The 55,924-nt window shown below is 63.8% G+C and carries 56 protein-coding genes (1 of these 56 running past the window's edge); 43 read left to right on the forward strand and 13 right to left on the reverse strand.

The genetic code is table 11. The features are described 5' to 3' along the window. Positions 1-149 precede the first annotated feature (149 nt). Complete coding sequence (locus QCE49_RS26040; RefSeq protein WP_250460749.1) at positions 150-530, reverse strand: 4a-hydroxytetrahydrobiopterin dehydratase; 381 nt, start codon at positions 528-530, stop codon at positions 150-152. Between the two features lie 345 nt (positions 531-875). Between QCE49_RS26040 and QCE49_RS26045 the strand changes: the two genes are divergently transcribed. The 11 genes from QCE49_RS26045 (at position 876) to QCE49_RS26095 (ending at position 11,803) form a co-directional block, all read left to right on the forward strand. Next, positions 876-2,687, forward strand: coding sequence for a methanol/ethanol family PQQ-dependent dehydrogenase (locus QCE49_RS26045; RefSeq protein ID WP_008354360.1), 1,812 nt, complete (start codon positions 876-878; stop codon positions 2,685-2,687). Between the two features lie 112 nt (positions 2,688-2,799). Beyond that, complete coding sequence (locus QCE49_RS26050) at positions 2,800-3,222, forward strand: c-type cytochrome (RefSeq protein ID WP_008354361.1); 423 nt, start codon at positions 2,800-2,802, stop codon at positions 3,220-3,222. Between the two features lie 62 nt (positions 3,223-3,284). Continuing rightward, the gene (locus QCE49_RS26055) at positions 3,285-4,196 is read left to right on the forward strand and encodes a substrate-binding domain-containing protein (RefSeq protein WP_008354362.1); all 912 of its coding nucleotides are present in this window, start codon (positions 3,285-3,287) and stop codon (positions 4,194-4,196) included. Then, positions 4,193-4,942, forward strand: coding sequence for a hypothetical protein (locus tag QCE49_RS26060; protein WP_008354364.1), 750 nt, complete (start codon positions 4,193-4,195; stop codon positions 4,940-4,942). Before QCE49_RS26055 ends, QCE49_RS26060 begins: the two co-directional genes overlap by 4 nt. A 686-nt stretch (positions 4,943-5,628) precedes the next feature. After that, positions 5,629-6,603, forward strand: coding sequence for a LysR family transcriptional regulator (locus QCE49_RS26065; protein ID WP_033536897.1), 975 nt, complete (start codon positions 5,629-5,631; stop codon positions 6,601-6,603). Next, positions 6,600-7,532 carry a quinoprotein relay system zinc metallohydrolase 2 gene (locus QCE49_RS26070; protein WP_250459697.1) on the forward strand — a complete coding sequence of 311 codons (933 nt, stop codon included), beginning with the start codon at positions 6,600-6,602 and terminating at the stop codon, positions 7,530-7,532. Before QCE49_RS26065 ends, QCE49_RS26070 begins: the two co-directional genes overlap by 4 nt. 20 nt (positions 7,533-7,552) lie before the next feature. Continuing rightward, positions 7,553-8,419, forward strand: a complete 867-nt coding sequence (locus tag QCE49_RS26075) for a quinoprotein dehydrogenase-associated SoxYZ-like carrier (RefSeq protein ID WP_250440781.1) — start codon at positions 7,553-7,555, stop codon at positions 8,417-8,419. After that, positions 8,416-9,348: an MBL fold metallo-hydrolase gene (locus tag QCE49_RS26080; RefSeq protein ID WP_250459700.1), complete on the forward strand. Its 933-nt coding sequence runs from the start codon at positions 8,416-8,418 to the stop codon at positions 9,346-9,348. The genes QCE49_RS26075 and QCE49_RS26080 overlap by 4 nt, the downstream gene beginning before the upstream one ends. A 53-nt stretch (positions 9,349-9,401) precedes the next feature. After that, a complete protein-coding gene (locus QCE49_RS26085) occupies positions 9,402-9,710 on the forward strand; it encodes an EthD family reductase (RefSeq protein WP_008354369.1) in 309 nt (102 codons plus the stop codon). Positions 9,711-9,895: 185 nt separating this feature from the next. Further along, on the forward strand, positions 9,896-10,510 hold the full coding sequence (locus QCE49_RS26090; RefSeq protein ID WP_250459702.1) for a TetR/AcrR family transcriptional regulator: 615 nt from the start codon (positions 9,896-9,898) through the stop codon (positions 10,508-10,510). 69 nt (positions 10,511-10,579) lie between these two features. Further along, the gene (locus QCE49_RS26095) at positions 10,580-11,803 is read left to right on the forward strand and encodes a YbfB/YjiJ family MFS transporter (RefSeq protein WP_250459703.1); all 1,224 of its coding nucleotides are present in this window, start codon (positions 10,580-10,582) and stop codon (positions 11,801-11,803) included. Here QCE49_RS26095 and QCE49_RS26100 read toward each other — a convergent pair. Further along, the gene (locus QCE49_RS26100; protein ID WP_250436139.1) at positions 11,800-12,543 is read right to left on the reverse strand and encodes a Pr6Pr family membrane protein; all 744 of its coding nucleotides are present in this window, start codon (positions 12,541-12,543) and stop codon (positions 11,800-11,802) included. The two genes, QCE49_RS26095 and QCE49_RS26100, sit on opposite strands and share 4 nt — an antisense overlap. Before the next feature lie 278 nt (positions 12,544-12,821). Beyond that, positions 12,822-14,210 (reverse strand): dihydrolipoyl dehydrogenase, encoded by a 1,389-nt coding sequence (locus tag QCE49_RS26105; protein WP_250459705.1) that lies wholly within the window; start codon positions 14,208-14,210, stop codon positions 12,822-12,824. A gap of 228 nt (positions 14,211-14,438) precedes the next feature. Here QCE49_RS26105 and phnC point away from each other — a divergent pair, with 228 nt between their 5' ends. From phnC to phnE, 3 genes are all read left to right on the forward strand, one after another. After that, positions 14,439-15,275, forward strand: coding sequence for a phosphonate ABC transporter ATP-binding protein (gene phnC / locus QCE49_RS26110; RefSeq protein WP_250459707.1), 837 nt, complete (start codon positions 14,439-14,441; stop codon positions 15,273-15,275). Next, positions 15,272-16,234 carry a phosphonate ABC transporter substrate-binding protein gene (gene phnD, locus QCE49_RS26115; protein ID WP_250459709.1) on the forward strand — a complete coding sequence of 321 codons (963 nt, stop codon included), beginning with the start codon at positions 15,272-15,274 and terminating at the stop codon, positions 16,232-16,234. Before phnC ends, phnD begins: the two co-directional genes overlap by 4 nt. An 84-nt stretch (positions 16,235-16,318) precedes the next feature. Beyond that, positions 16,319-17,053, forward strand: coding sequence for a phosphonate ABC transporter, permease protein PhnE (gene phnE / locus QCE49_RS26120; RefSeq protein WP_250459761.1), 735 nt, complete (start codon positions 16,319-16,321; stop codon positions 17,051-17,053). Positions 17,054-17,105: 52 nt separating this feature from the next. On the opposite strand, the gene phnN is transcribed toward phnE, so the two are convergent. The 3 genes from phnN to phnF are packed head-to-tail and all read right to left on the reverse strand — an operon-like array spanning position 17,106 to position 19,110. Beyond that, complete coding sequence (phnN, locus tag QCE49_RS26125; protein ID WP_250436136.1) at positions 17,106-17,666, reverse strand: phosphonate metabolism protein/1,5-bisphosphokinase (PRPP-forming) PhnN; 561 nt, start codon at positions 17,664-17,666, stop codon at positions 17,106-17,108. Beyond that, complete coding sequence (locus QCE49_RS26130) at positions 17,663-18,355, reverse strand: DUF1045 domain-containing protein (RefSeq protein ID WP_250459711.1); 693 nt, start codon at positions 18,353-18,355, stop codon at positions 17,663-17,665. The genes phnN and QCE49_RS26130 overlap by 4 nt, the downstream gene beginning before the upstream one ends. Next, on the reverse strand, positions 18,352-19,110 hold the full coding sequence (phnF, locus tag QCE49_RS26135) for a phosphonate metabolism transcriptional regulator PhnF (RefSeq protein WP_034473492.1): 759 nt from the start codon (positions 19,108-19,110) through the stop codon (positions 18,352-18,354). Before phnF ends, QCE49_RS26130 begins: the two co-directional genes overlap by 4 nt. A 163-nt stretch (positions 19,111-19,273) precedes the next feature. Here phnF and phnG point away from each other — a divergent pair, with 163 nt between their 5' ends. The 10 genes from phnG to QCE49_RS26185 all read left to right on the forward strand — a co-directional run bounded on the left by phnG (position 19,274) and on the right by QCE49_RS26185 (position 28,844). Continuing rightward, positions 19,274-19,756, forward strand: coding sequence for a phosphonate C-P lyase system protein PhnG (gene phnG, locus QCE49_RS26140; protein ID WP_034473491.1), 483 nt, complete (start codon positions 19,274-19,276; stop codon positions 19,754-19,756). After that, positions 19,753-20,376, forward strand: a complete 624-nt coding sequence (gene phnH / locus QCE49_RS26145; protein ID WP_175982855.1) for a phosphonate C-P lyase system protein PhnH — start codon at positions 19,753-19,755, stop codon at positions 20,374-20,376. The genes phnG and phnH overlap by 4 nt, the downstream gene beginning before the upstream one ends. Continuing rightward, complete coding sequence (locus tag QCE49_RS26150; protein ID WP_250459713.1) at positions 20,376-21,476, forward strand: carbon-phosphorus lyase complex subunit PhnI; 1,101 nt, start codon at positions 20,376-20,378, stop codon at positions 21,474-21,476. Before phnH ends, QCE49_RS26150 begins: the two co-directional genes overlap by 1 nt. Further along, entirely contained in the window at positions 21,473-22,327 is an 855-nt protein-coding gene (locus QCE49_RS26155) for an alpha-D-ribose 1-methylphosphonate 5-phosphate C-P-lyase PhnJ (protein WP_250459715.1), read from the forward strand. The genes QCE49_RS26150 and QCE49_RS26155 overlap by 4 nt, the downstream gene beginning before the upstream one ends. Beyond that, a complete protein-coding gene (gene phnK, locus QCE49_RS26160; RefSeq protein WP_008354386.1) occupies positions 22,324-23,094 on the forward strand; it encodes a phosphonate C-P lyase system protein PhnK in 771 nt (256 codons plus the stop codon). Before QCE49_RS26155 ends, phnK begins: the two co-directional genes overlap by 4 nt. 10 nt (positions 23,095-23,104) lie before the next feature. Beyond that, on the forward strand, positions 23,105-23,872 hold the full coding sequence (gene phnL / locus QCE49_RS26165; protein ID WP_008354388.1) for a phosphonate C-P lyase system protein PhnL: 768 nt from the start codon (positions 23,105-23,107) through the stop codon (positions 23,870-23,872). Continuing rightward, a complete protein-coding gene (locus QCE49_RS26170; RefSeq protein ID WP_250459717.1) occupies positions 23,866-24,999 on the forward strand; it encodes an alpha-D-ribose 1-methylphosphonate 5-triphosphate diphosphatase in 1,134 nt (377 codons plus the stop codon). The genes phnL and QCE49_RS26170 overlap by 7 nt, the downstream gene beginning before the upstream one ends. Positions 25,000-25,274: 275 nt before the next feature. Continuing rightward, positions 25,275-26,639, forward strand: a complete 1,365-nt coding sequence (locus QCE49_RS26175; RefSeq protein ID WP_250436130.1) for an MFS transporter — start codon at positions 25,275-25,277, stop codon at positions 26,637-26,639. A gap of 226 nt (positions 26,640-26,865) precedes the next feature. Beyond that, the gene (locus QCE49_RS26180; protein WP_175982858.1) at positions 26,866-28,404 is read left to right on the forward strand and encodes a methyl-accepting chemotaxis protein; all 1,539 of its coding nucleotides are present in this window, start codon (positions 26,866-26,868) and stop codon (positions 28,402-28,404) included. A 155-nt stretch (positions 28,405-28,559) separates the two neighbouring features. Further along, positions 28,560-28,844 carry a hypothetical protein gene (locus QCE49_RS26185; protein WP_008354392.1) on the forward strand — a complete coding sequence of 95 codons (285 nt, stop codon included), beginning with the start codon at positions 28,560-28,562 and terminating at the stop codon, positions 28,842-28,844. Positions 28,845-28,889: 45 nt separating this feature from the next. Here the strand turns inward: QCE49_RS26185 and QCE49_RS26190 are convergent, their stop codons facing one another. Continuing rightward, positions 28,890-29,324, reverse strand: a complete 435-nt coding sequence (locus QCE49_RS26190; protein ID WP_008354393.1) for a VOC family protein — start codon at positions 29,322-29,324, stop codon at positions 28,890-28,892. A 117-nt stretch (positions 29,325-29,441) separates the two neighbouring features. On the opposite strand from QCE49_RS26190, the gene QCE49_RS26195 reads away from it, so the two are divergent. After that, positions 29,442-30,368 carry a LysR family transcriptional regulator gene (locus tag QCE49_RS26195; protein ID WP_250459719.1) on the forward strand — a complete coding sequence of 309 codons (927 nt, stop codon included), beginning with the start codon at positions 29,442-29,444 and terminating at the stop codon, positions 30,366-30,368. Between the two features lie 35 nt (positions 30,369-30,403). After that, on the forward strand, positions 30,404-31,534 hold the full coding sequence (locus QCE49_RS26200) for an FUSC family protein (RefSeq protein ID WP_175982859.1): 1,131 nt from the start codon (positions 30,404-30,406) through the stop codon (positions 31,532-31,534). A 6-nt stretch (positions 31,535-31,540) separates the two neighbouring features. Here QCE49_RS26200 and QCE49_RS26205 read toward each other — a convergent pair whose 3' ends face one another. Then, positions 31,541-33,424, reverse strand: a complete 1,884-nt coding sequence (locus QCE49_RS26205) for a PAS domain S-box protein (protein ID WP_008354396.1) — start codon at positions 33,422-33,424, stop codon at positions 31,541-31,543. 357 nt (positions 33,425-33,781) lie between these two features. Here QCE49_RS26205 and QCE49_RS26210 point away from each other — a divergent pair, with 357 nt between their 5' ends. Further along, complete coding sequence (locus QCE49_RS26210; protein ID WP_008354398.1) at positions 33,782-34,009, forward strand: hypothetical protein; 228 nt, start codon at positions 33,782-33,784, stop codon at positions 34,007-34,009. A 55-nt stretch (positions 34,010-34,064) separates the two neighbouring features. On the opposite strand, the gene QCE49_RS26215 is transcribed toward QCE49_RS26210, so the two are convergent. After that, positions 34,065-35,582 (reverse strand): MDR family MFS transporter, encoded by a 1,518-nt coding sequence (locus QCE49_RS26215; RefSeq protein ID WP_008354399.1) that lies wholly within the window; start codon positions 35,580-35,582, stop codon positions 34,065-34,067. A 455-nt stretch (positions 35,583-36,037) separates the two neighbouring features. Here QCE49_RS26215 and QCE49_RS26220 point away from each other — a divergent pair, with 455 nt between their 5' ends. After that, positions 36,038-37,387 (forward strand): HAMP domain-containing sensor histidine kinase, encoded by a 1,350-nt coding sequence (locus QCE49_RS26220; protein WP_250436127.1) that lies wholly within the window; start codon positions 36,038-36,040, stop codon positions 37,385-37,387. A 177-nt stretch (positions 37,388-37,564) separates the two neighbouring features. Beyond that, positions 37,565-38,248, forward strand: a complete 684-nt coding sequence (locus QCE49_RS26225) for a response regulator transcription factor (RefSeq protein ID WP_033536934.1) — start codon at positions 37,565-37,567, stop codon at positions 38,246-38,248. A 24-nt stretch (positions 38,249-38,272) separates the two neighbouring features. Here QCE49_RS26225 and QCE49_RS26230 read toward each other — a convergent pair whose 3' ends face one another. Next, positions 38,273-38,467, reverse strand: coding sequence for a DUF3563 family protein (locus QCE49_RS26230; protein ID WP_008354402.1), 195 nt, complete (start codon positions 38,465-38,467; stop codon positions 38,273-38,275). A gap of 279 nt (positions 38,468-38,746) precedes the next feature. Between QCE49_RS26230 and QCE49_RS26235 the strand changes: the two genes are divergently transcribed. The 6 genes from QCE49_RS26235 (at position 38,747) to QCE49_RS26260 (ending at position 44,234) form a co-directional block, all read left to right on the forward strand. After that, a complete protein-coding gene (locus QCE49_RS26235; protein ID WP_008354403.1) occupies positions 38,747-39,112 on the forward strand; it encodes a hypothetical protein in 366 nt (121 codons plus the stop codon). 82 nt (positions 39,113-39,194) lie between these two features. Next, positions 39,195-40,373: a DNA polymerase IV gene (gene dinB, locus QCE49_RS26240; RefSeq protein WP_250440769.1), complete on the forward strand. Its 1,179-nt coding sequence runs from the start codon at positions 39,195-39,197 to the stop codon at positions 40,371-40,373. A 113-nt stretch (positions 40,374-40,486) separates the two neighbouring features. Next, positions 40,487-41,383 carry a TauD/TfdA family dioxygenase gene (locus QCE49_RS26245; RefSeq protein ID WP_250436125.1) on the forward strand — a complete coding sequence of 299 codons (897 nt, stop codon included), beginning with the start codon at positions 40,487-40,489 and terminating at the stop codon, positions 41,381-41,383. A 29-nt stretch (positions 41,384-41,412) separates the two neighbouring features. After that, positions 41,413-42,435 carry an ABC transporter substrate-binding protein gene (locus tag QCE49_RS26250; RefSeq protein WP_250459722.1) on the forward strand — a complete coding sequence of 341 codons (1,023 nt, stop codon included), beginning with the start codon at positions 41,413-41,415 and terminating at the stop codon, positions 42,433-42,435. A 99-nt stretch (positions 42,436-42,534) separates the two neighbouring features. After that, a complete protein-coding gene (locus QCE49_RS26255) occupies positions 42,535-43,359 on the forward strand; it encodes an ABC transporter ATP-binding protein (RefSeq protein ID WP_008354408.1) in 825 nt (274 codons plus the stop codon). Next, a complete protein-coding gene (locus tag QCE49_RS26260) occupies positions 43,356-44,234 on the forward strand; it encodes an ABC transporter permease (protein WP_250459724.1) in 879 nt (292 codons plus the stop codon). The genes QCE49_RS26255 and QCE49_RS26260 overlap by 4 nt, the downstream gene beginning before the upstream one ends. A gap of 6 nt (positions 44,235-44,240) precedes the next feature. Here QCE49_RS26260 and QCE49_RS26265 read toward each other — a convergent pair whose 3' ends face one another. Next, on the reverse strand, positions 44,241-45,134 hold the full coding sequence (locus tag QCE49_RS26265; RefSeq protein ID WP_008354410.1) for a LysR family transcriptional regulator: 894 nt from the start codon (positions 45,132-45,134) through the stop codon (positions 44,241-44,243). A gap of 108 nt (positions 45,135-45,242) precedes the next feature. Here QCE49_RS26265 and QCE49_RS26270 point away from each other — a divergent pair, with 108 nt between their 5' ends. Together QCE49_RS26270 and QCE49_RS26275 are read left to right on the forward strand one after the other, a co-directional pair. Further along, complete coding sequence (locus tag QCE49_RS26270) at positions 45,243-46,247, forward strand: aldo/keto reductase (RefSeq protein ID WP_008354411.1); 1,005 nt, start codon at positions 45,243-45,245, stop codon at positions 46,245-46,247. A gap of 68 nt (positions 46,248-46,315) precedes the next feature. Continuing rightward, on the forward strand, positions 46,316-47,128 hold the full coding sequence (locus QCE49_RS26275; protein ID WP_175982868.1) for an exodeoxyribonuclease III: 813 nt from the start codon (positions 46,316-46,318) through the stop codon (positions 47,126-47,128). Here the strand turns inward: QCE49_RS26275 and QCE49_RS26280 are convergent. Together QCE49_RS26280 and QCE49_RS26285 are read right to left on the reverse strand one after the other, a co-directional pair. Further along, positions 47,125-47,949 (reverse strand): alpha/beta hydrolase, encoded by an 825-nt coding sequence (locus QCE49_RS26280; protein WP_250459726.1) that lies wholly within the window; start codon positions 47,947-47,949, stop codon positions 47,125-47,127. The genes QCE49_RS26275 and QCE49_RS26280 overlap by 4 nt on opposite strands. Positions 47,950-48,484: 535 nt before the next feature. Then, positions 48,485-49,855, reverse strand: a complete 1,371-nt coding sequence (locus tag QCE49_RS26285; RefSeq protein ID WP_250459728.1) for a nucleobase:cation symporter-2 family protein — start codon at positions 49,853-49,855, stop codon at positions 48,485-48,487. A 382-nt stretch (positions 49,856-50,237) separates the two neighbouring features. Between QCE49_RS26285 and QCE49_RS26290 the strand changes: the two genes are divergently transcribed. The 6 genes from QCE49_RS26290 to QCE49_RS26315 form a co-directional block, all read left to right on the forward strand. After that, complete coding sequence (locus QCE49_RS26290) at positions 50,238-51,155, forward strand: STAS domain-containing protein (RefSeq protein ID WP_008354416.1); 918 nt, start codon at positions 50,238-50,240, stop codon at positions 51,153-51,155. Between the two features lie 62 nt (positions 51,156-51,217). Continuing rightward, complete coding sequence (locus QCE49_RS26295; protein WP_008354417.1) at positions 51,218-51,577, forward strand: STAS domain-containing protein; 360 nt, start codon at positions 51,218-51,220, stop codon at positions 51,575-51,577. 21 nt (positions 51,578-51,598) lie between these two features. Further along, positions 51,599-52,039, forward strand: coding sequence for an anti-sigma regulatory factor (locus QCE49_RS26300; RefSeq protein WP_250459730.1), 441 nt, complete (start codon positions 51,599-51,601; stop codon positions 52,037-52,039). Further along, entirely contained in the window at positions 52,024-53,091 is a 1,068-nt protein-coding gene (locus QCE49_RS26305) for an ATP-binding protein/SpoIIE family protein phosphatase (protein WP_309806586.1), read from the forward strand. The genes QCE49_RS26300 and QCE49_RS26305 overlap by 16 nt, the downstream gene beginning before the upstream one ends. Further along, positions 53,088-54,812, forward strand: coding sequence for an ATP-binding protein (locus tag QCE49_RS26310; protein WP_250459732.1), 1,725 nt, complete (start codon positions 53,088-53,090; stop codon positions 54,810-54,812). The genes QCE49_RS26305 and QCE49_RS26310 overlap by 4 nt, the downstream gene beginning before the upstream one ends. Further along, positions 54,809-55,924 carry the 5' portion of a response regulator gene (locus tag QCE49_RS26315; RefSeq protein WP_008354421.1) on the forward strand. 804 nt of this gene lie beyond the right edge of the window, so 1,116 of the gene's 1,920 nt are visible here — the first part of the coding sequence; the start codon lies at positions 54,809-54,811; its stop codon lies off the right edge, out of view. Before QCE49_RS26310 ends, QCE49_RS26315 begins: the two co-directional genes overlap by 4 nt.

Genomic DNA, 55,924 nt, shown 5'->3' on the forward strand with positions numbered 1-55,924 from the left:
CTTTCTTTGCTTACTTTCTTTGCAGCAGCAAAGAAAGTGAGTGCCGCCCCGCACAGGGGCAGTGCTAATAGACCGACACGAATACGGGATCCGGCGAAAGCGAAAGCGAAATCAAAAGCGGAACCGAAAGCAAAAGCAAAAACAAAACCTCAACCCGCGTCATACTTGATATAGCGGAAGCGCTGATCATCCGAGGGAGTGCCCTCGAGCGGCCCATCCTCCTTCCCGGGCTGCCACTGAATGACCTCTTCGATCTTCGAAGCAAGAGCAAAGTCCTTATCCGTGATGCCTTTAGCGGAATGCGTCTTGAGCTTGACGATGACGAACGCATAAGAAACCGTGAGATCCGGATGATGCCAGGCCGCTTCGGCAAGATGCCCCACCGTATTCACGACCATGAGCGTCCCCTTCCAGCTTTCGGTCTTGAACTTGCGCCTGAGCCACCCATCCTCGACATACCAGTGCTTGAGCACACCGGTCAGACGCTGCTTGATCTCCTCATCGGAATAGACCTTCTCGGCTTGAGCCATGGCGAAGCCTCCGCAAAGTTATCGACGCAAGACCCAGTATGCGCCAAACAAAACATGCTGCATCGCGTCATGTCACACGCGCCGCATGACTGTTCGCGTATTTGACACAGTATGTGTCGCCACCCGACAGGAATTCGTCCACTAACGACAGCATCACCCGTCGAATACCCGATTTAAAGCAACAGAAGTTAAACCGGCATGGAATATGCAATTGGCCTCTCTACGCAAACGTCCGGCCATGTACTGGACGAAGCGCAACTCGTTACCTGCATTTGAAGGCGCGCACGATGCAACCCGGTAGCGTGGTCATCCCTGGGTCGGAGGCATCACCATTCTGGAGGAGACATGAACTTACGCACCCTGGTTCTTGGACTGGCGGTGGCAGCGACGGCAGGCCTGAATTCTTATGTCGCTCAGGCCGACTCGCAGCTCGACAGCCTGATCAAGAATCCCTCGAACTGGGCGGCGCAAGCGGGCGATTACTCGAATCACCGCTATAGCACGCTCAAGCAAATCAACGAAAACAACGTCGGCAAGCTACAGGTTGCCTGGACCATGTCGACTGGTGTGCTGCGCGGTCATGAAGGCTCGCCGCTCGTCATCGGCGACACGATGTATATCCACTCGCCCTTCCCCAACAAGGTTATCGCCATCAACCTGAAGGATCAGACCTTCATCTGGCAATACCAGCCCAAGCAGGACAATCAGGTCATATCGGTGATGTGCTGCGATACGGTCAACCGTGGCCTTGCATATGGCGACGGCAAGATCTTCCTCCAGCAAGCCGACACCAAGCTCGTCGCGCTCGACGCAAAAACCGGCGACGTCGTATGGACCGCGACCAACGGCGATCCGAAGAAAGGCGAAACCAACACCAACGCGCCGCACGTTTTCGGCGACAAGGTCCTGACCGGCATCTCGGGTGGTGAGTTCGGCGTGCGCGGCCGTATCGTCGCGTACAACATCAAGGACGGCAAGGAAGTCTGGAAGGCCTACAGCACCGGTCCCGACAACGAAATGCTGATGGACCCGCAGGCGACCATGACCTGGACCGACGGCAAGATGACGCCGGTCGGTGCCGACTCGTCGCTCAAGAGCTGGCAGGGCGACCAGTGGAAGTACGGCGGCGGCACGACATGGGGCTGGTACGCATGGGATCCGAAGCTGAATCTCATCTACTACGGCTCGGGCAATCCGGGCACATGGAACCCGACGCAGCGTCCGGGCGACAACAAGTGGTCGATGACGATCTTCGCGCGCGATCTCAACACGGGCCAGGCGAAGTGGGTCTATCAGATGACGCCTCACGACGAGTGGGACTATGACGGCGTCAACGAGATGATCCTCTCGGACCTGAACATCGGCGGCAAGACCGTGCCGGCGATCGTTCACTTCGACCGCAATGGCTTCGGCTATACGCTGAATCGCCAGACGGGCGAACTGCTCGTCGCGCAGAAGTACGACCCGGCGGTGAACTGGGCCGATAGCGTCGATCTGAAGAGCGGCCTGCCGATTCGCAATGCGAGCTACTCGACGCAGAAGGCCGGTCCCGATCACAACGTGAAGAACATCTGCCCCGCAGCGCTCGGCTCGAAGGATCAGCAGCCGGCCGCATTCGATCCTGGCTCCAAGCTCTTCCTCGTGCCGACGAATCACGTCTGCATGGACTACGAGCCGTTCCAGGTCGATTACGTGTCGGGTCAGCCGTTCGTCGGCGCGACGCTCTCGATGTATCCGGGCCCGAACGAGAAAGGCGCGATGGGTAACTTCATCGCGTGGGATGCCTCGAAGGGCAAGATCGTGTGGTCCAAGCCGGAGAAGTTCTCGGTGTGGTCCGGCGCGCTCGCGACCGCAGGCGGCGTCGTGTTCTACGGCACGCTCGAAGGCTACATCAAGGCAGTGCGCATCAAGGACGGCAAGGAGCTGTGGAAGTTCAAGACGCCATCGGGCGTCATCGGCAACGTGTTCACGTACCAGTACCAGGGCAAGCAGTATATCGGCGTGTACTCGGGCATCGGCGGCTGGGCCGGCATCGGCATGGCGGCGGGTCTCGAGAAGTCGACGGAAGGCCTGGGCGCGGTCGGCGGCTACAAGGAGCTCGCGAAGTACACGGCTCTCGGCGGCACGCTCTTCGTGTTCGCGATTCCGGGCGGTTGATGTTTCTTCGATGCGAATGAGTCGATGTGCGATGCGCGGCGGCTGCAACGGCCGCCGCGCCGCAGCAACACGAAGCACCTCATATACAAGACATGTTCAAGGAGTCAGACGTATGAAAGGCCGATCACTCTTGCTGCTGACGATGACGCTCGCTGCTTCGTCCGCTTCCTTTGCACAGACGCCGCCTGCGATGCCTGCGCAAATCAAGCCGGTCGCGTATAAGGTCGTCGATGGCAACAAGGTAGACAGCGACACGCTGCAGGGCTGGAAGACCTGGCGGGCGCTCGCGTGCGAACGCTGTCACGGGGCGAAGCAGGAAGGGATGGTCGGCCCGTCGCTGATCGATGCTTTCAAGACGCTCGACAAGAATGAGTTTCATCGAACCGTATTCGGCGGTCGCGTGGACAAGGGTATGCCCGACTTCAGCGCGAGCCAGATGATGCAGAAGAACTGGGAGAACCTCTATGCGTATCTGAAGGGGCGCTCCGACGGCAAGATCAACCCGGGCGATCTGCAGGCAATCGATGCAAAATGAAGACGTTGCATGGCCGATTGGCGGCTGACGTCTGATGATTGCTCTCATACCCGGAGGTGTCGATGTCTGATCGTAATGCAAGCCGCGCCGCTTCGTTCCGATTCGTAGCCACGTTATGCGCGGCATTCGCGACGTTCTCGGCGCAACAGGCGTTCGCGCAAGGTGCGCTCGCTCCGCCGCCCGATCTGCCGAACAACGATGGCGCGGACGGTATCCTGCGCGTGTGCGCCGATCCGAACAACATGCCGCTCTCCAACAAGAAGGGCGAGGGTTACGAGAACAAGATCGCGAGTCAGATGGCGAGCGATTTCGGCTACAAGCTCGAATATACGTATTGGCCGCAACGCATGGGATTCGTGCGCAACACGCTGCGCGAGAAAGTGCCGCAGACGGAGCGCTTCAAATGCGATCTGATCATCGGCGTGCCGAAGGGTTATGAATTGACCGCGACGACGCGTCCGTATCTGCATTCCACTTACGCGATGGTGTTTCCGAACAAGCCCGAATACGCGAGCATCAAGACTCCATCGGATCTGATGAATCTGCCGCCGGATCAGTTGAAGAAAATGAAGCTCGGCGTCTTCGTGAAGAGCCCCGCCGTGGACTGGCTGCTTCGCCATGATCTGATCGCTCAGGCTGTGTCGTATCAGGGTCAAAGCGGCGATCCCGAGGCGTTTCCCGGCGAGATGATCGAACGCGATCTGGCGAAGGGCGACGTCGATGCGGCTTTCGTATGGGGGCCGATCGCGGGCTATTTCGCGAATCGTTCCGATAACAAGGTGCGTCTCGTGCCGTTCCCGGCCGGTCAGCCGATTCGCTTCGACTATGAGATTTCGATGGGCGTGCGTTATGGCGAAAAAGCGTGGCGGGACAAGGTCGATAACTGGATTGCATCGAACCAGCCGAAGATCGATCAGATTCTGACGAGCTATCAGGTTCCATTGTTGCCGTTGCAGCCGGAAAGCGCCCAATGAAGCGGATATACGCGGCTTCTCTTTGCGCGTGGGTTATCGCGCTGGGCAGTGCGATGCCGCGCGTCGCGATGTGTGCGGACGCGCCCGTGGCTTCGGCGCCGACGTCCGTCGATATTAAGCCCGCTGAGCAGTTGCTCTTCATGCAGCCGCATATGACCGGTGTCGAGGCGCAGACCGAGCTCGATTACGCGGTGGATTATTCCGGGCCGCCGTCGAAGGTCAATGACACGTTGCGCGTGCTCGTCGTGAGTCAGGGCAACAGCAAGAACGACGCGAAGGTTTCCGATCGGACGGGGAATGTCAACGTGCCGGGCGGCTTGCCTTGCAATCCGGTGATCATCTATTTTCTGGAGCATGACATCGCGGAGATGGAGCAACTGACGGGCGGTCAGCGGCGCTATTTCCAGCAGCGCGTGAGGATGGCGCTTGCGGCGGGGCCTGCTATCACGCCGGTGTCGAGCGAAGCGCTCGGGCTTGGCAAGCATGCGAAGGCGCAGCAGATCGTCATTCAGCCTTATTTGAACGATCCCAACGCCGAGCGGTTCACCAAGTACCTCGCCAAGCGCTATACGTTCGTCATGGCCGATGACGTGCCCGGGCGATTGCTCATGATTCGCACCGAAGTGCCCGGTGATGGGAACGATTTTGCGCATCCGCTGCAGAAGGAGACGATTGCTTTTCAAGGGACGTTCAGGAATATGGGCGCGCCGGGGAAGCCCTCGAATGCGCCTCGGGCTAGTCGGTGATTTTTTTTTCTTCTTCGCCGGATCCCGATTTCTTAGTGGTCTATTAGCGTTGCCCCTGTGCGGGGCGGCACTCACTTTCTTTGCTGCTGCAAAGAAAGTAAGCAAAGAAAGCAGCTTTTCAGGCCCGCGGTCACACGCAATTTGGGTAGTTCTCTCGTTGCAGATGGCACTCGCCTAAAGAGTGCCTTCATCACAATAACCGGGCTTGGATCGCGCACGGTCCGCCGCCCAATAACTTCGGGGGCGCTGGTTCAGCACGAAACAGCTTCGGCACAGCGCTACGCGCTGCCGCGGGGTCTGCAAGGGAAACCAACGGGCGGCGAAGGCGGCGAGATCGAGGCGTTAGTAGGGAAGCACACGCGGTCCCGATTGACCGGTCGGCCGCGGAGCGGGCTGGAGCTATTTGGTGCTGAACCAGTGCGGGGTGTGGTGCGATGTGGCGGACCGTGCGCGAGCCAAGCCCGATGAGACCTATGAGGGCACTCTTTAGGCAGCCCACGATGGACGAGAGGACTACCCAAATTGCGTGTGACCGCGGGCGTATCAGTAGCTGCTTTCTTTGCCTACTTTCTTTGCAGCAGCAAAGAAAGTAGGTGCCGCCCCGCACAGGGGCAGTGCCAATAGACCGACACGATCACAGGATTCCAAAGAAGCCGCAGCGAACCAAACCCGCCCAAAACGACCCCGTGAATTTCATCCGCTCCCTAACCCTGCGTCAGCTGCAAATCTTCGTGATAGCAAGCCGCTGTCCAAGCTTCGCCCGCGCAGCGGAGGAACTGCACCTCACCCAACCAGCGGTATCGATGCAAATCCGGCAACTCGAAGAAGCGATCGGCTTACCGCTATTCGAGCGAGTCGCGCGACGCTTATCGCTGACCGAAGCCGGCGAAAGGCTCTCACATCACGCGAGCCGCATACTCGGCGAAATCAAAGACGCCGAAGACGCCATGATGTCGCTCACACAAGCCGATAGCGGCGCGATAGCGGTGAGCATCGTCAGTTCGGCGACGTACTTCGCCCCCAAGCTTCTCGCGCTCTACAGGCAGCAATATCCCAAGGTCGATGTGCGCTTCTCCGTCGGCAACCGAGAAACGCTCTTGCGTCTCTTGCAGGACAATGCAACCGATCTAGCCATCATGGGCCGCCCGCCGCCCGAACTCGGTACGACCGCCGAGCCACTCGCCTATCATCCGCATGTGATCGTCGCGCCGCTGTCGCATCCGCTGCGTCATGCAAAACAATTCGACCTTCAGGAACTTGCGAACGATACGTTCCTGCTGCGCGAACCCGGCTCGGGCACGCGCGCCGTCGCCGAGCATGTCTTTCGGCAGAACCTCTTCGTGCCCGCGCATAGCGTCACGCTCGGCAGCAACGAAACCATCAAGCAGGCCGTCATGGCGGGCATGGGCGTGAGCCTCATCTCGCTGCACACGCTCTCGCTCGAACTGCGCACCGGCGAAATCGCCGTGCTCGACGTGAACGGCACGCCCGTCGAACGCACGTGGCAACTCGTGCATTCACGCTCGAAACAACTTTCGCCGACTTGCCTCGCTTTTCGCCGCTTCCTCCTCGAACACGCCGAACCGTTTCTGGAGCGCGAATACGCGCAGTTCGGCCTGCGCAGACCCAGGCGGCTCGCCGAAGCAAGCGACGTCCGATGAACGTCGCATCGGCCTGCCGTCGCATCACGTTCCTCGTACTAATTGCGTGTGCAACTATCGCGCGTGCGCAGACCGCGCTGCAGGTCACGCAGATCGCGCCCGGTAACTACGCGCATCGCGGTCACGACGATGTCGCGACGCACGAGAACGGCGGCGATATAGCGAATGTGGGCTTCATCGTCGGAACACGCTGCGTCGCGGTGATCGACACAGGCGGCACGCTCGCGGAAGGCCGCGCGTTGCGCGCCGCGATACGCGCTGTCACGCCGCTGCCGGTCTGGTATGTCATCAACACGCACATGCATCCGGATCACATCTTCGGGAATGCGGCTTTCAAGGACGATCATCCGCAATTCGTCGGCAGCGCGACGCTCGCGCAAGCCGAAGCCTCGCGCGCGGACAACTACATGCGCGCGCTCAATCGCGAGTTGGGTAGCGCGGCAGCGGGCAGCGAAATCGTCGCGCCGACGAAGACGATCGACGGCACGGGCACGCTCGATATCGGTGGACGCACGCTCACGCTGCGCACATGGAAAACCGCGCATACCAACAACGACTTGACGGTATACGATGAGAAGAGCGGCACGTTGTGGACGGGTGATCTGCTCTTTGTGCACTGCATTCCTGTGATCGATGGCAGCGTTATCGGCTGGCTCGACGACATTGCGCGCATTCGACAGATGAATCCGCGTCATGTCGTGCCGGGGCACGGTCCGCTCGATCCGCCTTGGACGCAATCGCTCGACGCCGAGGAACGCTATCTCGCCGATCTGGCGCGCGATGTGCGTGCTGCGATCAGGAAGGGCGAAACGATCGGGCAGGCAGTCGATAGCATCGGTCTCGGCGAGAAAGACAAGTGGCTTCTCTTCGACATGTATCACCGTCGCAATGTGACGGCCGCTTATGCGGAGCTCGAATGGGAGCAGTAGTGCAGGACTGGAGGGACATCATGAAGACAACATGGTCCGGCGTTCGCGCGATGACGGTCGCGAGCCTCGCCGCCGCGGCGCTCTCGCCGTATGCCGCGCAGGCGGCGCAGCCCGACGACGATCCCGACAAGGTGGCGCGCTGGATCGACTTCAGGGAAGGGACGTTCAAGGGCCGCACGATCGACACGCACGGCGATGCGGTCATCAAGCTCGACGCCCCCGCGCGCGCAGCCGATGCCGCCGTCGTGCCGATCGCGATCAACGCGCAGTTTCCGCAATCGCCCGCGCGTTACATCAAGAAGCTCTATCTCTTCATCGACGAAAATCCCGAGCCGTATGCAGGATCGTTCGAGTTCACGCCGGAATCGGGACTCGCGACGATCGAAACGCGCGTGCGCGTGGAGGACTACACGTTCATGCGCGCGATTGCTGAGACGAACGACGGCAAGCTCTATAGCGCCGTTCGTTTCGTGAAGGCGTCGGGCGGATGTTCCGCACCCGCCGACAAGGACGAAGACGCGGCCGAGCGGACAGCGGGACAGGTCCGTCTTCAGGCCGAAGGTCAGGCCGTGGCGGGCAAGCCCGAACTCGCGCAACTGATGGTGCGTCATCCGAATCGAACCGGCATGGCGATGAACCAGGTCACGCGCAACTACGCGTCGGCCTATTTCATTCGCAAGGTGTCGGTCACCTATGCGGATAAGCCGGTGATGACCGCGAACGTCAACTTCTCGATTAGCGAGAACCCGAATTTCCGCTTCTATTTCGTGCCGAGCGGAAGCGGCGAACTGAAGGCGTTTATCGAGGATACGAAGAACAAGCATTGGGACGGCGCCGTGGCGGTCAACGCGCAACCGGGCAGCGCGCAGACATCGGCGATGAAATGACGGTGCGCCGCTTGCGAGCGCTGTTCTTCACGCTGCTCTTCGCTGTCAGCACGCTCACGCATGCGGCGATGAGCGGCATGCCCGCACCTGTCGCCATTGCGCCGGGCGTGTACGCGTTCATCGGCGACAACGATGCCGTCGCGCCCGCGAATCACGGCATCGTCGCGAACAACGGCTTCATCGTCGGACAGGACGGCGTGACAGTCATCGACACAGGTTCGTCTTATCGCTATGGCCGCGCGATGATCGAAGCGATCCGCAAGGTCACGCCGTTGCCGGTGAAGCTCGTCATCATCACGCATCAGGCGCCCGAGTTCGTGTTCGGCGCGGCCGCGTTTCGCGACGAGGGCGTGCCGATCCTCGCGCACGCGCGCGCCGCGCAATTGATTCGCGAACGCTGTTCGATTTGTCTCGCCAATCTGCGCAAGACGCTCGGCGAAGATGAAATGGCCGGCTCGCGCGTGACCGTTCCCGATCAGACGGTAAACGGCACGACGGAGATCGAAAGCGGCGGACGCAAGCTGCAACTGCTGCACTTCGGTCCTGCCAGCACGCCCGGCGATCTCGCCGTGCTCGACACGCAAACCGGCGTGCTGTTCGCGGGCGGGCTCGTATCGAATGGACGCATACCCGAGCTGCGCAACGAGCAGATTTCCGGCTGGCTCGCCGCGCTCGAGAACCTGCGCGGGCTCGACCTGAAGACGGTTGTACCCGGCTTCGGCAAGCCCTTGCGCGGCGACGACATCATGCGGACCGGCACGTATCTGCGCGAGCTCGAAGCCGCGGTGAAGCAAGCCTACACGAGCGGCGTCGGACTGACCGAAGCGATGCACACCGTGCAGGTGCCCGCGTTCAAGAACGACAAGCTCTATGCGATCGCGCAGCCGCAGAACGTGCAGCGCATCTATCTGCAACTAGAAAAGCAGTAGCGCGTTGACGCAACCTTTCTTCCAACGCCGTACAACTACCAGGAGACACAACGATGGCCCAGCTCGTAGCACTATATAAAAATCCGTCCGACCCGCAGGCATTCGACGACTACTATGCGTCGACTCACGCGCCGCTGGCAAAGACGCTGCCGGGGCTGCGGCGCTATGAGATCAGCGCGGGACCGGTCGTGGCGGCATCGGGAGAATCGCCATATCACCTCGTCGCGCTGCTTCAGTTCGATTCGCTGGAAGCGATCCAAGCCGCGTTCGACTCGCCCGAAGGCCAGAAGACCGCCGGCGATCTCGCGAATTTCGCGCAAGCCGGCGTCGATCTGCTGATGTTCGATTCGAAAGAAGCCTGACCGACCTTCATGCCTTCGGAGATGCAACCGCGTCTCCGAAGCGCGTCTCTTTCCTCAGCTTTTTCCCCGAACGCAAGACCCGCGTCGCCGAATGGGGATGCTGCACGGTTTTATATCCATCGATACAATACGTTTTCTATCGGACGATATAAAACGTCCGTCCTTCAATTCGATGGAGCGGGATCATGGCGCGACCGCGCAATTTCGACGAGGACAGCGTGCTGCATGCCGTTGCCGAAGCGTTCTGGACGCACGGCTACGACGGCACGTCCACACGCGACCTCGTGCAGTACACGGGCCTTACACAGCCGAGCCTCTATAACGCTTTCGGCGACAAGCGCGCGCTCTTTCTGCGGGCGCTCGATCACTATCTCGAACACACCTTGCGCGAGCGCATCAACAGGCTCCAATCCACGATGACGCCCGATCGCGCGATCAGCGCGTTCTTTCGCGAGGTCGTCGAGCGTTCGGTGTCGGACGAGCATCGGCGCGGCTGCATGCTCGTCAATGCGGCGCTCGGCGCATCGCCGGAAGACGAAGCGTTTCGCGAGCTCATCGCGGAGGAGATGTCGCTGATGCGCGCGTTCTTCGAGCGCTGCCTGAAGGCCGGATTCAAGAGCGGCGAAATCGAGCGCGTGATGCCGGCCGATGCCGCCGCCGCGAATCTGCTCGCGGTGCTGCTCGGCGTGCGCGTGCTCGCGCGCGTCGATCCGAAGCCCGCGTTGTTGATCGGCGCCGTCGCGCCGACGCTGGCGATGCTGAGGCTGCCGCCGCTCGGGCTCAGCGTCGGCAAGCGTTAAGGCCTTCGTATCCATTCACGTCACGTTGTCCGTCCGCGTGCAAGCGCTGCGGCCGCGGGAGTCGTCATCATGTCGGAACAAACGGTATCGGCCGTCAGCGCCGATCAGCCCACTGCGCTCGATGCCCGCACTTTCTTCGCGATGCTCGCGGGCTTTTGCGCGAGTCTCGTCGCCATCGGCCTCGCGCGCTTCGCCTACACGCCGCTGATTCCGCCGCTGATCGAGGCGCGCTGGTTCACGTCTTCCCAAGCGGTGACGCTCGGCGCCGCTAACTTCGCGGGCTATTTCGCGGGCGCGCTCTTCGGCCGCGCGATCGCCCATGCGCTCACGAATCGTCACGCGCTGCGGCTGCTCATGGCGATCGCGACGGTGGCCTTCTTCGCCTGCGCGTTTCCGCTGTCGATTGCCTGGTTCTTCGCGTGGAGGTTCCTTTCGGGCTTGTCGGGCGGCGCGATCATGGTGCTCGTCGCGACGACGATCCTGCCGCATGTTCCGCCCGCGCGTCGCGGCTTCGCGAGCGGGATGATCTTCGTCGGACTGGGCTTCGGCATCGCTGCATCGGGGACGCTGATTCCGAAGCTCCTTCATCACGGATTGCACGATACGTGGATGGGGCTCGGCGTGTTTTCGCTGATATTGACGGCAATTGCGTGGTTCGGATGGCCCGCGTCGAACCCACCTGCCGTCGCAAAGCAAGATGCGGCAACGCATTCGAACACGCACGGCAATACGCGTTTGCGCCTGCTGTATGGGCAATATGCGGCGAACGCGCTCGGCCTCGTGCCCGTGATGATCCTGCTCGTCGATTGCATCGCGCGCGGCTATGGCCGAGGCGCCGAAGTGGGCGCGAGCTATTGGGTGCTGTATGGCGTCGCGGCGATCTTCGGGCCGCTCGTCTGCGGCAATGCGGGCGATCGCATCGGCTTCGGCATGGCTTACCGTTTTGCGCTGCTGGTGCAGGCGTGCGCGGTGGCGTTGCTGGCTTTATCGGCGAATCCGTATGTGATCGGTGTCGCGACGGTGGCGCTCGGCATCTCGACGACCGGCATCGTGCCCCTCGCGCTCGGGCGCGTGCATGAACTGCTGCCGCACGATCATACCGAGCAACGTGCGGCATGGAGCAGGGCGACGTCGGCGTTCGCGTTGTGTCAGGCGCTTGCCGGATATGGCTACTCGTTTCTGTTCTCGCATACGCATAACGATTACGCGCTGATTTTTGCGTGCGGCGCGTGTGCGCTGGCCGTTGCGTTCATTGCGGATATCGTCGTGAACCGCAAGCGCGCCGCGAGCTAATCGATGTGGCCGGAAGTCGAATCGTCCGCTTCGACTTCGGGGTCTGCGACGCTCAAGTCCTCGCGTCGATGATTGATGACGAGAAACACGCTCATCAGCGCGAGGAAGGCACCGACCAGCATTGCGGCATTGATGAAGACACGTTCATAGCCGAGCTCCGCGACGTTGATGAACGGATAGGGATAAAAGTCGGAGAGACGTCCGCGCCACAGCGTGATGCAAAGATAAGACAGCGGATAGACGAGCCAGAGCGCGCATCGTTTCAATGAAAGGTGAAAGCGCGGCACGAAGAGATACCAGTACAAGGCCGCGAGCGCGGGCACGATGGTATGCAGCGATTCGTTGACGAGCGCGCGATAGCCCGATGGTGTCCATAGATAGCGCAACAACGCGTTATAAGCGATGCCGACGAACACGATATATACGACGACCGCCGTGACGACGGTCGGTTTGCGGAAGAAGCGCGCCAGGGGGAATCGCGCGCGTGTTGCAACGCAGGTGAAGCAGAACGCGGTCAGCAGCACGGTCAAGTTCGTCAGGTAGCTGCTCATGCGCGCGAGGCCGTCGAAGACGGTGAAGCCGCGATTGACGAGACGCGCGATGGTGATGTCCGTCTGCGCCGCGAACGCGAGCCACGCGATCATCGCGATGGCGGCGGCCAGCGCGAGCGATGCGGTGCTGGGCGTGTGAAGCGGCAACGCGGGTTCTTGACGGGGAGGTTGGCGGGACGTGTTCGACATGACGCCATTTTACGTGCGCGCCAGGCGACTGCACCGACGATCGCGTCAGCCGTCACCGCATGAAGCGTGGAAGGCCAAAGATCCAGCCTGGCGCCCGTTCGAGACACGTCCGATTCTGGTGCACGGCAAACTCGACTTATAAGTATCCGTGCTTCGCCCTCGAGGAAATCCAGACATGATGTGGCGGGGATTTCCCGGATGCGCACAACAACGTTCGTCTCGCTTGGAAGTGCGGCGGGGCGCAATCGATACGCACGGAGTGCCTCGCCGCGACCCGCTCACCCGAGCCTGACAACCGCATCCCTCAACGCCGTCCTCAACCCTTCCTCGACCACCGGGTGATAAAACGGCATCCGCAGCATCTCATCGACCGTGAGCTTCATCTGCAACGCCCACGCCAGCAAATGCGCGATGTGTTCCGCATCCGGCCCAATCCATTCCGCCCCGACGAAGCGGCGGCTCGCGCGATCGACATACACATGCATCAACCCGCGATTTCTGAGCATCACGCGGCTGCGGCCTTGATCCTCGAAACTCACTTCGCCCGTCACGAACGACTCGGGCTTAAGGTCGACATGACGCGAGCCGACCATCGCAATGCCCGGATCGGTGAACGCAATTGCAATCGGCGCGCGACGCTCGACCGCTTCGACATGCGGATAACGCGCCGCATTCGTGCCCGCCGCGCGTCCTTCGTCGGCGGCTTCGTGAAGCAAGGGCAGCACGCCGTTCGCATCGCCGGCGATGAAGACCGGATGAGCGCCCGCCTGCAGCGTGAGCGGATCGTAGACCGGCAAGCCAACGTCATCGAGTGCAAGCGATGTATTGCTCAAAGCCAGCCCGCCGACATTCGGCTTGCGCCCGGCAGCGACGAGCACGTAATCAAAGGTTTCCTCGATCGACTCGCCCGCATTTGACACATAGCGCAAACGCACTTCATCTCCTTCGCGCACGGCGGCCTGCACTTGCGCAAACGGCTCGAAACGAAACGCTTCGCTGAACACACGCCCGGCATACGCACGCACATCGGGATCGGTGAAAGGCCCGACGCGCCCGCGCGCGCCCAGCAGCGACACACGCACGCCGAGCCGCGCCAGCGCCTGACCGAGTTCGAGGCCGATGACGCCCGCGCCGATCACCGCAACGCGCTTCGGCAAATCGTCCCACGCGAACACATCGTCGTTGATGATGGCGCGATCGCCGAGCGCGCGATACATCGACGGCATAACGGGACTCGACCCCGTCGCGATGACGATGCTCTTCGCCTGTACCTTCGTATCATCGCCCACTTGCAGCAGGTTATCGTCGATGAAGCGCGCGTAGCCGGTGAGCTTGTCCGCATCGGGCATCGCATCGACGCCCGCGACGACGAAGCTGACGAAACGATCGCGCTCGCGCTTCACGCGCGCCATCGCTTCGCGCCCGTCGATGCGCAGCGCGCCATCGATATGCACGCCGAACGCCGCCGCGTGCGCCGCGTGATGCGCGGCATCGGCCGCTGCGATGAGAAGCTTCGACGGCATACAGCCGACGCGCGCACACGTCGTGCCGTGCGCGCCGCCTTCGATGAGAATCGCCGAAGCGCCCGCAGCCTTCGCCGCGCGATACGCCGAAAGTCCCGCGCTGCCCGCGCCGATGATGGCGACATCCGTATGGATCGTGTTCATGATGAAGTCCCGAGTGATTGATGCAGTTGCGGATCATCATGAAGCGCGGCACGCAAAACGTGAATGCTCGTTCGTATCGCTTTTCTGCTCGATCGTCTCAACTCGCGACGCATCGAAGTGATGTATTCATCTAGACGTCTCATGCGCGTCACTATCTCGTCATGTTCGCTTCCTAGAATCTCCCGAACGTTTCAGCGCGCCATGTGAGCGCGCCCATCGAGGGAAGCTATGGACGCAATTCGCATCGAGCGTCTCACCAAGACGTTCCGGAATGGCCGCAAGGCGCTCGACTCCGTCGATCTGCGCGTGGAAGAGGGCGAGATGGTCGCGCTCATCGGCGCTTCCGGATCGGGCAAGTCGACGCTTCTGCGGCACATCGCAGGCTTCACGGCATCCGACCCCGCGCCGTCGCACGTCACGTTGCTCGGCCGCCCGATCCAGCAGAACGGCAGGATCGTGCGTGAAGTGCGCTCGATACGCCGCGACGTCGCCTTCGTGTTTCAGCAGTTCAATCTCGTGGGACGTCTTTCAGTGCTGACGAACGTGCTGATCGGCGCGTTGTCGCGCGTGTCGTTGTGGCGTCGTATGTCCGGGCGCTTTCCGCGCGACGAACGCTCGCTCGCGATGGATTCGCTCACCGCGATGGGCATCGGCGAACACGCGTTCGAACGCGCGAGCAATCTGTCGGGCGGTCAGCAGCAGCGCGCGGCACTGGCACGCGCGCTCGTGCAGCGTGCGCGCATCGTGCTCGCGGATGAACCGATCGCATCCCTCGATCCCGAATCGGCGCGACGCGTCATGGAACTCATGCAGACGCTCAATCGCGAGCGCAAGCTGACGGTCGTCGTGTCGCTGCATCAGATCGATGTCGCGATGAAGTACTGCCCGCGCACGATCGCGTTGCGCGATGGCCGCGTCGTCTTCGATGGCGCGAGCGAGCGTCTCACGCCCGAGGTGTTGCACAAGCTCTACGGATCGTCCGCCAGCGAACTGCTTGCGCATCACGTAGCGCGGACGCACGCCGCGGAACTTCAACTCAACGTCAACTCCTGGATCGCATCATGAAAAAATTTCTGGCCGGCGCCGCGCTCGCGTCTTGCCTGCTGACGCAATCCGTTCTTGCCGAGACGATCAACTTCGGCATCATCTCGACGGATTCGTCGGCCGCGCTCAAGCAACGCTGGCAACCGCTCATCGACGATCTGAACAAGCAGACGGGTCTCGACGTGAAGGCCTACTTCGCGACCGACTACGCGGGCATCATCGAAGCGATGCGCTTCAACAAGGTGCAGATCGGCTTCTTCGGCAATGCATCGGCGATCGAAGCGGTCGATCGCTCGAACGGCGAAGTCTTCGCGAAGGTGAAGTACAAGAACGGCGAAGCGGGCTATTACTCGCTGCTCATCACGAACGCGAACAGCAAGTGGAAATCGCTCGATCAGGTGCTGAAGAACACGAAGGAAATCAATCTCGGTTTCGGCGATCCGAACTCGACGTCGGGCACGCTCGTGCCGTCGTATTACCTCTTCGCGAAGAACGGCATCAACCCGAAGTCGTCGTTCAAGAGCGTGCTGCCGTCGAGCCATGAGGCGAACATGCTCGCGGTCGTCAACGACAAGATCGATGTCGCGACCAACAACACCGACATGCTCGACACCATCAAGACGCAACATCCCGAGCTGTATCCGAAGGTGCGCGTGTTGTGGAAGTCGCCGCTCATTCCATCGGACCCGCTCGTATGGCGTCGCGATCTGCCGCAAGCGACGAAGGACAAGCTGCGCAACTTCTTCGATCACTACGCGGAAAAAGACCCGCGCGAACAAGCGGTGATGACTGCGATCTCGGGCTATTCGGGCTTCGCCGATTCGTCGAATGCGCAACTCGTGCCGATTCGTCAGATGGCGCTCTTCCAGAAGAAGCAGCAGGTGCAGAACGACGCGCATCTCGACGACGCCGACAAGAAGGCGCAGATTGCCGCGCTCGATCAGAAGATCGCCGCGCTCGACACGACGGCGGCGAAGTAAATGAAGCCGCTCGACGTAACGACGTTCGAGGCCGGCATCGTGCGGCCCGTGCGGACGAGTGCACCGAAGCGCAGCTGGACATCGATGTTCGGCTGGATCGTCCTGATCGCCGTGCTGGGCCTGTCGTGGCAGAGCGCGGACATGCGCCCGCTCGATCTGCTCGGCGCATCGGGCAACATGAGCCAGTTCGCGCGCGACTTCTTTCCGCCCGACTTCACGGAATGGCGCACGTACGTGCATGAAATGATCGTGACGCTCGCGGTCGCCGTGTGGGGCACGGCGCTCGCGCTCGTCTGCGCCGTGCCATGCGGGCTGCTATCGGCGCAGAACATCGCGCCCGTATGGATCTCGCAACCCGTGCGCCGCCTGATGGACGCGTGCCGCGCGATCAACGAAATGGTCTTCGCGATGTTGTTCATCGTCGCGGTCGGGCTCGGGCCTTTCGCCGGCGTGCTCGCGTTGTGGGTTCATACAACAGGCGTGCTCGCGAAGCTCTTCGCCGAAGCCGTCGAAGCCGTCGATGCGCGGCCCGCCGAAGGCGTGCGCGCGACCGGCGCGAGCAGTCTCGATGAAATCGTCTACGGCGTGCTGCCGCAAGTGTTGCCGCTGTGGATTTCGTTCGCGCTGTATCGCTTCGAGTCGAACGTGCGCTCCGCGATGGTCGTCGGCATGGTCGGCGCGGGCGGTATCGGCGTCGTGCTGTACGAAGCGATCCGCTCGTTCAACTACGCGCAGACGTCGGCGGTGATGCTGATCGTCATCGCGATCGTGTCGATGATCGATCTCGCTTCGGGGTGGGTGCGCGAACGCGTGATTTGATTGCGCTTGCAACTATCGATGCCGAGCGCCTCATCAGGCGCTCGCGTCGTTTTCAGGCGTGGTTCGTACGCGCGAGCAGCGCGAGCAATTGCGTGCCGGCGTCTGCGAGCATGCCCGAGTTGTCGATCTTCACGACATGCGCGTGCGACGGCAGTTCGAAGGCCGGACGGCGCGCGAGACGCGCTTCGATCTGCCGGGCGTCTTCGCGTCCACGACGCGCGAGGCGCGCGGCAAGCACCGACGGCGCTGCATCGATATGCACGAAGCGCGCATGCGGATAACGTTCGAGCGCGAGTTCCGCATGCTGGCGCGAGCCGTTCACGACGACTGGCCTGCCGCGCGCGAGCCACGCATCCAGCTCGATGCCGATGCCATACCGCAGCCCGAGGCTTTCCCAATGCATCGCGAAGAGGCCGTATGACAGTCTCGAAGCGAATTCGTCATGCGAAAGGGCGATATGGTTCTCGCCGTCCGCGACCGCGCGCGTGATGTAGCGATGTGCGAACAGCACCTGTGCGCCGATGCGTTCGCGCGCGAAGCCGAGCAGCGAGTCCTTGCCCGCGCCTGACGGTCCCATCACGTAGATCAGTTTCGTGCTATCCACTTCGGTCATGCCACTTCCCGTGCGTTGTGGAACGGCAGGCGCTGCCATAGCGCGAACGGCGCGCCCGGCTGCGGCTCGATGAAAAGCGCCGCGCCGTGCACCGGCAGCGGGCCGAGCGTATCGATGCGCGCCTTCCATTCCGACATGATCGACGCGCGCGCGTTCGCATCGTCGAGGGAATCGGAAAGGGTCATATGGAAGCGATATTCGTCGAGGACATACGGATAACCCCATTCGCGCAGCAGTTCGATCTGCCGTGCGCTCATGCCATCGACGATGCGCCGCTCGATGCTTTCCCGCGATGGCATCGTACGCAACGCGGAGAGCGCCTTCAGTGCGCTCGCGGCCAATGCTCGAAGGGTTGCGTCGTCGGCGGGCGCGGCGGGCCGTAGCGCGACGAAACGGCCCATTTCCGTGGGGCATACCGGCATCTCAAAGCGCGGCGTCGAACTGGCCCACGCACGCGCACATGCCAGCACGTCCGCGAGCTCGACACCCGGGGCCATATGAAACGGCGCGACGAGCGTCGCGTGCCAGCCGTAACGGCGCGGGGCGTGCGTCACGGCATGCGCGGGCGTCGCGGTTTCGCGGCCGCTCTCGGGATCGCGGCCGAGCCATTCGCAACCTTCGCGCCACCATGCGGAAGCGGCGGGCGGCGCATAGTAGAGCGCCACGCGCGGATGAACGGCGGCGCTCATCGATCGTGCTCGACCATCAATTGCACGCGATCCGCCGCGAAATGCGTGATGCCGTATTTGATCGGCACGCCGTCCTCGTCGACATCGACGTTTTCGACCCACAGCACCGGCTGCTGACGATTGATCTGCAAGCGCCGCGCCACGTCCGACGAAGGCAGCACGCTGCCGATGCGGCTCCATTTGCGCATGTAATCCTTTACGCCGAACGTCTCCAGCGCGGCACTGACACCGCCCGCCGCTTCGATGACCGCGGGCAGATCGTTGAAGCGCGCGGCTGGGTACCAGTTGCGCGCATACGTCATCGGAATGCCGTCGGAGTCGTGGCGCGTTTCGATCTGATAGACGAGCGTGCCGGCGCGCACGCCGAGCGCCTTCGATACGGTCGGATCGGCCTTCACGCGCTCCGAACTCAGCACGACGCCAGCCGACGTGTGCTTCTGGCGGCGCAGATTCTCGGTGAAGCGCGTGCGCCGGCCGATCTGATAATCGATCGCGCCCGGCTGCACGAACGTGCCGCGCCCCTGCTCGACGCTCACGAGACCCGTTGCGGCAAGCCGCAGCATCGCGCGGCGAACCGTATGACGGTTCACGTCGAAACGCTTGGCGAGTTCCGCCTCGCTCGGCAGGCGTCCTTCGTCGCCGAAGCTCTTCGCGGCAATCTCGGCGGCGAGTATCTGCTCGATCTGCCGCCAGACCGCGACCCCCGCGCCGCGCTCCACGGCAACGCCAGGCGCCGCATTTTCGTTGGATGTCATTGCGCTGTCATTCCTGTCGGTTTGAATATCGTTCTCCCGGATTGTAGTGCGCAACTCGTGATGGAAATGTGAAAGCCTCGCTACACGACCAAACGTCTAGACGACTAGACTAGACAACGAGTAGCATGACGATGATCCGATCCTTCCAGACAAAGGGAATGCGATGAGTACTTCAATGGAGCCGCGCGCAACGCGAGGCCGCCGCGAATGGATGGCGGTGCTTGCCCGCACGCCGCGCGAGGCGCTGCAACATGCGCTCGAAGCGGCGCTCGAAGGCGCGCGGGTGCCCGACTACGAGTGGCTGCGCGCGCCGGATATCGGGCTTGCGATGGTGCGCGGGCGCATCGGCGGCACGGGCGATGCGTTTAACCTCGGCGAAACGACCGTCACGCGCGCCACGCTTCGTCTCATCGCCGATGACGGCAGCGCGCCGGTCGGTGTCGCCGTGCACATGGGGCGCGACAAGGAACGCGCGACGCTCGCCGCGCTCGCGGACGCCCTCCTGCAGATGCCGCGCTTCGCCGACAAGTTGCAGACGCAACTCATCGAGCCGCTGGCTGCGCGCATCGCAGATGAACGACGCCGCAAAGAAGCCGAAGCGGCCGCGACGAAGGTCGAATTCTTCACGATGGTGAGAGGCGAATGATGCGAATCGACATGACCACGCTCGTGCCCGGCTTCAACGACACGGTGCACGACGCGCAACGCGTGTTCCGCGCATTGCTCGATGCGCTGTCGCGGCCCGGCAGCATCGTTGCGATCGATGCCGCGCTGCCGGACAACCATGCGATGCGCGACGGCCTCGCCGGGCGCGTGCCGCTCGCGGCGTTCGCGTCGCTGCTCGCGCTGACGGATTATTCGACGCCGGTTTTCATCGAGCGCGAAGACAACGTGCTTGGCGATGCGCTGCGCTTTCACGCGAGCGCGCGCTTGACGCGCGATCGCCGCGAGGCCGCATTCGTCTATATCGACGATGCGCGCGACATGCCTTCGCTCGATGCTTTCTCGCACGGCGAACCCGAATCTCCCGAGCATGCCGCGACGCTCTTTATCCATGTGCCGTCGCTGACCGAAGGCGAGCCGCTCGTGTGGAGCGGTCCGGGCATCGCGCAATCGCGCAGCGTCGCCATTGCGGGCCTGTCACGCGAGTTCTGGCGTCAGCGCGCGGCGCTCACGGCGCTCTTTCCTTGCGGCATCGATTGCTACTTCGTCGCGGGCGGCGCGCTCGTCGGCCTGCCGCGCACGACGCAAGTGGAGGTGAACTGATGTACGTCGCGGTCAAAGGTGGCGAACGCGCCATCGAACGTTCGTGGGACGTGCTCGCGAAGAAGCGTCGCGGCGATGTTTCCGTCCCCGAGTTGTCCGTCGCGCAGATTCGCGAGCAGATGCGTCTTGCCGTCGCGCGCGTGATGACGGAAGGCTCCGTCTACGATGAAGACCTGGCCGCGCTCGCGATCAAGCAGGCAGCCGGCGATCTCGTCGAAGCGATCTTTTTGCTGCGTGCGTATCGCACGACATTGCCGCGTTTCGGCTACACGCTGCCGATCGATACTGAAGCGATGTGTGTCGAGCGCCGCATCTCGGCGGCCTTCAAGGACATTCCCGGCGGACAGATGCTGGGCGGCACGTACGACTACACGCAACGCCTGCTCGATTTCACTTTGCTCGCCGAAGGCCAACAAGTTGCGAATGCAACTATCTCGGCGAAAGAGAAGGACGCGAGCGCGATGCCGCGCGTGTTGTCGATGCTGGACAAGGAAGGCCTGATCGAGCAGGAACGCGCGCACGAGAACGCGCCCGAGCCGGGCGATCTTTCGCGCGAACCGCTGTCGTTTCCCGCCGATCGCTCGACGCGCCTGCAAAACCTCGCACGCGGCGACGAAGGCTTTCTGCTCGCGGTCGGCTATGCGACGCAGCGCGGCTACGCGCACAGCCATCCGTTCGCGGGCGAGATCCGTCATGGCGAAGTCGCGGTGGAAATGATGGTCGATGAACTGGGCTTTGCGGTCGAGATCGGCGATATCGACATCACCGAATGTCAGATGATCAATCAGTTCGCGGGCAGCGGCGATGTGCCGCCGACGTTCACGCAAGGCTATGGTCTCGCGTTTGGCCACTCCGAGCGCAAGGCGATGGCGATGGCGCTCGTGGATCGCGCGTTGCGTGCCGAAGAACTCGGCGAATCCGTCGGTTCACCGACGCAGGATCCCGAGTTCGTGCTGTATCACAGCGATAACGTGGAAGCATCCGGTTTCGTGCAGCATCTGAAGTTGCCGCACTACGTCGATTTTCAATCCGAGCTGGAACTGCTGCGCCGTTTGCGCGCCGCGCACGGTTCGGACGACAACGAGGAGAATGCGGCATGAACGCACTCACCGAAGGCTATAACTTCGCGTACCTCGACGAGCAGACCAAGCGCATGATTCGCCGCGCGTTGCTCAAGGCGGTCGCGGTGCCGGGTTATCAGGTGCCGTTCGCATCGCGCGAAATGCCGCTGCCGTATGGATGGGGCACGGGCGGCCTGCAGGTCACGTCCGCGATCATCGGTGCAAGCGATACGCTGAAGGTCATCGATCAAGGCTCCGACGAAACGACGAACGCGGTGAACATTCGCCGCTTCTTCGCGCGCACCGCGGGCGTCGCGACCACCACGCGCACCGCCGATGCGAGCATCGTGCAGACGCGTCACCGCATTCCCGAGACGCCGCTCACGGACAAGCAGATCATCGTGTATCAGGTGCCGATGCCCGAGCCGCTGTTCCGCCTCGAACCGCGCGTGACCGAGTGCAAGAAGCTGCACGCGCTCGCGGACTATGGCCTCATCAACGTCAAATACTATGAGGATATCGTGCAGCACGGCAGCATCGCGACGACCTACGATTACCCGGTGCTCGTGAACGGCCGCTATCTGACGTCGCCTTCGCCGATCCCGAAGTTCGACAATCCGAAGATGCACATGAATCCCGCATTGCAGCTTTTCGGCGCGGGCCGCGAGCGGCGCATCTACGCCATTCCGCCATATACGAAAGTGAAGAGCCTCGATTTCGAGGATCATCCCTTCAGCGTGCAGAAGTGGGAGCACGCGTGCGCGCTGTGCGGCTCGCACGATAGCTTTCTCGACGAGATGATCGTCGACGATCAGGGCACGCGCATGTTCGTCTGCTCCGACAGCGATTACTGCCATAGCCGTCGCGACGACGAAGAGGTGACGCGATGAACGCACTCCTGAAAGCGACGCGCCTCACGAAGCGTTATGAAGGACGCGGCGGGTGCGTCGATGTCGATCTCGATGTTCATCCGGGCGAAGTGCTGTGCATCGTCGGCGAATCGGGATCGGGCAAATCGACGTTGCTGAATGCGCTCGCGTTGCGCAGCGACATCGACGGCGGTGCGCTCACCTACACGACGCGGGAAGGCGAAGCGCTCGATCTGCTGACGCTCGCGGAGCCGCGCAAGCGTCTTTTGTCGCGCACCGAATGGGGCTTCGTGCATCAGAACGCGCGCGACGGATTGCGTCGCAACGTATCGGCGGGCGCGAACATCGGCGAGCCGCTGATGGCGATCGGCGCGCGTCACTATGGCCGTCTGCGCGAGACGGCCGCCGACTGGATGAGCCGCGTCGAACTGGATGCCGCGCGCATCGACGAATTGCCTTCGGCATTTTCGGGCGGCATGCAACAACGTCTGCAGATCGCGCGTAATCTGGTGACGGGACCGCGCCTCGTGTTCATGGACGAACCCACCGCCGGCCTCGACGTATCGGTGCAGGCGCGTCTGCTCGACTTGCTGCGCACGCTCACGAGCAAGCTGCATCTCGCGGCCGTGATCGTCACGCACGATATCGGCGTTGCGCGTCTGCTCGCGCATCGGCTGATGGTGATGAAGGACGGGCGCGTCGTCGAAAGCGGGCTGACGGATCAGGTGCTCGACGATCCGCAACATCCTTATACGCAGACGCTCGTCGCGTCCGTGCTGCCTGTTTGAGGTTCGACCGATGACACACGATTCCTTCATCACCAACGACAAGCTGATGCTGCGCGCAATCGGCATCGAAAAGACTTTCACACTGCATCAGCAGGGCGGCGCGCGTATCGCCGCGCTGTCGGGCGTATCGCTCGATGTGGAACGCGGCGAATGCGTCGTGCTCGCGGGCGCGTCGGGCGCGGGCAAGAGCACGTTCCTGCGCTGCATGTACGGCAACTATCTCGCGACGCGCGGCACGATCGCGATTCGCGACGACAGCAAGCCCTCGCGTCATACGATGCTGACCGACGCCGCGCCGCACGAGATCATCCGGCTGCGCAACACGACGATGGGTTACGTGAGCCAGTTCCTGCGCGCGATTCCGCGTGTGTCGTCGCTCGATCTCGTCGCGGAGCCGCTCGTGTCGCGCGGCGTCGATGAAGACGAAGCACGTAAGCGTGCGAGCGCGTTGCTCGAACGCCTCAACGTGCCGCGCCGTTTGTGGACGCTCGCGCCCGCGACGTTCTCGGGCGGCGAGCAGCAGCGCGTGAACATCGCGCGCGGACTGATCGCGGCGCATCCGCTGCTGTTGCTCGATGAACCCACTGCGTCGCTCGATGCCGAAAACCGCGACGTGGTCGCCAATCTGATCGTCGAGGCGCGCGAGCAGGGCGCGGCGATCGTCGGCATCTTTCACGACGAAGACACGCGCGAGCGCGTCGCGACCCGCATCGTGCGGCTCGCGTCGAGCGCGGCCATCGCTCATCAAACCGATTCCGGAGTGTTGCAGACATGCTGATAACAAATGCGCGCGTCGTGACGCGCGACGAGGATTTCGTGGGCACCTTGCGCGTCGAGGACGGATGCATCGCCGACATTGCGCCGGGCAATACGGCGGCGCGCGAGGCGCACGACTGGGACGGGGATTATCTGTTGCCCGGCTTCGTCGAGCTGCATACGGACAACATCGAGAAGCATCTCGCGCCGCGCCCCGGCGTGCTGTGGAATCACGAAGCGGCGATCATCGTGCATGACGCGCAAGTGGCGTCGGCGGGCATCACGACCGTGTTCGATGCGCTCGGCGTCGGTTCGCGTCCCGAAGACGGCGTGCGCGGCCGCGAGCTTCAGGTGCAATGCGCGAAGTCGATCGGCAAGTTCGTCGCGCGCGATCTCTTGCGCGCCGATCACTTCCTGCATCTGCGATGCGAAGTCGGCACGACGGATGTCGTCGAAGTGTTCGACCTGCTTTCGTCCGATCCGCTTTTCCGGCTTGCATCCGTGATGGATCACACGCCCGGCCAGCGTCAGTGGCAGGATCACGAGAAGTGGCGCAAGTATCAGGAACGTCATGGCAAATGGAGCGACGAGCACGCGAAGAAAATCCTCGCCGAACTCGCGGATCATCAGGCGCGTTACGCGGCGAAGCATCGCGCGGAAATCGTCGCGCGCTGCAAGAGCCTGAACATCTCGCTTGCGAGCCACGACGACACGCTCGTCGAGCATGTCGAGGAAGCGGCGCGCGACGGCATCGCGCTCGCCGAATTCCCGACGACGCTCGAAGCCGCGCGCGCCGCGCGCGAACACGGCATCGCGACGATCATGGGCGCGCCGAACGTCGTGCGCGGCGGCTCGCATTCGGGCAACGTGTCGGCGCTCGAACTGGCGCACGAAGGGCTGCTCGATATCCTGTCGTCGGATTACGTGCCGTCGAGTCTGCTGATCGCGGTGTTCGATCTCGTCGCCAAGGCGGGCTGGTCGCTGCCGCGCGCCGTCGCGACCGTTTCGTGGGCGCCCGCGCACGCGGCGGGTCTCGCGGACCGCGGCGCGATCGCCACGGGCCTGCGCGCGGACTTCGTGCGCGTCGCCTCGGTGGACGGCCTGCAGGTGCCGCGCGAAACGTATCGCGCGGGGCGGCGCGTGTCCTGACTGTCCGCAGATTCGCTGCCTTTTGACAGCCACACGTCAGCGCTTCGTCATACGCGGGAAAGCCCGCGTTGACGAAGCGCAAACTTCTTCAGTACCCTCACTCGCGAGTTCGCTATGTGAATCGGTGTTCGTCTAACGAACTTTTCTCCGATTTCCATGCGGTTTGACCGGGGTTCGCTGCTCGCACGACAACAACAAGAACGGCGGCGGGAAGCGGTTTCAGTTCCGGGACGCGGCCTTGCGAGGCGCGCGCCCATCACCGAAAAGGGAATGAAGTGAGTAGAAGTCCTGCCGTGAACGTACAGACGTTCATCAACGAGCATCCGTTCTCGCCGTTTCAGTGGCTCATCTTCGTGATGTGCTTCGTGATCGTGCTGCTGGACGGTTTCGATACCGCCGCGATCGGCTTTATCGCGCCGTCGCTCGTCGCCGAATGGCATATCAGCCGTCCGGCGCTCGCGCCCGTCTTGAGCGCCGCGCTGTTCGGCCTCGCCGCGGGCGCGCTGTTGTCCGGGCCGCTGTCCGACAAGCTCGGCCGCCGCGCGATGTTGCTTTCGTCGGTGCTGATCTTCGGCGTCGCGTGTCTCGCGTCGGCGTTCTCGGCCGACCTCACGCAATTGACGACGCTGCGCTTCATCACCGGCCTGGGGCTGGGCGCCGCGATGCCGAACGCCGTCACGATGATGAGCGAGTTCTGTCCGGACAGCCGCCGCGCGACGCTCATCAATCTGATGTTCTGCGGCTTTCCGCTCGGCGCGGCGTTCGGCGGCTTTCTCGCCGCGTGGATGATTCCGCAGTTCGGCTGGCGCAGCGTGCTGATGCTCGGCGGCATCGCGCCGCTCGTGCTGTCGGTGCTGTTGATCGTCACGTTGCCGGAATCGGTGCGCTACATGGTGGCGAAGTCGAAGCCCGTCGAGAAGATTCGCGCGACGCTCGCCCGCATTTCGTCCGACGCGATGAACGCCGGCTCGTTCTTCATGACCGAAGCCGCGCCCGCCGCGACGGGACAGAGCGGCATCAGCGTGGTGCTGTCGCGCTCGTATCTCGTCGGCTCGATCATGCTGTGGCTCACGTATTTCATGGGCCTCGTGATCTTCTACGCGTCGATCAACTGGATGCCGATTCTGCTGAAGGAGTCGGGCCTGCCGCCGCAAAAGGCGACGCTCATTTCCGCATTGTTCCCGCTCGGCGGCGTCGGCGCGGTGCTGTGCGGCGTGCTGATGGACAAGTTCAACGCGAACCGCATCATCGCGGCGTGCTACGCGCTGACCGCCGTGAGCGTGTATCTGATCGGCCAGGCGGCGGGCAATGTCGGCATGCTCGTGCTGGTCGTGTTTGTCGCGGGCGTGCTGATGAACACCGCGCAATCGTCGATGCCCGCGCTCGCCGCGGCGTTCTATCCGACGCAAGGGCGCGGAACGGGCGTCGCGTGGATGCTCGGCATCGGGCGCTTCGGGGGCATCGCGGGATCGTTCCTCGTCGCCGAGCTGACGCGTCTGCATTTCACGTTCGGCGGCATCTTCGCGACGATCGCGGTGGCGGGCATCGTTTCGGCCGTCGCGCTGCTCATCAAGCAGGCCGCGCATCCGCAAACGGCGATGGCGAGCGACCTGAAATCGACAGAGCCGGTCGGGCACTGAAGCAGCATGGACCGACGCCCCGCATGACTTCGGTCATGCGGGGCGTTTTGCTTTGTGCGCCGCGTTCCGCGCCTCAAGATTCGACGCGCCTTGCCGTTAAATTGCACGCAGCTTTCGATAACGACGCGGCGTCGCACCCGCTCACGCAAACGTAAAATCGCCCGCGATTGGAAGCCGCAAAGCGAGCGCCTGCCCCGGCGCGTCCATCGGCTATTACAACCAGATCGTGAAAAAACTTTCTTTCAAGACCAAGCTCATGAGCATCGTGGGCTTCGTATGGCTCAGTCTGATTCTTCTGTGCGCGCTCAACGCGATCTCCACGAAACATTCGCTGATGAACAACCGCGAAGGCGCGCTCGCCGAACAGGTTCAGTCGGCGGCGAGCGTCGTCAGGTTCTATGTGAAGCAGGCGCAAAGCGGCGCGCTGCCCGAAGACGAAGCGAAGAAACGCGCGATCGCGAGCGTGCGCGCGATCCGCTACGGCACGAGCGGCTATGTCGGCATCATCGATTCGAAGATGTGGCAGGTGCTCGATCCGCCGCGTCCGCACTCCGAGGGCAAGATCAACGATTTCGTCGATAGCACGGGCAAGCACTTCACCGCTGAGATCGTCAAGCACGGTCTCGACGGCTCGCATATCACGACGTATTCGTATCCCAAACCGGGCGAGCAGGAACCGCTGCCCAAGGTCACGTACGGTGATTACGTGCGCGAATGGGACTGGCACGTCTACACGGGCGCGTGGATCGACGACATCGATCGCGCCTTCCATGCCATCGTGCTCAAGTCGCTCCTGCTGATCGGCGTGATCGGCGCGGCGCTGACGGTCGCGATGACGCTCATCATCCGCGGCGTGCTGAAGAGCATCGGCGGCGACCCGCGCGATGCGGCCGTCGTCTGCCAGCGCATCGCGGCCGGCGATCTCGCGCAGACCGTGCAAGTGCAGCGCGGCGACGATTCGAGCCTCATGCATTCGATGCACACGATGCAATCGCGCCTCACGCAGACGATCGCGCAGATCAAGCTCGTCGCGGACGGCATCACGGCGGCGTCGCGCGAAATCGCGGACGGCCATCACGATCTTTCGTCGCGCACGGAAGAGCAGGCCGCGTCGCTCGCGCAAACGGCGTCGAGCATGGAAGAGCTCACGTCGACCGTGCGTCTGAACTCCGATAACGCCGGCGAAGCGTGCCAGCTCGCGGCGAGCGCATCGTCGACGGTGGAAAGCGGCAGCGGCGTCGTGCTCGGCGTCGTCGCGACGATGGACAAGATCGCGGGCAGCTCGGAGAAGATCGTCGACATCATCGGCGTGATCGAAGGCATCGCGTTTCAGACCAACATCCTCGCGTTGAACGCGGCCGTCGAAGCGGCGCGTGCGGGCGAGCACGGGCGCGGCTTCGCGGTGGTCGCATCGGAAGTGCGGGCGCTCGCGCAGCGCTGCGCGGCGGCCGCGAAGGATGTGAAGACGCTCATCGACGAATCGGTGACGAACGTCACGGCGGGGCAAGACCTCGCGCAGCAATCCGGCGACACGATGAAGCAGATTCTCACGTCCGTTTCGCGCGTGACCGACATCATGAACGAGATCTCGTCGGCGTCGACGCAGCAGACGCAGGGCATCGAGCAGGTCGGCGTCGCGATCGTGCAGATGGACGCGGTCACGCAGCAGAACGCCGCGCTCGTCGAACAGGCGACGGCCGCCGCCGCCGCGCTCGCGACGCAGGCCGAAGAGCTGAAGCGCGCCATCGCGGTCTTCAAAACCTGACACGAAGACGCGAAGACGTTGGCGAATCGTCAGACCGTGGCATGTCGCGTGCTGACTCCTGACGTGCGAACGGCCGCTCGCGTGAAGCGCGGCGGCCAGCAGGCAGAACAAGCCGTGAGCATCGCATTTCGCAACCGCCAACAGGAGTCTTCGATATGAAACGTTTCGCCCTTTCCGCCGCTGCCGGCGCTTTCGCGCTGGTGTGCGCGTCCGCTTTCGCGCAGGACAATCCGCCGAGCTCGAACACGGGCCTGCAGGCCGGCGACAACGCGCAGACCACGACGCAGCCCGCGCAGCCGAACGCGCACGCGCACAAATCGACGCATTCGAAGAAGACGCACAAGAGCACGATGAACTCGGGTCCGTCCACGCAACCGGGCGGCACCGCGACGCCGAGCGGTCCGGGCGCGCCGGTCAGCGCGAGCGGCTCCGGCCAGTAAAGCGCGCTGCAATGACAAACGGGACGTCGCGCGGCGTCCCGTTTTTTATTTCGCGAAGAGCGACGACATATCGGCGAACGCTTTGATCTCGACGGCATTGCCCGACGGATCGAGGAAGAACATCGTCGCCTGTTCGCCGACTTCGCCCTTGAAGCGCACATGCGGCTCGATGATGAAGCGCGTGCCCGCCGCGCGCAGCTTGTCGGCGAGCTCGTTCCACTGCGGTATGGACAGCACCACGCCGAAGTGGCGCACCGGCACGGCGTCGCCATCGACCGCGCTCGTCGTGCGATGTCCGCATTCCTCCGGCGCGAGATGCGCGACGATCTGATGGCCGTAGAAATCGAAATCCACCCATGCGTCGGAGCTGCGGCCTTCCGGGCAGCCGAGCAGTTCGCCGTAGAACTCGCGCGCGGCCGCGAGGCTATGAACGGGAAACGCGAGATGGAACGGCGGCATGGCGTGCTGGGTCGTGCTCATGGAGTTGAGTCCTTCAATCGACGTTCATGGGAACTGGAACCAAAGTTTATTAATAAATATTTGTGTTGAAAAACGATATATTTCTGGAGTCAGCCCAAATATTTTCGATGAATCGACATGCTGCGCGAACTCCGGACTTTCCTCGCGGTGGCGCGCCACGGCACTTTCGCGGGCGCCGGTGCGCAGATCGGCCTCACGCAATCGGCCGTGAGCGCGCAGATGCAGCGCCTCGAAGCGCATCTCGGCGCGAAGCTGTTCGACAGGACGGGCCGCTCCGCGACGCTCAACAAGGCCGGCAAGCGCACGCTCGAACTCGCCGATGAACTGATCGCGCTGTACGCGCGCCTCGCTGAGCCAGAAGGCGAGGACGGGCGCGGCGGCTCGCTTTCGGTGGGCGCGATCGCGTCGGCGCATGCGGCGCTTTTGCCCGATGCCATCGGCGCGTTCCGGCGCATGCTGCCGGCGTGGCGCATCCGGCTCGTGCCGGGCGTGTCGCTCAATCTGCTCGCAAGCGTCGATGCAGGCGAGATGGACATGGCCGTGATGATCCGCCCGCCGTTTTCGCTGCCCGCGGAGCTGCAATGGCGCACGCTCGCCGTCGAGCCGTTCGTGCTGCTCGTGCCTGCCGCGAAGAAGGGCGCCGACTGGCGCGCGCTGATCGAATCGGAGCCGTTCATCCGATACGACCGGCGCTCGTTCGGCGGCCGGCAAGTCGACATGTTTCTGACGAAGCGCCGCATCGCCGTGCGCGATTCGATCGAGGTCGACGAGCTGCCGGGCATCGCGCAACTGGTGGCGCGCGGGCTGGGCGTGGCGCTCGTGCCGGTATCGGACGGCATCGGCGCGTGGCCGCGCGGCGCGGTCGCGCTCGATCTCGGCGGCGACACGTTTCATCGCGAGATCGGGCTTGTGGAGCGCGCGCGGCGCGTGCGCGCGGACGAGCCGGATGCGGCGGCGCGCCTCGCGGGCTGCATCGTCGAAGCGGCGCAGCGCGGCGGGCCGATTGCGGCCGTCAAACGCGCGCGCAGGCGCAACGCGTCCTAGAATGCGTGGCAGGTGCGTTACCTGTGGGGAAGCCAATGGATGACGAGCAGCCCATCGGCGACGCGAAAGCGCGTCTCGCGGATTCGTCGCTGACGATCGTGCAAGCGCTCGTGCAGCGCGTGCAGGCCGTGCTCGCGTGGCTCGATCGCGTCGATCCGGGCACGCATCGGCGCATCAAGGGATTGCGGCTCGTGACCGCGTACGGGCTGGCGGCGGCGCTCGGCGCGCTGCAGGACGTGACGCAAAGCGTGCCGGCGGGTGTGTCGGTGGGCGCGCTCGCGGGCGGCTTCGCGCTGTGGGCGAGCGTGTCCGAGGCGCGCACGACGCGTTTCGAGTCGAGCCGCGATCTCGTCATTCTGTGCGTCGCGGCTGCGTTCGGCGCGTTCACCTTCACGTTTTTTGCGCCGATGCTTCGTGAAACCGGACGCGGCGGCGCCGAGCTGATTCTCGTGACGGGCGCGTTCCTCGCGGGCTATCTGAAGCGCTTCGGGATGACGGGCGCGGGCGTCGGCTCGCAGCTCTATATCGGCCAGCTCCTCGCTTATGGAATGGATCTGCGCCCCGGCGATTCCTGGGCGATCCTGCTCGCGTTACTGATCGGCATGCTCGCGGCGATCGTGCCGCGCGTGCTGAGCGGACCGGCCGAGCATCCGGTCGTGCTGCCCGCGCTGGCGTCGGAGCCCGCTTACGGTCGGGACGCGATCTCGCCCGCCTTCGCGATGGGTCTGCAGGCGGCGTGCGGCGCGCTCGTCGTCGTGGCGTTGAATCGCCTGTTCGGGCTCGCGGAATCGGCGTGGGCGATCACGGCTTGCGTGTATGTCGTCGCGACGTCGGCGGTCGGGACGGCGGAGCGCGTACGGCGGCGCATCTACGGGACGCTTGTCGGCGTGCCGATCGGCATCGTGTGTCTGCCGCTCGCGGAACATTGGCCGCTCGTCGTGTGGATTCTGTCCGCGTTCGCGATGATCGCCTATGCGATGGCGCTGCCGGAGCGATACGACATCGCGTGCGGCGCGTTCGCGTTCGTGCTCATCGTGACGCTCGCGGCGAGCGGCGTGCATTCGCTCGAACTGCTGACGGCGCGCGCGTGGGAAACGCTGCTCGGCGGCGCGCTGGGGCTGATCGCGTCGCGGGTGATTTTTCCGTTGCGGGTGGTGAGGGCGTGATCGCCCTCACCGCTTCGCCACCTCCTCCAGCAACCGGTCCAGCACGTCGAAATCCACCGGCTTCACCAGATGCGCGTCGAAGCCCGCCTGCGCGGAGCGTTCCTTGTCGCTGTCCTGTCCGAAGCCCGTCATCGCGACCACCGTCGCACGCCCGATGAGCCGCTGCGAGCGCAGCGCGCGCAGCACCGCGTGACCGTCCATGTCGGGCAAGGCGAGATCGAGCAGAATCAGTTGCGGCGGGAAATGGCGGATCACGTCGAGTCCTTCCTTGCCGTGATACGCGGTACGCACGTCGTGGCCTTTCATCTGCAAGAGCAGCGCGAGGCTGTCGGCGGAATCCTGGTTGTCGTCGATCACGACGATGCGCAGGCCGCCGCCCGTGCCTAGCGTCGCAGTCTGCGCGAGCACGCGATGCGGCCGCGGCGCATCGTGGTCGGACGCGTAAGGCAGGCGCACGACGAACGTGCTGCCCTGATTCGGTCCGGCGCTCGCCGCGCTGATCGACCCCCCGTGCATCTCGACGATCGACCGGCACAGCGTCAGCCCGATGCCGAGGCCCGCCTCGCCGGGATTGAGATAGTGATCCTCCTGCACGAACAGATCGAAGATGGACGTGAGACCCTTCTGCGAGATGCCGCGCCCCTTGTCGATCACTTTCAGCAGCAGCGCTGTCGCCTCGCGCTCGACTTCGACGCGGATCGTGCTGGCGCGCGGCGAGAACTTCGACGCGTTGTTCAACAGGTTCTGCACGACCTGCACGAGCCGCGTGATGTCGCCCATCACATGAACGGGCTCGGACGGCAGCTTGGTGACGACGTTCTGCGCGCGTTCGTCGGTGAACGGATGCACGAGCTCGATGCTGCGCGCGACGATCTCGCTCACGTCCACGCGCGTCATGCGCAGATCGATCTTGCCGGTCGTGATGCGGCCCATGTCGAGCAGATCGTCGACGAGCCGGCCGAGATGCGAAGTCTGTCTGTCGATGATGTCGCGGCATGCGGCGATGCGTTCCGGCACGTCGCTTTCCATCTGCATCACGCCGATCGCATTGCGCACCGGCGCGAGCGGATTGCGCAACTCGTGCGCGAGCGTTGCGAGAAACTCGCTGATGCGCCGCGACGACACTTCGAGCTGATCGAGGCGCTTTCTGTCGCTCATGTCGCGCGTGACCTTCGCGAAGCCGCGCAGCACGCGATGCTCGTCGTACACCGCGTTGATCACCACGTTCGCCCAGAAGAGCGAGCCGTCCTTGCGCACGCGCCAGCCTTCGCTCTCCACGCGGCCCGTGCGGATCGCGGTCTGCAGTTCGATCTCGGGGAGGTTGGCTTCGAGATCCTCGGGGCAATAGAACATCGAAAAGTGCTTGCCCAGGATCTCCGACGGCTGATAACCCTTGATTCGCATCGCGCCCGTATTCCAGCTTGCGATATGGCCGGCCGGATCGAGCATGAAGATCGCGTAATCGCTGACGCTTTCCACGAGCAGACGAAAGCGCTCTTCCGAGAGCCGCAGCTTCTCTTCCTCGGCGCGCTTCGCGGTGAGATCGCGCGTGTACTTCGCGTAGCCGATGATCTCGCCCTGCGTATTGCGCGCCGCCGTGATGACGACATTCGCCCAGAACAGCGTGCCGTCCTTGCGCACGCGCCAGCCTTCGTCCTCGAAGCGCCCGGTCGCGTAGGCCTGCTTCAGCTCGTACTCGGGCCAGCCGCGCGCCACCGATTCCGCCGTGTAAAAGCGCGACAGATGCTGTCCGATGATTTCGTGCGCCTCATAGCCCTTGATCTTGCGCGCGCCCTTGTTCCAGCTCGTGATGCGGCCGCTCAGGTCGAGCATGAAGATCGCGCAGTCTTCGATCGCATCGACGAGCGCGTGATACTGCGGCTCGCTCATGGCGGGCTCGGATGGCGCGTGGCGGGCGAGGTCGAGGGGCGAGTCGGCTTTAGGTCTGGTCATGGTTCGGGTGGTCGGCGCAGCGGCGGACGTTTCCTGGACAAAAGGTCCGCCGACGCCACAGTCTACCCGGAGCCCCGGCATCGCTGCCATGCCTTTAGTGAGCGTAGCTATCGGCGTGCCGGGCCGCGAAACGGCGCGCGGCGAGCGCACCACCCGTTTTCAGCCGTGCTTTTGGAGGGATTTCAACGCCGATGCACGCACGTAGACTGCGTTCACATTTCAGAAGGTCGGTGCTGGGCAGGCAGTGCGACGAGGCCGATGAAGTGGATTCGTGAAACCCTCAGGAGCACTACCATGACCGGCAATCTCAAAGGCATCATCTTCGTCGCGGCGCTCGCATGCGCTTCCTACGCGCTCGCAAGCGGATACGGCCCCGCGCCGCACTATTCGCCGATGGAAGGCGCGCCCGTCTCGCAGCAAGGCATGAACATGCAGACGATCGCGCAGGACGCTCAGCCAGGCAACGATGCAGGCGCCGGGAAGGCGAAGCAGGACAGCCCGCTCATTCAGGCGCAGGATTGAGCGCTTTTTGCATGAGACCGCGTTCCGCCGGTCGTCTCGGCGGGACGCGGCGCGTTCAATGAAACGCCTGATTTGCGGCGTTTTTCGCATCGGCCGCGCCGACCGTCTCGACCGTGCCCTTCGCGCGCCCGATGTCGATCTTCGGCATGAACAGCATCGAAATCACGGTGCCTAGCGCGATCACGAACATCGCCGTGAAGGTCAGATGCAGCGAATGGTGCAGCACGAGGCGAATCTCGTTGTTCATCGCGAAGTCGCCGGGCACGGACGACAGCAGTTGCTTCAGCTGATCCGCATGAACGGGCGGCAGGCCGGCCGTGTGCGTGAGGCCGTAGTTCTGCACCGCGCCGAACACGGCTGCACCGAGCGTATTGCCGAGGTTGCGCGAAAAGAGGTTCGATGCCGTCGCGCTGCCGCGTTCCATCGGCTGCACGATTTCCTGTATCAGGATGAGGCAGGACACGCTTGTGATGCCCATGCCGAAGCCCAGCACCGCCGAGCCGACGCCCGCCCAGACCGGGCTCGATTGCGGACCGAGCAGCACGAACGGCAACGCGCCCAGCGGAATGAAGACCGGGCCGATCATCAACAGACGCCTCAGGCCGATGCGGCTGAACGCGCGCGACGTGAAAGTGGCGCCGCTCGGCCAGCCGATCATCATCATCGTGAGCGCGAGGCCCGCTTCCACCGGCGTGCGATGCATCACGCCCTGCACGTACATCGGCAGGAAAGTCGTGAGGCCCATCATCGCCATGCCGGCGAGGACCGTCGCGACGTTGCTCGCGGCAATCGGCCGATGCGACCACAGCCTGAACGAGATCATCGGATCGGCGGCGCGGCGCTCCTGAATCACGAAGCACACGATCGCGAGCACGAACACGCCGATCTCCACGCCGACGCGCGCATTGCTCGCGTGGCCGGCGTCGGTGAGCGCCATCATCAGCGCGGCGACGGCGGCGGTGAAGAAGAACGCGCCCGCGAGATCGATCGCCGGACGGTCGTGGCGCTTTTCCTCGTGCAGAAAGAGCGTGAAAAGCAGCGCGGCCAGTATGCCGATCGGCACGTTGATCCAGAAGATCCACGCCCACGAGAACTGGCGAATCAGCAGGCCGCCCACCATCGGCCCGAGCACGGCGGACACGGCCCACACGCTCGCGAGATAACCCTGCACCTTGCCGCGCTCGCGCGCCGGATAGAGATCGCCGACGACCGTCAGCGCGACCGGCAGGATCGCGCCCGCGCCGACGCCCTGAATCAGCCGGAAGACGATCATCGCGGGCATCGACCACGCGAAGCCCGCGAGCACCGAGCCGATCAGAAAGATCGCGATGCCCGCGAGGATCGCCGGCTTGCGGCCGTAGAGATCGGCGAGCTTGCCGAACACGACCGTGAGCGCCGTCTGCGTGAGCAGGAACGACGAGAACACCCAGCTATACAGATTGAGGCCCCCGAGCTGCGTCGCGATTTGCGGCATCGCGGTGGAGACGATGGTGGCTTCGATCGCGACCATGGCCATCGAGGCCATCACCGCGCCGATGACGAGGGGACGGACGGTTTTGCTGTTCTGTGACATGCGGGCAGGAAGGCATATCGCCCGCCGCGCGTACGAGACAACCATGCGCGCAGACGGGCCATGCTCGAAAAATGAAGATGCGGCGGCGACGCCCCGGCTTGCGGATTCCTTGCAGCCGAAGCAATGTCGCCGATGAAAAAGCGCCGGATGCAATGTTATCCCGCCGCGCGAATCGCTGCTCGATGCGCATTTGCGCGCTCATTCAACGCTAATTCTTCGGGCCTACCTTCTGTACGTGGACGGGCAGCATGCTTCCCCGAGCAATCCGGCGGCCCGTTTCACGTATTCTCCTCAGCCCTTGGCGCCGGCCGTGATTCGGACCGGCGCATTTTTTTCCGCGCTTACGCGCATCTGCCACGCACATGTCGTCTTTCAGACCTAAATCCCCGGGAATGTCGCCTAAAATCGAACGGGCTGCAGCTTTGCCCCGTTCCCTTCCGAAGCGGCGGACTCGCATGATCAAATCACTGAAGAATCAGCTGGTGCTCGCGCTCGGGCTGCTCGTCAGCGTGATCGGCGTCGTGCAGGGCGTGAGTTCGTATCAGTTGAGCAAGACCGGCATGAGCGCGCTGCTCGACATGCGGCTCGAACAAGTGGCGGCGCGTCTGCGCGACGGACTCGCCGACAGCCTGCCGAAAAATCCCGCACGCGGCACGCAGGACGAGCGCGATGTCGTCGCCGTGGTGTGGAAGCCGGGCGAGGCGCTGCCTTTCCGCACGACCGACCCGTCGCTGCACTTTCCGCGCGACGCGCAGCCGGGTTTTTCCGGCGTCGACGTCAACGGCGAGCATTGGCGCATGTTCACGCGCCAGGAGCCGACGATGACGATCCAGGTCGCGCAGCGCTCGTCGATCCGGCGCGAAATCACGCAGGAAGCCGCGACGCAAACGCTCTGGCCGATCGCGGTGCTTTTGCCGCTCGTGTGGATCGCGGTCGCGCTCGTCGTGCGGCGCTCGCTGCGTCAGTTGAACGAGCTGGGCGAGGAAGTCCGCGCCATCGACATGGGTCATCTGCAGCCGCTGCCGACCGTCGGCGTGCCCACGGAAATCGCGCCCTTCATCCATTCGATCAACACGATGATCGAGCGCCTCGCGACATCGATCGAGAAGGAGCGCAAGTTCATCGCCGATGCCGCGCACGAATTGCGCACGCCGCTCACCGCGCTGCAGCTTCAGGCCGACAATCTCGCGCCGCATATCTATCCCGGCAATCAGGAGCGCTTTCAGGAGTTGCGCAAGGGCATCGCGCGCAGCGGCAAGCTGATTACGCAACTCTTGCGGATGGCGCGCGCCGATGCGCCGATGAACGGCGCGCCGCTCGCGCGCGTGAACATCGCGGACGTGGTCACGGCCGCCGTCGCCGACGTGCTGCCGATCGCCTTGTCGCGCGGCATGGATATCGGCGCGGAGGAAATGGTGAACGCGCACGTGCGCGCGGTGGAAACCGACATCGGCATGGCGGTGAAGAATCTCGTGTCGAACGCGGTGCGCTATACGCCCGATGGCGGCACCATCGACCTGCGCACGCGGCGCGATGGCGACATGGTCTGGATCGATGTCGTCGACACGGGGCCGGGCATCGACGAAGCGTTGCTGCCGCGCGTGTTCGACCGCTTTTTCCGCGCGAATCCGGACATCGAGGGCAGCGGGCTGGGGCTGTCGATCGTGAAGGCGATTGCCGCGCGTTACGGCGGCGACGTGACGCTCAAAAATCGCAGCGACGGGCGCTCGGGCATCGTCGCTTCGATCGGTTTTCCGGTCGAGGAAGTGAGCGAAAGCGTGCCATCGCCCGCGTTGAACCTTTAGTGTTTTGCGCGCTGTTTTCCGCCGATTACAATGCATTCGCTGCGTGGCGCGAAGCGATCGTCGCCGGTCAGTAGAACACTCAAAATGACCGGTCGTGCGTTTTCCGTTTTCCCAGATCCTTCGGGCCGCATTCCGGGCGCGTGGCGCGCGCCATTCTCGCGGGACGCGGGGTGGAACATGCGAATTCTTCTGATCGAAGACGACGTGCAGATCGGCACGAGCCTGATGCGTGCGCTCAAGGACGCCGATTACGCCGTCGATTGGGTCCGCGACGGCAACGCGGGCCGCGAGGCGATCAACGCCGCCGAGTACACCGTCGTGCTGCTCGATCTCGGCTTGCCGGGCATGACGGGCATCGAACTCTTGCGGCAGGCGCGCACGTCCGGCAACGCGACGCCGGTGCTGATCCTCACCGCGCGCGACGATCTCGACACACGCGTCCAGGGCCTCGATCTCGGCGCCGACGACTATCTGCTCAAGCCCTTCGACATGCCCGAACTGCTGGCGCGCATCCGCGCGGTGCTGCGCCGCAAGGCGGGCTACGCGGTCTCGCGCCTCGGCGACGATTCGCTCTGCCTCAATCTCGATCAGCGTACGCTTACGTGCGGAGAGACGTCGGGCGTGCTGTCCGCGCGTGAATTCGCGCTGATGCACGCGCTGCTCGAACGTCCCGGCACGATCTTCTCGCGCGATCAACTCGAAGACCGTCTCTACGGCTGGGGCAAGGAAGTGGAGAGCAACGCGGTCGACGTGCTGATCCATTCGGTGCGCAAGAAATTCGGCGCGGGCGTGATCCGCAACGTGCGCGGCCTCGGCTGGACGGTGATGCTCGGCCAGGCCGGCCGCGAGGAAACGAAATAGCGCGCGCGACATCGGCGGCGCGGGTCAATGCTCGTCGTATCGACGGCCGAGCGCGCCGCAAAAATACATGCTGTAGTCGTGATCCTGCGTTTCGATCTGACGCATGCGCCGTTCGAGATCCGCGAGATCGCTCGACGATGCGAGATAGTCGTCGCGGGCTTCCTGCGCGGTGCGGATCGAAAAGAGATGGTCGATGGAGTGAGTGAGACGTTCAAACATGATGTGCTCCCGTCGTTGAATGCAGGCCGATGAGTGGGGCCGACGAAAGCAGGTTATGCGCGCTGAATTAGCAGCGAATGAGAGCGCGAAGCAGCGACTCGCGGCATGCGCGATGCTGCTCTTCGCATGACGAAGCGTTCGCCAACGCACCGTGACGCGGATCACGCTGCGGGAAGGCACTGCCGCGCCGCACCATCCCGTGCTATCTTGTTTTAATAGGGGTTTCATACGGAACTGTGCGCTGTTCGCATTCGTCGATCGTCTCTCGTGAAGGCCGCCATGAACGATGTGTCTCGTACCCTCAGTGCCCGCGACCGCGTCGAGTTGCTGTGCTGGCTCACATGCGGCAGTCTCGGCGCGTATTACCTCAATGGCGACTGGCCGGCGGCCTCGTTTCACGTACAGGCCGCGCACAAGTGGCTCGACCGTCATCAGCGGCTCGCGGACTGGCTGACGGTCGCGAAGCTCGCGGCCATCGCCCGCGACATCGCCACGCAGCATTGCGCGATGCTCGAAGCCGACTGGGCCCGCGACGCCGTCGAGGAAATTCTCGATAGCGAAGACCTCAACTATCAATCGGATGTCGTGCGGCAGGTTTTCGACGATTGCCGCCGCGCGCTCGCGGAAAAGCGCACGCCGGAATGAGCCGGCCATCGCGACGGGCGGCCTCTAGCGCGAACACCTGTATGGATGTACAGTAAGCCATTTTTCTGCTCTCGTCGCCGCGATGGACGCGCTGTCCTTCACATCCGCACCGCGCCGCATCGCGCATCTCGACATGGACGCCTTCTTCGCGTCGGTCGAACTTCTGCGTTATCCGGAATTGCGCGGCATGCCCGTCGTGGTCGGCGGCGGGCGCAGCGCCACGCCTGAAACGTTGCCCGACGGCAGGCGCCGCTTCAAGCGTCTGCGCGATTACGCGGGTCGCGGCGTCGTCACCACGTCTACCTACGAGGCGCGCAAGTTCGGCGTCTTTTCCGCGATGGGCATGATGAAAGCCGCCCAGCTCGCGCCCGACGCAATTCTTCTGCCGACCGATTTCGAGTCCTATCGCCATTATTCGCGGCTTTTCAAGGCGGCCGTCGCGACGTTCACCACGCAGATCGAGAATCGCGGCATCGACGAAATTTATATCGATGTCAGCGATCTACCCGGCGAATCCGCCGAGATCGGCCAGCGCATGAAGGACGCCGTGCACGACGCGACGGGCCTCACCTGCTCGATCTGCATCGCGCCGAACAAGCTGCTCGCGAAGATCGGCTCCGAACTCGACAAGCCCGACGGTCTCACCATCCTCACGATGGACGATCTGCCAACGCGCATCTGGCCGCTCGCCGCGCGCAAGGTGAACGGCATCGGACCGAAGGCGAACGAGAAGCTCGCGGCGCTCGGCATCGTGACCGTGGGCGATATTGCCGCCGCCGATCCCGGTTTCCTGCAGACGCATTTCGGCCACACGTACGCCGCCTGGCTCGCGCGCATCGCGCAGGGGCAGGACGAGCGGCCTGTCGTCGTCACTTCGACGCCCAAGTCGATGAGCCGCGAGACGACCTTCGAGCGGGACTTTCATCCGAAGCAGGATCGCGCGACGCTTTCCGCCGAGTTCACGGGGCTGTGCACGCGCGTCGCCGAAGACTTGCAGCGCAAGGGCTACGTCGGGCGCACGGTCGGCATCAAGCTGCGCTTCGACGACTTCCGCACCGTGACGCGCGATCTGACCGTGCCCGTCGCGACCGCCGATCCCGTCGAGATTCGCCGCGCCGCGACCGAATGCCTGAAGCGCATCGTGCTCGATCGCCGCATCCGTCTGCTCGGCGTACGCGTCAGCGCGCTCGCCGGGCGCGACGAAAGCGGCTTCGTCGAGCCGGTGCAGGTCGAATTGCCGTTCGATATCGCCGGCGACTGAAGCGCGCCTTATTTCATAGGCGCATAACGTAATCGCAGATGCTTCGTTGCCGCGCGAATCGCCGCGCGTTAGATTGATCGCTTCCCCAAGCTATCGATTGCCATTAGTCCGACGTGACGATTCTCACTGCCCCCATTGCCGAGCACGCTGCCGCCGATCAATCCATCGAGATTCGCCCGTTCGATGCGCCGCTCGGCGCGGAAGTCATCGGGCTCGATCTGTCGAAGCCATTGTCACAAGCCGATTTCGCGCGCATCCATCGCGCGCATCTGGATCATCACGTTCTCGTGTTTCGCGATCAGCGCATCACGCCCGACGAACAGGTCGCGTTCAGCAAGCGCTTCGGTCCGCTGCAGATTCACGTGCTGCATCAGTTCGGGCTCGGGGGGCATCCGGAAGTGCTGATCGTGTCGAACATCGTCGAGAACGGCAAGCCGATCGGTCTCGGCGATGCGGGTCATTTCTGGCATTCCGATCTTTCGTACAAGGACAAGCCGAGTCTCGGCTCGATGCTGCACGCGCAGGAATTGCCCGCGACCGGCGGCGACACGCTGTTCGCGAATCAGCATCTCGCGTGGGACACGCTGCCCGCGCATCTGCGCGATGCAGTCGAAGGCCGCGTCGCCGAACACACCTATCTCGCCAAATACGGCGAGCTGCAAAAGCGCAGTCCGTGGCGTCCGAATCTGTCGGCGGAGCAGATCGCGCAAGTCAAGCCGGTGACGCATCCGATCGTGCGGACGCATCCGGAAACCAAGCGTCGCGCGCTCTTCGTGAGCGAGCATTTCACGACGCGCATCATCGGTCTGCCGGAAGACGAAAGCCGCGCCTTGCTCGCGGAACTCTTCGCGCATAGCACGCAAAGCGAGTTCGTCTATCGCCATCAATGGCGCGAACGCGACATGGTCTTCTGGGACAACCGCTCGGTGATGCATCTCGCCGCCGGCACGCCCGACGATCAGCGCCGCAAGCTCTATCGCACGACCATCGAAGGCGACGCGCCTTTCTAAAAAGCCACTATTTTTACGGGGTTTCATCGATGCATTCTCGAACCGGGAAGGGCGGCGCACGCGCGCTCGTCGCGGCGCTTTCGCTCGCGATCGGCGTCACGTCGGCGAGCGCGCATGCCGAAGGCACGTTGCGCATCGCCGAGCAATTCGGCGTCGTGTATCTGCTGCTCAATGTCGCGCGCGACCAGAAGTTCATCGAGCAGGAAGGCAAGAAGGAAGGGCTCGATATCAAGGTCGACTGGGCGAAGCTGTCGGGCGGATCGAGCGTCAACGATGCGCTGTTGTCCGGCTCGGTCGATATCGCCGCGGCGGGCGTCGGCCCGTTGCTGACGATCTGGGACCGCACGCACGGACGGCAAAACGTGAAGGGCGTCGCGTCGCTCGGCAACTTCCCGTATTACCTCGTATCGAACGATCCGCGCGTAAAAACCATCGCCGATTTCACCGACAAGGATCGCATCGCGGTGCCGGCAGTCGGCGTGTCGGTGCAATCGCGCGTCCTGCAATACGCGGCGGCGAAGCAATGGGGCGACAAGGAATACAACCGCCTCGACAAGCTCACGCAAGCGGTGCCGCATCCGGACGCAGCCGCGGCGCTCATCGCGGGCGGCACGGAGATCAACGCGCACTTCGGCAATCCGCCGTTCCAGCAGCAGGAACTCGCGGGCAATCCAAAAGCGCATATCGTGCTCAATTCATACGATGTGCTCGGCGGCCCCAGTTCCGCGACGGTGCTCTACGCGACCGAGAAATTCCGCAACGAGAATCCGAAGACGTATCGCGCGTTTGTCGCCGGTCTTGCCGATGCCGCGCGCTATATCACCCAACATCCGGAACAAGCCGCCGATATCTATCTGCGCGTGAACAACGCGAAGATCGACCGCGATCTGCTTATCAAGGTGATCGAGGATCCGTCGGTGCAATTCAAGGTCGCGCCGCAAAACACGTTCGGGCTCGCGCAGTTCATGCATCGCGTCGGCGTCATCAAGAACGAGCCGAAGTCGTGGCAGGATTACTTCTTCACCGATCCCGCGACGAAAGACGGAAGCTGACGCCGCTTATCGGCGATTGCGGATTCGATATGCGCAATGATTGGTTCGCTCGAGCGCAGCGCGCCGGTATCGTGATCGTTTGCAATCGGGCAGATGAACATGGCCGCCAATCCCCAAGCGCTTTATTCGCACGAAGCCGATCGTGAGGCTGCGACGAGCGGCAAGCTTCTCAGCGCGAAGAACGTCACGCTCGAATACCGCACGCCGGAGCGGCTCGTTCGCGCGACGCACGATGTCAGCTTCGATGTCTACGGCGCCGACCGCTTCGTGCTGCTCGGGCCTTCGGGCTGCGGCAAGTCGACCTTGCTCAAGGCCGTTGCGGGCTTCATCGAGCCGGTTGGAGGCAGCATCGAAATCGGCGGTGAACGTGTGCGGGGGCCGGGCGCGGATCGCATCGTCGTGTTTCAGGAGTTCGATCAGTTGCCGCCGTGGAAGACCGTCGTGCAGAACGTCGCCTTTCCGCTGCGCGTCGCGCGCAAGCTCGGCCGCGCCGAAGCTCGCGAACGCGCGCTGCATTATCTCGACAAGGTCGGTCTCGCCAAATTCGCCGATGCGTATCCGCATACGCTGTCGGGCGGCATGAAGCAGCGCGTCGCCATTGCACGCGCCCTCGCGATGCAGCCGCGCGTGCTGCTGATGGACGAGCCCTTCGCCGCACTCGATGCGCTCACGCGACGCCGCATGCAGGAAGAGCTCTTGCGCCTCTGGAGCGACGAGCGATTCACGCTGTTGTTCGTCACCCACTCGATCGAGGAAGCGCTGATCGTCGGCAATCGCATTCTGCTGCTGACGCCGCATCCGGGACGCGTGCGCGCCGAGCTCAACAGTCATCAATACACGCAGGACAGCCTGGGTCGCGGCGAGTTTCAGCAGAGCGTCGCGCGCATTCATCGTCTGTTGTTCGAAGAGGAGCGCGCGCAATGAGCACGCCGCATCTGATCGTGCCGCCCGTGCGGCCCGAGTATGAAATCGCGCCTGCCGCGAGCGTCGCCGTCGAACATGAAGCGCCGTTGCCGCTGTCGAAGCGGCTAGCGGATCGTGCGTGGCTGCGCAAGTCGATCATCGCGCTCGTGCTGATCGCGTTGTGGGAAATCGCCGCACGCGCCGTCGATAACGATCTGCTGTTGCCCACGTTCAGCGCGACCTTCGTCGCATTCGTGCAGGGCATCGCGTCGGGCGAACTCATCGAGAAGATCGGCATTTCGATGTCGGTACTGCTGCGCGGCTATGCGCTCGGCGCGGCGCTCGCGTTCGCGCTGACATCGCTTGCGGTCTCGACGCGCATCGGCCGCGACATCCTTTCGATGCTCACCGCGATGTTCAATCCGCTGCCTTCCATCGCGCTGTTGCCGCTCGCGTTGCTGTGGTTCGGCCTCGGCACCGGAAGCCTGCTTTTCGTGCTCGTGCATTCGGTGTTGTGGCCGCTCGCGCTCAACACGTATGCGGGCTTTCAGGCCGTGCCGACGACCTTGCGCATGACGGGCCGCAACTACGGTCTCGACGGCATGCGCCATGTGATGCTGATTCTGGTGCCCGCCGCGTTGCCTTCGATTCTCGCGGGCTTGCGCGTGGGCTGGGCCTTCGCGTGGCGCACGCTGATTGCGGCGGAGCTCGTGTTCGGCGCGAGCTCGGGCAAGGGCGGGCTCGGCTGGTACATCTTCCAGAACCGCAACGAGCTTTACACGGACCGCGTGTTCGCGGGACTGGCTGCGGTCATCGTGATCGGCCTTGCTGTGGAGCATCTCGTCTTCGATACGATCGAGCGCGTGACCGTGCGCCGCTGGGGCGTGCAGCAATGAGCGCGCTCAATTCCCCGCGCGAATGAAGTCGATGAACGCGCGCAACGGCCCCGGCATGTGCGCGCGGCTCGGATAATAGAGACGCGGCCCGGTGAAACTCTGCCACCACGGTTTGAGCACGGGCACGAGCGCGCCATCGTCGATGGCTGCGCGCACGAACTCGTCGAACGTATAGACGAGGCCCAATCCCGCGATGGCCGCGCTTCGGCTGATCTCGATCGACGACGTGACGAGCGGTCCTTCCGGCGCGATGCGTATCGTTTCCTTGCCGCGCATGAATTCCCACACGGCCAGCACGCCGCTATCGAAACGATGCCCGATGCACGCGTGATTCACGAGTTCGCGCGGATGCTTCGGCTCGCCGTGCGCCGCGAGATAGGCCGGCGACGCCACCGCGACGAAGCGTTGCGTGCGCGGCCCGATCGGCACGGCGATCATGTCGCGCTCGATGCGCTCGTCATAACGGATGCCCGCATCGAAACCGGCGGCGAGCACGTCGATGAAGGTATCGGTTGCGCTGATCTCCAGCTTGATGCCCGGATGCGCCGTCAGAAAACGCGCGACGATTGGCGGCAGGATCTCGCGTGACACGATGCGCGGGACGTTCAGGCGCAACGTGCCGGTCGGGCTGTCGCGAAAGCCGTTGACGGCATCGAGCGCGCCCGCGATTTCCGCGAACGCGGGCCCGAGGCGTTCGATGAGCCGCTCGCCCGCTTCGGTCGGCGTGACGCTGCGCGTCGTGCGATTCAAAAGCCGCACGCCCAGACGCGTTTCGAGCCTGCGTATGGCCTCGCTCAGCGACGACGCCGACACGCCGCGCAACAGCGCCGCCTGCCTGAAGCCACGCGACCGCGCGACGGCCAGAAACGCGTGAAGATCCGACAAATCCGGTTCGCTCATCTCTCACCCATTGTTCGCTGAGGCGCACAGCCCATTCGGATTGAGGCGGATTATCGCACGCGAGGTTTGCTCCCATAATCGTCTCCATTCTTCAAGGAGAGAACGAACATGGAACAACGCAAGCTCGGAAAGAACGGACCGCAATCGTCGGCGATCGGCCTCGGATGCATGGGCATGTCGGGCATGTACGGGCCGTCGGATCGCGCGGAGAGCATCGCGACGATACACGCGGCCCTCGAAGCGGGCGTGACGCTGCTCGACACCGGCGACTTCTACGGCATGGGGCACAACGAAATGCTGATCGGCGAAGCGTTGAGAAGCGCGCCGCCTTCACGCCGCGATGCGGCGATTCTCAGCGTGAAATTCGGCGGCATGCGCGATCCGGCCGGCCGGTTCATCGCGTTCGATGGACGGCCCGTCGCCGTGAAGAATTCGCTCGCGTATACATTGCAGCGGCTCGGCGTCGAACATATCGACATTTATCGGCCCGCGCGCCTCGATGCGAACGTGCCGGTCGAAGACACCGTCGGCGCGATCGCCGAGATGATCGACGCGGGCTATGTGCGCCACGTCGGATTGTCGGAAGTCGGCGCGGACACGATTCGCCGTGCCGCCGCCGTGCATGCGGTGTGCGATCTGCAGATCGAATACTCGCTGATTTCGCGCGGCCTCGAGGAATCGATTCTTCCGGCATGCCGCGAACTCGGCATCGGCATCACGGCGTACGGCGTGCTGTCGCGCGGACTCATCAGCGGACACTGGAGCCGCGACGCCGCGCAATCCGGCGACTGGCGCGCGAACAGTCCGCGCTTTCAGCAAGGCAACGTCGAACGCAATCTCGCGCTCGTCGATGCGTTGCGCAAGATCGCCGATGCAAAAGGCGTGAGCGTCGCGCAGATCGCGATCGCGTGGGTGCTCGCGCAGGGCGATGACATCGTGCCTGTCGTCGGCGCGCGCCGTCGCGACCGGCTGACGGAATCGCTCGGGGCGCTCGATGTCGCGCTCACGAAGGATGACCTCGCCGCGATCGAAGCGGCGGTGCCGAAGGGCGCGGCGGCGGGCGATCGCTACGAGGCCGTGCAGATGGCGCATCTCGACAGCGAGAAGCGCTGAATCTCCCGGCGTGGTTCGCGACGCGGCACGCAAACTGCGACGCGTGTAGCATCGATCCCGATCCACCGATGGAGAGACGCCGAGTGAAAATCGCGACCTTCAACATCAACGGCATCCGTCCGCGGCTCGACGCCTTGCTGACATGGCTCGAACGCGAATCGCCCGATATCGTCTGCCTGCAGGAACTGAAAGCGACCGACGCGCAGTTTCCCGCCGACGCGATCGCGAACGCGGGCTACGGCGCGCTATGGCATGGGCAGCAATCGTGGAACGGCGTGGCGATTCTCGCGAAAGACGCGGAGCCGGTGCTGAGCCGGCGCGGGCTGCCGGGTTACGAAGACGATACGCATAGCCGGTATATCGAGGCGGCCGTGGGCGGCTTGCTGATCGGCTGTCTTTATCTTCCGAACGGCAATCCGCAGCCCGGCCCGAAGTTCGATTACAAGCTCGAATGGTTCGCGCGCTTCAATGCGCATGCGAAGATGTTGCTCGATAGCGGACATCCCGTCGTGCTCGCGGGCGATTACAACGTCGTGCCGACCGATGACGACATCTACAACACGCGCTCGTGGCTGAAGGACGCGCTGTTGCAGCCGGAGAGCCGCGCGGCCTACGCGGCTTTGCTCGCGCAAGGCTGGACCGATGCGCTGAAGCAGAAGTTTCCCGATGAGCGCATCTATACGTTCTGGGATTACTTCCGCAATCATTGGCAGACGAATTCGGGCTTGCGCATCGATCACATCCTTCTTAGCAAGGATCTCGCGAAGAAGCTGGAGGCGGCGGGCGTCGACAAATGGGTGCGCGGCGAGCCGCATGCGAGCGATCATGCGCCGGCGTGGGTCACGCTCAAGCTCGGGCGCACGCGCAAGAAATCGGCTTAGGCTTGCAGCGTGTCGCGCGTCGGTTGCAGCGACGCGAGGAATTGCATCGCGTGTTCGCGGCCGCCCATCGTCCAAACGTCGAGATGATCGGCGTCTTCGATGAGCGCGAGACGCTTGTCGCCGCGTGCTGCATCGAAGAGACGCTGGAAGTGTTCGGGCGGAATCACGCCGTCTTTCGTGCCGCCGTAGATCAAGAGCGGCGCATCGATCGATGCGATTTTCGCGAGGCTTTCGTAGCGATCGCGTGCGAGCAGCCGCACAGGAAAGAGCCGGAAGCGTTTCGCGGCGACATCGACGATGCTCGTGAACGGCGCTTCGAGCATCAGCGCATGGATCTTCGCGACGCTTGCAAGCTGCACGGCGACACCCGAGCCGAGCGAATAACCGTGCAGCACGATGTTGCGTGAACGCGCCGCGGCGTAGGCGTAGGCGGCGCGCGCATCGGCGTAAAGGCCGGCTTCGTGCGGCCTGCCGGGATTGCCGCCGTAGCCGCGATATTCGGCGAGCAGCACGCCATAGCCCGCTTCGATCATCTCCAATGCAACATGACCGCGCTGGAAAAGGTCTTCGCCATTGCCGTGAAAGAGGATGACCGTGGGCGCGTCGTCGCCGGGCGGCGCTTTATAGCGCATGGTCAGGTCGAGGCCGTCATCGGTTCTGATGACGACTGCTTCGGTGCGCGCTTCCACATCGGCGTTCTTGAAGGCTTCGATCTGTTCCAGCGGATAGACGAGCCTTCCTTGCAGCCAATACAGGCCCGCGAGCGCGATCGTGTAGACCAGCGCTATGGCGAGCAGGGCGATCCAGAGGACTTCGCGCATCGGTGTCGGCGGCGGGTTGGTTCCTCGTATGGTAGTGGAGTTGCGGCGTGTGGATGCGTGCGCTTGCGCCTACATTTCATGTATGGGCGGTGAATTGTTACCGACAGAAAAATGACCCAGATGAATTCCGCGGATCCAATCGATCAAATTCGACGCGGACAACTTGTCGGTGTCAAATCGCCATCGAGTTGATCTGGCGCGCACGCTCGTCGACGCTAACAACAGCGTCGCGCGGACTGACATTGTTGTTCTCTATGGCTATTTTGAAAAAGGCGATGAGACGGAACGGCGGTCACAAAAAAGCGCCTTGAATCCGTCGTTAGCTATCTTCGTGCGCTCGGCGTCGAAGAGAGGCGTATCGAGGTCGACTATGAGATTTGGCCTACCGTTCCAAATGTCCCCGATTCGGAGCGCTTCCAGGTTCTGTTCGAATTCATCCCGGCCCAAAGCCCTTGCGGTTAGGTAGGGCGCGGTTGCGCGCGAGCGATTCCAGGCCGCTTGCGTGGCGCCAGCGGCCGGATCTCCGGCAACTCGCTCACTCCCGCACATCCACATCCCCCTGCCGCAAGCTCAAAGGCATCTCCGCAGCGATCTCCTTCTCCACGTCCTCCGCTTCCCGCTCGCGATTGAACAGCGCGTTGAGCAGAATCGCGAACACCGCGGCGAGCGTGATTCCGCTATGCGTCAGCGGTCCCGCCCACGCCGGCATGTGCGCGAAGAACGCCGGCGCGGCAAGCGGAATCACGCCCACGCCGAGACTGATCGCGATGATGAGCAAGTTGTTCTTGCTATCGAAATCGACCTTGCTCAGGATCTTCACGCCGGTCGCCGCGACCATGCCGAACATCGCGATGCCCGCGCCGCCGAGCACGACCACCGGTATCGAAGCAATCAGATTCGAGAGCTTCGGCAGCAGCCCGAGCAGGATCAGGATCACGCCCGACACCGCGACCACCCAGCGGCTTTTGACGCCCGTAATGCCCACGAGCCCGATGTTCTGCGAAAACGACGAATGCGGAAACGTATTGAAGATGCCGCCGATCACCGTGCCGAGACCATCGGTGCGCAGTCCGCGCGTCGCATCGATGCGCGAAACGGGGCGCATCGCGAGATCGCCGAGCGCGAGGAACATGCCGAGCGATTCCACCATGATGACGACCATCACGAGACACAGCGAGGCGATCGCCGCGACATCGAAGACCGGCATACCGAACGCGAACGGCCGCACCGGCGCGAACCACGCGGCTTGACCGACGCCCGCGAAATCGACGAAGCCGAGCGGCAACGCGATCACGAAGCCGATCGCCATGCCGAGCAACACCGAAACATTCGCGACGAAGCCCTTCAGATACTTGTTGATGAGCAGAATCGCGAGCAGCACGATGCCCGCGATCATCAGATTGCGCGGCTCGCCGAAATTCGGTGCGCCGCGTCCGCCGCCCGCCCAGTTGATCGCGACGGGAAAGAGCGTCATGCCGATCGTCAGAATGATCGTGCCCGTGACGATCGGCGGAAAGAAGCGCATCAGCCGTCCGAAGAACGGCGCGATCAGGACCGCGAACACGCCCGCCGCGATGGTCGCGCCGAAGATCGCCGGCAGGCCCGCACCGGATGATGCCATCGCGACCATCGGCCCGACCGGCGCGAAGCTCACGCCCATGATGACCGGCAGGCGGATGCCGAATTTCCATACGCCGATGCACTGCACCAGCGTGACGACTCCGCACGCGAAGAGGTCCGAGCTGATCAGAAACGCGACCTGCTCCTTCGGCAGCTTCAGCGCCGCGCCGATGATGAGCGGCACCGCGATCGCGCCCGCGTACATCACGAGTACGTGCTGAATGCCGACCGCGAGCATCTGACCGATGGGCAGCACTTCGTCGACGGGATGAATCGTTTGGGCCATGTGCGCTCCGGCAAGCTCGAATGTCTATGACGTTGAGTGGGTCGCCCGAGTATTGCACCGCGCGACGGCCGAAAAAATATTCGGGCCGCTATACATGGCATCGGACGCGCGCTTGACTTTGTTCAGGATATTTGACCGATATTGTCCATGCGATCGCGCGCACACGGCAGCATTTGCCGATTCGGCGCAGCGCGCATCGCGACAAACGGAAGAATCCTCGAAACCCTTGTGCCGCAAGGCTTGTCGCACTGTCGATTTTTGGGATGGCGTGCTACATTCCGAGCGCTTCGCGTTGCTTTATTTCGATAGCTTTCGCGGCGATGCAACAATCCAGCTTCCAGGGCTTGGCGCCCAATAACATCATTCGCACGGGGATCTCGGCATGGAAATGGTCGGCGGAACGCGGCTTGCCCAACTGTTCACCAGCAACCAGGAGCAATTGCTCGCGGAATGGTTCGCGCAGCAGCACGCCATCGCGGCGCGGCGCGGCCTCGTCGGCGAGGCGGAACTGCGCAATCAGTTCAGCCAGTTCACGTCGCTTCTCGTTACGGCGCTCGGCGCCTCCGAACGCGTCGATTTCAAATCGTCCGCATGGCAGGAAGTGCGCGCGTTTCTCGCGGAAATGTCGGCGCAGCGTGCGCGTCAGGGCTTCACGCCCGTCGAGACCGCGATGTTCGTGTTCTCGCTCAAGCAGCCGCTCTTCGCGCGTTTGCGCGACACGCTCGTCAACGATGCCCCCGCGCTCGCCGATCTCACCTGGACGATCAGCACGCTCTTCGACGAGCTCGGGCTCTTCACGACCGAAGTGTTCCAGGCGAGCCGCGAGCAGGTCATCGTGCGCCAGCAGCAGGAACTGCTCGAACTGTCGACGCCCGTCGTGCAGTTGTGGGACGGCATTCTCGCGCTGCCGCTCATCGGCACGCTCGATTCGGCGCGCACGCAAGTCGTGATGGAAAACCTGCTGCAGAAGATCGTCGAGACGGGCGCGGCCATTTCGATCATCGACATCACCGGCGTGCCGACCGTCGATACGCTCGTCGCGCAGCACTTGCTGAAGACGGTCGCGGCGGCGCGTCTGATGGGCGCGGACTGCATCATCAGCGGTATTCGTCCGCAGATCGCGCAGACCATCGTTCATCTCGGCGTGAATCTCACGAACGTCACGACCAAGGCGACGCTCGCGTCGGCGTTCGTCGTCGCGCTGCAGCGCACGGGCAAGTCGGTGACGGCCGGATCCGCGCAGGACGCCTCGCGCGGCAGCCGCGCAAGCGACGGCTTCGATTCGCTGCAAGCGGAATGACGCAGCCTTTCGCCATTCGAAGCACGCATCGAACGCAACGCGACTGAACGGGGTTTCAAGCGATGGAACGCATTCCGATTCTCACGATGGGCAGGCTCCTGCTCGTCACCATTCAGGTCGACATGCACGACCGGCTCGCGCTCGCGCTGCAGGACGATCTGACGAGCCGCATCGTGAAAGACGGCGCGCGCGGCGTCCTGATCGACATTTCCTCGCTCGACGTGGTCGATTCGTTCATCGGACGCATGATCGGCAACACGGCCGCCATGGCGCGCGTGCTCGATGCCGAGACGGTCGTCGTCGGCATGCAGCCTTCGGTCGCGATCACGCTCGTCGAACTCGGCCTCACGCTTTCGGGCGTACGCACGGCGCTGAACGTGGAGAAGGGCATGGCGCTCCTTTCGAAGGGCGGCACGGCCTGACGGCCGCATGCACACGACTCCATGACGATCTTCAATTCCACAGCCGCGCCGACGTCCTCGTCGCCGCCCGACACGCTGCCGATCCGCAACGACGAGCAGATCGTGCGGCTGCGCCAGTTCGTGCGCGAGAAGGCGGTCTCGCAGGGCCTGTCTCTCATCGACCAGACGAAGTTCGTGACGGCGGCGAGCGAGCTGGCACGCAACACGCTCATCTACGGCGGCGGCGGCGACGTGCATTGCTATCTCGTCGAGCGTAACGGCCGCCGTGGCCTCAAGCTCGAATTCGTCGACAATGGTCCGGGCATTCAGGATATCCCGCGCGCGCTCTCCGACGGATTCACGTCGGGCAGCGGCCTCGGGCTCGGGCTTGGCGGCGCCAAACGCCTGTGCGACGAATTCGACATCCGCTCCGCGCCGGGCGAAGGCACGCACGTCTCGATCACAAAATGGAAACCGTTCTGAAGGAATCGATGGCCGCGCAGCAGCGCTACGAGATCGCCGAGGCGAGCCAGATCGCCTATGCGCGGCGTTCTATCGGCGAACTCGCGCGCGGGCTCGGTTTCAATGAGACGGCCGCGGGCGAGCTCGCGATCGTCGTCACCGAATGCGGCACGAATCTGCTGAAGCATGCACAGCGCGGCGAATTGCTCGTGCGTCCGCTCGTCGACAGGGGCGCCGGCGCGACTTTGCGCTACGGCATCGAAGTGCTGTGCATCGACAACGGGCCGGGCATTTACGATCTGCATCGCTGTTTCGAGGACGGCTACACGACGGCGGGCAGTCCCGGCAACGGCATGGGCGCGATCGAGCGTCTTTCCGACGAACTCGACATCTGGAGCGCGCCGCAACGCGGCACGGTGTTGCGCGCCGTGTTCTGGAACGCGCCGGGCGCGGCGAACACGCGTGCGCCGCAACTGACATACGGCGTCGTGAACCTGCCGCTGCAAACCGGAACCGTATCCGGCGATGCATGGTCCGTCTACGCGCATGACGGCGAATTCACCGTGCTCGTCGCCGATGGCCTCGGTCACGGACCGCTCGCCAATGTCGCGGCGATCGAGGCGGCCAAAGCGCTCGCCGCGAACGGCGACCAGGCGCTCGATCGCATCATGGAGGCCGCCAACGAGGCGCTGCGCCCGACGCGCGGCGCGGCGGTCGGCATCGCGCGCATGCCGGCGTTCGCCTCGATGCCGGGCATGGCGGTGAGCTTCGCGGGCATCGGCAATATTTCGGCGAGCGTGTGGACCGAAGGCACGCACAAGCATCTCGTCTCGCACAGCGGCATCGTCGGGCATGCGGCGCGGCGCGCGCAGATCTTCGACGTGCCGTATCCGCCGAACGCGCTCGTCGTGCTGCATTCGGACGGGCTCACGTCGCGCTGGGATCTCGCGCGCTATCCGGGCCTCGCGATGCGGCACCCGGCGCTCGTCGCGGCGGTGCTGTATCGCGACTTCGCGCGCGGCCGCGACGACATCACCGTGTTCGTGGCCCGCGCAGCCGGGAGCGCAGGATGACGCAACCGCTCTACACGATGCGGATCGATCACGAGCGCGATATCGTCGCGGTCCGCGTGAAGGCGCGCGATGCGAGCGCGGCGCTCGGCTTCTCGCCGCAGGATCAGACGCGCATTTCCACGTCCGTGCTCGAAGCCGCGCGCACCGTGCTAATCGCGGGGCAGGCGGCGCGCGCGGAATTTCTCGTCGATAACGCCGCGCGCCCGCCGCGCTTCGTCGTGCGTTTTCTGGCGGGCGGCGGTGCGGGCGAGCGTCTGCGCGCCATGCGCCACGACGACTCGCAAGCCGCGCTGGGCCTGCTCGCGGCGCAACGTCTGATGGATCAATGCGCGATCGCCGACGAAGCCGATGGCGACACCTCGATCTCGCTCGCGAAGGCTTTACCCGATGGCGTGCCGTGCGATGCGCAGGCGGTGAAGAACGCACTCGAGCGTCAGCCGAGCGAAGACACGGCGGCGGAATTGCAGCGCCAGAATCGCGAGCTGATCGCCGCGCTCGCGGATCTGCGCGAACGTCAGGAGGAGCTCACGCGTCTTACGCGCGAACTCGAGGACACCAATCGCGGCGTCGTCGCGCTTTATGCGGAGCTGGATGCGCGCGCCGATCATCTGCGCCGCGCGGACGAATCGAAATCGCGCTTTCTGTCGAACATGAGCCACGAGTTCCGCACGCCGCTGTCGTCGATCCGCGCGCTCTCGAAACTCTTGCTCGAACGTATCGACGGCGATCTGACGGAAGAGCAGGAAAAGCAGGTGCGCTTCATCCGCAAGGCGGCGGAGGATTTGTCGGAAACGGTCGACGATCTGCTCGATCTCGCGAAGATCGAAGCGGGCAAGATCGAAGTGCGTCCCGCTGAATTTGAAGTTGATACCCTGTTTTCGGCGCTGCGCGGCATGTTGCGGCCGCTGTCGCCGGGCGGCGCGGTGGAACTCGTGTTCGAATCGTGCGAAGGCCTGCCGCCCATTCATACCGATGAAGCCAAGGTCGCGCAGGTGCTGCGCAACTTCGTATCGAATGCGCTCAAGTTCACCGAGCGCGGCGAAGTGCGCGTCGCGGCGAGCTATGACGACGCGCGCCGGCTCATCACGTTTTCCGTCAGCGATACGGGCATCGGCATCGCGCCGGAGCATCAGCAGGTCGTCTTCGAAGAGTTCGGGCAAGTCGAAAACCGCCTTCAGCAATACGTGAAGGGTACGGGCCTCGGCCTGCCGCTGTGCCGCAAGCTGTGCAAGCTGCTCGGCGGCGATGTGTCGCTCGCGAGCGAACCCGGGCGCGGCTCGACTTTCAGCGCGACGATTCCCGCGCATTACGGCGCGGACGTCGACGCCGCGCATCACGCCGCGAGCGATACGCGGCCCGCCGTGCTGATCGTCGCGAGCAATCCGATCGAGCGGCTCGACTGCGAGGCCGCGCTGCGCGCTTCGCCGTATCGCCCGATGAGCGCCGCGACGCTCGACGAAGCGAGCCGCCTGCTCGCGCGCACGCAGCCCGCCGCGTTGCTGCTCGCCGTGCGGCCCGCGCCGTCGGAAGCGTGGATCTGGCTCGCCGCGTTGCGCGCGCAGGCCGCGACGCGCAGCATTCCGATCGTGGTGCTCGGCGAGGACGAGGATCGCAATGAAGCGCGGGCGCTGGGCGCGACCGCGTTCGTTGAAAAGCCGGCGGGCGGTGGCGAGCTGCCGGGCGTGCTGGATGCGGTGACGGGCGAGGGACGAGCATCATGAGAAGCGACTGGAACGAGGTGCTGATCCTCAACGTCGACGACAACGACGGCGCGCGCTATGCGAAAACGCGCATCCTGTCGCGCGCGGGCTTCAACGTGATCGAAGCGCCGACGGGCACGGCCGCGCTCGAACGCGTGCGCGCCGAAGCGCCCGATCTCGTGCTGCTCGACGTGAAGCTGCCCGACATCAACGGGCTCGAAGTGTGCAGGCAGATCAAGGCATCGCCGGAGACGTCGGGCACGCTCGTGCTGCAGACATCGGCGGCGGCGGTGCATAGTCTCGATCGCATTCGCGGTCTCGAAGGCGGCGCGGATAGCTATTTGACCGAGCCCGTCGAACCCGCGGAACTGATCGCGCATGTGCGCGCGTTGCTGCGCGTGCGGCTCGCGGAAAATGCGCTGCGCGAGAGCGAGGAGCGCTTTCGCCAGCTTGCCGGGAATATCGACGACGTGTTCTGGATGCTCGATCCGGCATCCAACGAACTGCTCTATGTGAGCCCCGCTTACGCGCATCTCTTCGATACCGGCGGCGGCGCGCCCGCGCCCCTGCCTGGCCCCGATCACTGGTCCGGCGACATTCTTCCCCTCGATCGCGATCATGTCGCCGAGGCGTATCGGCAACTGCTCGCGAACGGCACGCCGTATCAGGTCGAATATCGCATCGTGCGCGCGAGCGGCGGGCCGCGCTGGGTCGCGGAGCGCGCGTTTCCGGTTCACGGCGCGGCGGGTCATCCGGCGCGGCCGTATCGCATCGCGGGCATCGTCAACGATATCTCCGAGCGCAAGGCCGCCGAGCTGCTGTTGCGCGAAGCGGACCGCCGCAAGGACGAGTTTCTCGCGATGCTCGCGCATGAATTGCGCAATCCGCTCGCGCCGATCCGCAATGCGGTCGATCTGCTCGATCCGGATCGCGAGCCGTCCGTGCAGCACTTCGCGACGGTGCGCGCGATCATCGACAGACAGGTGCGGCATTTGAGCCGGCTCGTCGACGATCTGCTCGACGTTGCGCGCATCACGCAGGGCAAGATCACGCTGCGCCAGGAAACGGTCGATCTCGCGGCGGCGCTCGCGGCGGCCATCGAGACCGTGCAGCCCGCGCTCGAACGAAAGCGG

Origin of the sequence: Caballeronia sp. LZ008 (assembly GCF_031451435.1) — a bacterium.
In the GTDB taxonomy this organism is placed as follows: domain Bacteria; phylum Pseudomonadota; class Gammaproteobacteria; order Burkholderiales; family Burkholderiaceae; genus Caballeronia; species Caballeronia zhejiangensis.

Excerpts from the sequence above, each read along its gene's own strand:
- QCE49_RS26155 (WP_250459715.1), top strand. The coding sequence starts at position 21,473 with ATGAACGCACTCACCGAAGGCTATAACTTCGCGTACCTCGACGAGCAG.
- QCE49_RS26235 (WP_008354403.1), top strand. The coding sequence starts at position 38,747 with ATGAACGATGTGTCTCGTACCCTCAGTGCCCGCGACCGCGTCGAGTTG.
- phnE (WP_250459761.1), top strand. The coding sequence starts at position 16,319 with ATGTTCGGCTGGATCGTCCTGATCGCCGTGCTGGGCCTGTCGTGGCAG.
- QCE49_RS26055 (WP_008354362.1), top strand. The coding sequence starts at position 3,285 with ATGTCTGATCGTAATGCAAGCCGCGCCGCTTCGTTCCGATTCGTAGCC.
- QCE49_RS26260 (WP_250459724.1), top strand. The coding sequence starts at position 43,356 with ATGAGCACGCCGCATCTGATCGTGCCGCCCGTGCGGCCCGAGTATGAA.
- QCE49_RS26085 (WP_008354369.1), top strand. The coding sequence starts at position 9,402 with ATGGCCCAGCTCGTAGCACTATATAAAAATCCGTCCGACCCGCAGGCA.
- QCE49_RS26290 (WP_008354416.1), top strand. The coding sequence starts at position 50,238 with ATGGAAATGGTCGGCGGAACGCGGCTTGCCCAACTGTTCACCAGCAAC.
- QCE49_RS26195 (WP_250459719.1), top strand. The coding sequence starts at position 29,442 with ATGCTGCGCGAACTCCGGACTTTCCTCGCGGTGGCGCGCCACGGCACT.
- QCE49_RS26275 (WP_175982868.1), top strand. The coding sequence starts at position 46,316 with ATGGAGAGACGCCGAGTGAAAATCGCGACCTTCAACATCAACGGCATC.
- QCE49_RS26170 (WP_250459717.1), top strand. The coding sequence starts at position 23,866 with ATGCTGATAACAAATGCGCGCGTCGTGACGCGCGACGAGGATTTCGTG.
- QCE49_RS26130 (WP_250459711.1), bottom strand. The coding sequence starts at position 18,355 with ATGAGCGCCGCCGTTCATCCGCGCGTGGCGCTCTACTATGCGCCGCCC.
- QCE49_RS26250 (WP_250459722.1), top strand. The coding sequence starts at position 41,413 with ATGCATTCTCGAACCGGGAAGGGCGGCGCACGCGCGCTCGTCGCGGCG.
- phnN (WP_250436136.1), bottom strand. The coding sequence starts at position 17,666 with ATGACCGAAGTGGATAGCACGAAACTGATCTACGTGATGGGACCGTCA.
- QCE49_RS26040 (WP_250460749.1), bottom strand. The coding sequence starts at position 530 with ATGGCTCAAGCCGAGAAGGTCTATTCCGATGAGGAGATCAAGCAGCGT.
- QCE49_RS26050 (WP_008354361.1), top strand. The coding sequence starts at position 2,800 with ATGAAAGGCCGATCACTCTTGCTGCTGACGATGACGCTCGCTGCTTCG.
- QCE49_RS26230 (WP_008354402.1), bottom strand. The coding sequence starts at position 38,467 with ATGTTTGAACGTCTCACTCACTCCATCGACCATCTCTTTTCGATCCGC.
- QCE49_RS26265 (WP_008354410.1), bottom strand. The coding sequence starts at position 45,134 with ATGAGCGAACCGGATTTGTCGGATCTTCACGCGTTTCTGGCCGTCGCG.
- QCE49_RS26080 (WP_250459700.1), top strand. The coding sequence starts at position 8,416 with ATGACGGTGCGCCGCTTGCGAGCGCTGTTCTTCACGCTGCTCTTCGCT.
- QCE49_RS26150 (WP_250459713.1), top strand. The coding sequence starts at position 20,376 with ATGTACGTCGCGGTCAAAGGTGGCGAACGCGCCATCGAACGTTCGTGG.
- QCE49_RS26205 (WP_008354396.1), bottom strand. The coding sequence starts at position 33,424 with ATGAGCGAGCCGCAGTATCACGCGCTCGTCGATGCGATCGAAGACTGC.
- QCE49_RS26060 (WP_008354364.1), top strand. The coding sequence starts at position 4,193 with ATGAAGCGGATATACGCGGCTTCTCTTTGCGCGTGGGTTATCGCGCTG.
- QCE49_RS26100 (WP_250436139.1), bottom strand. The coding sequence starts at position 12,543 with ATGTCGAACACGTCCCGCCAACCTCCCCGTCAAGAACCCGCGTTGCCG.
- QCE49_RS26310 (WP_250459732.1), top strand. The coding sequence starts at position 53,088 with ATGACGCAACCGCTCTACACGATGCGGATCGATCACGAGCGCGATATC.
- phnH (WP_175982855.1), top strand. The coding sequence starts at position 19,753 with ATGATGCGAATCGACATGACCACGCTCGTGCCCGGCTTCAACGACACG.
- dinB (WP_250440769.1), top strand. The coding sequence starts at position 39,195 with ATGGACGCGCTGTCCTTCACATCCGCACCGCGCCGCATCGCGCATCTC.
- QCE49_RS26070 (WP_250459697.1), top strand. The coding sequence starts at position 6,600 with ATGAACGTCGCATCGGCCTGCCGTCGCATCACGTTCCTCGTACTAATT.
- phnG (WP_034473491.1), top strand. The coding sequence starts at position 19,274 with ATGAGTACTTCAATGGAGCCGCGCGCAACGCGAGGCCGCCGCGAATGG.
- QCE49_RS26105 (WP_250459705.1), bottom strand. The coding sequence starts at position 14,210 with ATGAACACGATCCATACGGATGTCGCCATCATCGGCGCGGGCAGCGCG.
- phnF (WP_034473492.1), bottom strand. The coding sequence starts at position 19,110 with ATGACATCCAACGAAAATGCGGCGCCTGGCGTTGCCGTGGAGCGCGGC.
- QCE49_RS26270 (WP_008354411.1), top strand. The coding sequence starts at position 45,243 with ATGGAACAACGCAAGCTCGGAAAGAACGGACCGCAATCGTCGGCGATC.
- QCE49_RS26285 (WP_250459728.1), bottom strand. The coding sequence starts at position 49,855 with ATGGCCCAAACGATTCATCCCGTCGACGAAGTGCTGCCCATCGGTCAG.
- QCE49_RS26090 (WP_250459702.1), top strand. The coding sequence starts at position 9,896 with ATGGCGCGACCGCGCAATTTCGACGAGGACAGCGTGCTGCATGCCGTT.
- QCE49_RS26220 (WP_250436127.1), top strand. The coding sequence starts at position 36,038 with ATGATCAAATCACTGAAGAATCAGCTGGTGCTCGCGCTCGGGCTGCTC.
- QCE49_RS26295 (WP_008354417.1), top strand. The coding sequence starts at position 51,218 with ATGGAACGCATTCCGATTCTCACGATGGGCAGGCTCCTGCTCGTCACC.
- phnC (WP_250459707.1), top strand. The coding sequence starts at position 14,439 with ATGGACGCAATTCGCATCGAGCGTCTCACCAAGACGTTCCGGAATGGC.
- QCE49_RS26300 (WP_250459730.1), top strand. The coding sequence starts at position 51,599 with ATGACGATCTTCAATTCCACAGCCGCGCCGACGTCCTCGTCGCCGCCC.
- QCE49_RS26305 (WP_309806586.1), top strand. The coding sequence starts at position 52,024 with ATGGAAACCGTTCTGAAGGAATCGATGGCCGCGCAGCAGCGCTACGAG.
- QCE49_RS26185 (WP_008354392.1), top strand. The coding sequence starts at position 28,560 with ATGAAACGTTTCGCCCTTTCCGCCGCTGCCGGCGCTTTCGCGCTGGTG.
- QCE49_RS26255 (WP_008354408.1), top strand. The coding sequence starts at position 42,535 with ATGGCCGCCAATCCCCAAGCGCTTTATTCGCACGAAGCCGATCGTGAG.
- phnK (WP_008354386.1), top strand. The coding sequence starts at position 22,324 with ATGAACGCACTCCTGAAAGCGACGCGCCTCACGAAGCGTTATGAAGGA.
- QCE49_RS26210 (WP_008354398.1), top strand. The coding sequence starts at position 33,782 with ATGACCGGCAATCTCAAAGGCATCATCTTCGTCGCGGCGCTCGCATGC.
- QCE49_RS26225 (WP_033536934.1), top strand. The coding sequence starts at position 37,565 with ATGCGAATTCTTCTGATCGAAGACGACGTGCAGATCGGCACGAGCCTG.
- QCE49_RS26095 (WP_250459703.1), top strand. The coding sequence starts at position 10,580 with ATGTCGGAACAAACGGTATCGGCCGTCAGCGCCGATCAGCCCACTGCG.
- QCE49_RS26280 (WP_250459726.1), bottom strand. The coding sequence starts at position 47,949 with ATGCGCGAAGTCCTCTGGATCGCCCTGCTCGCCATAGCGCTGGTCTAC.
- QCE49_RS26045 (WP_008354360.1), top strand. The coding sequence starts at position 876 with ATGAACTTACGCACCCTGGTTCTTGGACTGGCGGTGGCAGCGACGGCA.
- QCE49_RS26190 (WP_008354393.1), bottom strand. The coding sequence starts at position 29,324 with ATGAGCACGACCCAGCACGCCATGCCGCCGTTCCATCTCGCGTTTCCC.
- QCE49_RS26200 (WP_175982859.1), top strand. The coding sequence starts at position 30,404 with ATGGATGACGAGCAGCCCATCGGCGACGCGAAAGCGCGTCTCGCGGAT.
- phnD (WP_250459709.1), top strand. The coding sequence starts at position 15,272 with ATGAAAAAATTTCTGGCCGGCGCCGCGCTCGCGTCTTGCCTGCTGACG.
- QCE49_RS26215 (WP_008354399.1), bottom strand. The coding sequence starts at position 35,582 with ATGTCACAGAACAGCAAAACCGTCCGTCCCCTCGTCATCGGCGCGGTG.
- QCE49_RS26075 (WP_250440781.1), top strand. The coding sequence starts at position 7,553 with ATGAAGACAACATGGTCCGGCGTTCGCGCGATGACGGTCGCGAGCCTC.
- phnL (WP_008354388.1), top strand. The coding sequence starts at position 23,105 with ATGACACACGATTCCTTCATCACCAACGACAAGCTGATGCTGCGCGCA.